The sequence below is a fragment of the Bacillus sp. L_1B0_5 genome (assembly GCF_000836715.1).
In the GTDB taxonomy this organism is placed as follows: Bacteria; Bacillota; Bacilli; order Bacillales; family Bacillaceae_G; genus Bacillus_A; species Bacillus_A thuringiensis_S.
In genome coordinates, this window is the sequence record NZ_JXIS01000015.1 from 1 (window position 1) to 48,258 (window position 48,258).

A 48,258-nucleotide genomic window follows, 5' to 3' on the forward strand; every position below is an offset into this window, starting at 1 on the left:
TGTTTCGTTCAGTTTTCAAAGAACTACGTTGTCGCTCATAAGCGACTTTATCAATATAACATTTTGTTATATTTTCGTCAACAACTTTTTTCAATAAGTTGTTTTTCGTTTGTTTTGCTTGTTACCTTTCGTGGCAACGGATATAAATATACCAGTTTAATTATTAAAATGCAATAGTTTTTCTAATAAAATTTTTAACTTAGTAAAAAAGTATAAAAACAGCACATTTCTTCTATATAAATATAATTTCTCGCACCATCAAGATCTATTATACCCACGCAACTCATACTCAAATAAAAAAAGCTTTGGAGAAATCTCCAAAGCTTAGTCTTGTTTATGGCGCATAGCAGGGAATAATAATACATCACGAATAGATGGTGCATTTGTTAATAACATAACTAGACGATCAATACCAATTCCTAACCCACCCGTAGGAGGCATACCGTACTCAAGAGCTTCAATATAATCGTCATCCATCATATGAGCTTCGTCATTACCTTGTTCGCGCTCTTTTAATTGCGCTTCAAAACGTTCTTTTTGATCGATTGGATCATTTAACTCAGTGAATGCATTTGCATGTTCACGTGCAACGATAAATAATTCGAAACGATCTGTGAATCGTGGATCTTCGTCATTCTTTTTCGCAAGTGGCGAAATTTCTACCGGATGACCGTAAATAAATGTTGGTTGGATTAATTTATCTTCTACTTTTTGTTCGAAGAATTCATTTATAATATGACCAACTTCCATTGTATCTTTAATTTCTACATTATGTTCTTTTGCAAGCTCACGCGCTTCTTCTACACTCATTGGATTCCAGAAATCCGCTCCAGAGTGTTGCTTAATCGCATCTACCATATGAAGACGTGTCCATTCTGGTTCTAGATTAATTTCATAATCACCATATTGGATTGTTGTTGTACCCAATACTTTTTTGGCAATATGAGCAACCATATTTTCTGTTAGTTTCATAATATCATTATAATCAGCGTACGCTTCATATAATTCAATCATCGTAAACTCAGGGTTATGACGAGTTGATACACCCTCATTACGGAATACACGGCCGATCTCATAAACTTTTTCTAATCCGCCCACAATAAGACGTTTTAAATGAAGTTCAATTGCGATACGCATATATAATTCCATATCTAACGCATTATGATGCGTAGTGAAAGGACGAGCAGACGCTCCACCTGCAATCGCGTGCATCATAGGCGTTTCTACTTCAAGATAACCGTTATCATCTAAATATCTTCTCATTTCACGAATGATTTTACTACGAGTAACAAATGTTTCACGACTTTCCATACTTGTAATTAAGTCTAAGTAACGTTGACGGTATCGTTGTTCAACATCTTTTAATCCATGATATTTATCCGGTAATGGACGAAGAGATTTCGTTAAAAGCGTAAATCCTGTTGCTTTTACTGAAAGTTCTCCAACGTTTGTTTTGAACACTTTACCTTCAATACCTACTAAGTCACCTAAATCTGCTGTCGTAAATAACTCGTACTCTTCATCTCCAACAGTATCTTTGCGAACGTAAATTTGAACTTGTCCATGTAAATCTTGAATGTGCGCGAATCCAGCTTTTCCTTTACCGCGTTTTGTCATAATACGACCAGCGATAGAAACAGTGATTCCTTTCTCTTCTAATTCTTCTTTAGAGAATTCTCCATATAGACTTACTAAGTCGGTTGTTGAATTTGTGCGTTCAAATCTTTTACCGAACGGATCGATTCCTTGCTCACGTAAATTATGTAGCTTTTCACGACGAACAAGCAATTGGTCGTTTAATTCTTCGTGGTTCATGTTATCCATGATATTGATATCACTCCAGCTCTATTAATTTTTACAATATATACAGTATAGCATTTTCTACTCAACTAGAAAAACTGCCAGCAACTAACTGGCAGTTCTTCTTTCTTTCACGTAATTATAGGAAGTGTGTAGAAGAATGTCAATCTTCTCCGTCCCCCTATTAACCAACGTAAATTGTTTGTTGTTTCGCCTCTACTTCTTCTACAAATGCACCTAATACATTCGCAAGGTCTTCACGTGTGTTGCAAGTATTGATGCCATTACGCACACTTGCATTACCACGAACACCTTTTAAATACCAAGCTGCATGCTTTCTCATCTCTCTTACAGCAACATTTTCGTTCTTTAAATCGATAAGGCGATCTAGATGTAACATACATACATCAATTTTCTCACGCACTGTTGGTTCCGGCATTAATTCACCTGTCTCTAAATACTTTACCGTTCGATAAATCATCCATGGATCCCCAAGAGCTGCACGGCCAATCATAACACCATCTACACCAATCTCATCAATCATACGCTTCGCATCTTGCGGTGTTTCGACATCACCATTTCCGATAACTGGGATATTTACAGCTTGCTTTACTTGTTTAATGATATCCCAATCCGCTTTTCCTTCATACATTTGCACTCGCGTACGTCCGTGAACCGCCACAGCTTGTCCACCAGCACGCTCAACAGCTCTAGCATTTTCTATTGCGAAAATATGTTCTTCATCCCAACCGATACGCATTTTAACCGTAACCGGCTTTTCAACAGCATCTACAACCGCAGCTACCATTTCATATATTTTATTTGGGTCTAAAAGCCACCTTGCCCCCGCATCACATTTAACAATTTTCGGTACTGGGCAACCCATATTAATATCAATAATGTCTGCTGTCGTATATTTATCTACGTATTTCGCAGCATCTACAAGAGTTTCTTTCTCTCCACCGAAAATTTGTAAACTTAATGGTTTTTCTCTCTCATCGATATATAACATATCTAATGTTCTTTTGTTATTAAGCAATATTGCCTTATCACTTACCATTTCAGCACAAACTAAACCTGCACCAAATTCTTTCACTGTTAAACGGAATGCAGAGTTACACACTCCCGCCATCGGTGCTAATACAACCGGATTTTTCATCTCAATATTTGCAATCTTTAACAATCAACCTACTCCTTCCTGCACAGTCACTTTGGCATTAATTCATCTATCGAAACATTTAATGCCTTAGCAACTTCTACTACAAAATCTTGAGAAGGCGATCGATTCCCTCTCTCAACTTCACCTAAAACAGATACAGATACCCCTAATTCTTTAGCAAAACCTTCTTGCGTGTAGCCTTTTAGCTTTCGAAAAGCACGAATGCGTCTTCCCCATTTTTCTGCTTCCATACCGTTACTCCCTCTCGCCTTTTCATTTCTTCTACTTGTGAACGTGAAATGTTTTGTTTTATATTTTGGTTAATCTCTAACAACGGAACGATAACAAAAGCTCTTTCAAACATCCGCGGATGCGGAACAATAAGATTCTCTGCTTCAATATTTTCTTGATTATAAAGTAAAATGTCAAGGTCGATAGTCCTTGGCCCCCACCTAATTTCCCTTTTTCTTCCTAGGTCATTTTCTACTTTTTGTGTTACTTTCAATAATTCTTGCGGTGATAAATTGGTAGAAATTTTTATAACTAAATTTAAAAAACAACTTTGGTCAGTATAGCCAACTGGATCAGTTTCATACACTGACGAAACATCATCAACTTGAATATACGGACTTTTATTTAAAAACTGAATCGCTTCAGTTAAATACGTATAACGCTTTCCAATATTTGACCCTAATGCAATGTACGCTATATTATTCATGGACGTTCTCTCGTAATTTCTACTGCTACAGCGCGATAATGGCCCGGTATCGGCGGATCCGGTTTAATTACCTTAATTGTACACCGTGAAATACTTCCATATTGCTTTAATATGTCTGAGGCAATATTTTCAGCGATACTCTCTACAAGCTTATACCTTCTATCCTCGACAACTATTCTACATAATTCAAAAAGCTCTCCATAATTGACCGAATGCTCTAAGTCATCACTTTCTCCCGCGCGTTTTAAATCTATTTCCACCGTTAAATCAACTTTAAATCTCTGCCCTAATTTATTTTCCTCTGGGAATACACCATGATAACCGTAAAACTCCATATCATGGATATAAATTTTATCCAATTACTTTACCCCCTTACCAATCATTGCATCCATCATCTTAGCCATACGCGCCATTTCTTTCACATCATGGACACGAACAAACTCACAGCCCTTTTCAATACCAAGACAAACAGTAGCTCCCGTTCCCTCAAGACGTTCCTCTACTGGCAAATCTAATACGTGCCCAATAAAGGACTTTCTCGAAGTACCTAAGAGAACCGGGTAACCTAGCACATTTAACTGTTCTAAATTACGCATCGCCTCTAAGTTTTGCTCCGGTGTTTTAGCAAAACCGATACCTGGATCTAAAATAATATTCTCATCTCGCACACCAGCATTTTTAGCAATTTTAACACTGTCATACAAATCAGCAATCATATCGGCCATTAAATTACGATAATTCATATTATCGCGGTTATGCATTAAAATGATAGGTACATCATAATGGGCTGCGACTTCAGCAATTTTCGGCTCCGCCTTCGCTCCCCAAATATCATTAATAATATGAGCACCAGCCTCAATTGCTTGCTTTGCAACTTCAGCTTTATATGTATCGATAGATATAGGCAATTTCACCTCTTTTGAAACTGCTTGAATCATCGGGACAACTCGCTTTATTTCTTCTTCTACTGATACTTTAGCAAAACCCGGGCGAGTAGATTCGCCACCAATATCAATAATATGAGCACCTTCACCTTGCATTTCTTTTGCGTGACGTACCGCAGCATCTACCTCGTTGTAACTCCCACCATCAGAAAACGAATCTGGTGTTACATTTAAAATCCCCATAATTAATGTCTTTTCATTTAAATTCAATGTATATTCGCCGCAGCGTAAATCATAATCCCACTTCAAACTACACATCTCCTCTTCGTAATTCATTTCTGCTCCACAATTTCTCTCTCTGCATTCCATAAAGATACATTAAACTTTTTGTAACCACTCCCACTTTCCCCGGGAAATCCTGCGCTTCTATACGATAAAGCGGAACAATTTCTTGAATTGAGTTTGTTACAAAGACTTCATCTGCTGAAAGTAATTCATCTTTTGTAAAGAAACCTTCATTTACTTCTATATTCAATTCTTCAGCACTTTTTATAATAAACGCACGAGTGATACCATTTAAAATTCCTGTTTCTAACGAAGGTGTATATAAAACATCACCTTTCACAAAAAAGAGATTCGAAACAATACCCTCTGCAACATAACCTGCTTCAGTAAGGAAAATACCTTCCCTGCTCACAACATTTCCAATTTCACGCTTCCCTAAAATATTATTTAAATAATGATGAGACTTCAGACGAAATGCTCCTTCTGGTGTATTTCGCACTTGTTTTAAAATAACCCCTTCTTTTTCTACTACATCTTCTGGAGCTGTTAAAGGTTTTATAAAAACAATAACCGAAGGCTCTTCATACATTTCCGTTTGCAATCCTATTTCATCTACACCCGCCGATACATTAAAACGTACATACGCATGTTCCAATTCATTCTTAGCGAGTAGATTCTTCAAAATAAGCATCACGTCATCTTTTGTCATTGTCCATTTAATTTGCAATGTATCTAGCGCACCTATTAAACGGTTATAATGATCATCTAACAAAAAAGGATGACCATTATAAATACGAAATGTCTCAAAAACCCCCAGCCCATATAAATAGCCATGGTCATAAGGAGAAATTCTCGCTTCACTTGCTTCTACATACTGGCCATTTACGTAAATTAACATAATGTCGCACTTGGACTGTATTTACGAATGAAATTCTGCAACAACTCTTTCCCATGAGAAGTCATAATAGATTCCGGATGGAATTGTACACCCTCTATCGGCAGTGTCTTATGACGAATCGCCATAATTTCCCCTTCCTCTGTCCAAGATGTTACCTCTAAACAATCTGGCAATGACTCTTTCTTAACAATCAGGGAATGATAACGCGTTGCAGTAAATGGATTAGGAACATCTAAGAAAATCGTTTTCCCATCATGATGCATAAGCGACGTTTTTCCATGCATTAATCGCTCTGCACGAACAACTTCTCCACCAAATACTTGCGCAATCGATTGATGCCCAAGACAAACTCCAAAAATCGGAATCTCCCCAGCAAAGTATTTAATAACTTCCATACTAATCCCCGCTTCATTAGGACTACATGGACCTGGCGAAATCATTAGAAAATCTGGTTTCATATTCTCAATATCTGCAATACTCACTTCATCATTACGCTTAACAACAAGCTCTTGTCCAAGTTCTCCAAGAAACTGCACTAAATTAAATGTAAAGGAATCATAATTATCAATCATTAATATCATTTCTCTCACCTAACCGTTTCTTCGCTACGTTCTTTTGCACGCCATAAAGCAATCGCCTTTTTTAACGACTCTTTATATTCATTTTCCGGATTTGAATCAATTACAATTCCCGCTCCCGCTTGTACATGAGCTTTTCCATCTTTAGCAAGAAGTGTTCTAATTACAATATTCAATTCTGTATCCCCAGAATAACCAATCCAACCGATTGAACCTGTATAAATCCCTCTACGGACAGGTTCTAATTCCTCAATTATTTCCATCGTACGGATTTTCGGGGCACCAGTAATTGTTCCACCAGGGAATACAGCTTTCACTAAATCGAAAGCATCCTTATCTTCTTCCACCTCACCACGCACATTGGAAACGATATGCATAACATGTGAATACTTTTCAATTACCATAAATTCATCGACTTCTACAGTGCCATATTTACAAACGCGCCCTAAATCATTTCGTTCTAAATCCACAAGCATTACATGCTCTGCTCTTTCTTTTTCGTTCTCAATTAATTCTCTTGCTAATTCTTCATCCTCTTGCTCATCCGCGCCTCTAGATCTTGTTCCAGCAATTGGTCTTGTACTTACTTCGGTTCCCTGTTTCTTAATTAACAACTCTGGCGATCCACTAACAATTTGAAAATCTCCAAGCTCCAAGTAACCCATATATGGCGATGGATTAATTTCACGAAGACTTGTATAAATTTCTAGTGGGTGTGTTTGTAACGTTCTTTCTTGTCTCGTCGACAAGTTTACTTGGAACACATCACCAGCACCAATATATTCTTGAATACATTCAACTGCCTTCATAAAGCTTGCTTCAGTAAAAGCAACTGCTTCACTTTTCTTTTCAGGACTTTCAAAAGGCACGGTCACTTCAGGCGCTTCTGTCGCCCAAAGACTCTTCCACTCATTTAACCGTTCTTTCGCCTCTTCATATTTATCTACATAATGCGTAATAATCCATAACACTTGTTCTTTTTGATCATAGACAAATACGTCGTCAAATAATAAAAAGAAGATGTCAGGTATATTAATATCATCTTCCGCAAGAGAAGGCAGCTTTTCAATATAACGGATACAGTCATAACTGAAATAGCCAATTGCACCACCTTGAAAAGGCGGATACTCTGGATTATAGTCTGTTTTCCATTGCTCCATATATTCTTGCATTAAATCTAATGGATTCCCTCGTTTTATTGTTTCCTTACCACTTTCACTTATATGTAACGTTTCATCCTTCCCTCGGATTACCGCTACCGGGTTCAGCCCTACAATGTTATAACGACCGCCACGGCCGCTTTCTAACAAAATATGTTGTGATTTACCCTGAGAAAGAAATTTATATTGCTTAAAGAAATCTAACTGATATGGAATAGAAAGCGCTAAAGATTTTCTTCGTTGCATATCAACACCCCGTCTTCTTTTATCCCACCCTCTTAGATGAACCAGCTCAAACTACATAAGTTATTTATATAGAGATTGATTATACTCGAAGGCTAGTGAAAATAAATTAATTATACTACCTCTTATTTTACATGAAGTTTTCTAGTCATTCACTCTTTTCCTATTTCCAATCCAAAAAGAAAAAGCATCCTTTTTCAAGGATGCTTTTTCAATCGCGTTTAATTATGATTCAAATTGATAAAGTGGTGTACTTAAATAACGTTCGCCGTTACTTGGGATAATAACAAGTACCTTTTTCCCCTTACCTAACTTTTTCGCAATTTCTGTTGCTGCATAAATAACTGCGCCTGAAGAGATACCAACTAAAATACCTTCCTCTTTAGCCACTCTTCTCGCATATTCAAATGCTTGCTCTGTTTTCACTTGAATAATTTCATCATATACTTCTACATCCAATGTCTCTGGAACAAATCCCGCCCCAATTCCTTGGATTTTATGCGGACCCGGTTTCCCACCAGATAATACTGGCGAATCTGCAGGTTCTACTGCATAAATTTTAATACCTTCATATGCTTCCTTCAGCACTTCACCAGCACCAGTAATCGTTCCACCTGTACCAATACCTGCAATAAACGCATCTAATTGATCACCCATTTGTTCAACAATTTCTGGACCTGTTGTTAAACGATGAATTTGTGGATTTGATTGATTTTGGAACTGTTGCGGTATAAAGTAACCATGCTCTTTTGCTAATTCAGTTGCTTTACGAATTGCTCCACCCATTCCTTCAGGACCTGGAGTCAATACTAATTCAGCACCGTAAGCACGCAATAAATTACGACGCTCAATACTCATTGTTTCTGGCATTACTAAAATTGCATTATATCCTTTAGCAGCCGCTACCATCGCTAAACCAATTCCTGTGTTACCACTTGTTGGCTCAATGATTGTATCGCCCTCTTTTAACAATCCCTTTTTTTCAGCATCTTCAATCATAGCTAGTGCAATACGATCTTTAACGCTGCTCCCCGGATTCATAAACTCTAGTTTTAAGTATATATCTGCGCTATCTGATTCTACGATGCGGTTCAACTTAACGATCGGCGTTTTCCCGATTAATTCTGAAACTGATTGTGCCACTCGCATTCCTGTCACTCCTAACACCGAGTATTTTTATTGGTTTTATCTATATTTAGATTTTGTCAGAAAATTCCCTGTTTGTCAATCTCTTTGGAGGGTTAATCCCCTTATTACAAATTCTCAATTAAATTTGTAATATCTTCTTTAGAGAACTTGTATCGTTCATTACAGAAATGACAATGAACTTCTGTCTCTTCTTCTTCTTCACGAATTTGCTCTAACTCTGTTTTACCTAAACTAATTAACACACTCTCGATACGTTCACGTGAGCAAGTACAATTAAATTGAACATCCATTGTTTCCAATACTTTTACTTTATCTTCTCCAAGGACTGCGTATAGTAGCTCTTCTGGAGAAAGACCTTGTTCGATCAATGTTGATACAGGCGGGATTTTTTGCAAACGATCTTCAATAAATGAAATTGTTTCTTCCTGTGCGCCCGGCATAATTTGAAGGATAAATCCACCCGCCGCTAATACGCTGTCATCTCCATTTACAAGGACACCCACACCAACAGAAGAAGGCGTCTGCTCAGAAACTGCGAAATAATACGTGAAATCTTCCCCTAGTTCTCCCGAAACGATTGGAGATTGACCGATAAACGGCTCACGCATACCAATATCTTTAATTACTGTTACAAACCCTTCTGTACCTACCGCTTGATATACACGTAATTTCCCTTGTTCCGTTCCTTCAAAATCAACATGTGGATTCGTTACATAGCCACGTACATCTCCATTTGCATGAGCATCCACTAAGATAGGGCCAATCGGTCCATTACCTTCTACCTTGATCGTTAACTTTTGATCACCTTTTAACATCGCACCCATCATTGTACCTGCAGTTAAAGAACGACCAAGTGCCGCCGAAGCTGTCCTCCATGTATCATGACGTCTTTGTGCCTCACTTACTGTATTTGTTGTACGTACACTATACGCACGTACTTCTCCATCAAACGCTAACGCTTTTACTAAATAATCTTTCATACGTATTTATTCACCTTTCTCATGCTGTAAATTTGCATTACGCTCATATAACATATATAAGCCTTTTAACGTTAAAAATGGATCTACAATATCAATTACATTCGATTCTTCTGAAATTAATTTCGCCAATCCACCTGTTGCAATAACTCTCGGTTCTTGTTTAGCTTCCTCTTTCATACGCTTAACAATACCTTCCACTTGTCCTACATAACCATAAAGAATACCTGATTGCATCGCACTTACTGTATTCTTCCCAACAACACTGCTCGGTTTTGTAATTTCAATACGAGGAAGTTTTGCCGCCCTACTATATAAAGCCTCTGCTGAAATCATAATTCCTGGCGTAATAACTCCACCCATATAATGCTTTTCTTCGTTAATATAACAATATGTAGTAGCCGTACCAAAATCAACAATAATAAGCGGACTTCCATACAAGTGGATTCCTGCTACTGCATTTACAATTCGGTCTGCGCCTACTTCACGCGGATTTTCATATTTAATATTTAGCCCCGTTTTTATTCCAGGCCCTACTACAAGCGGTTTAATTTTAAAATATTTTTCACACATACGTTCTAAAGCGAACATAATTGGTGGTACGACCGAAGACACAATAATACCTTTCACATCTTCAAACGAAAGACCCTCATGATCAAGTAACTGTTTTACAAGCATTCCATATTCATCTTCTGTCTTATGACGATCTGTTTCCATGCGCCAATGCTGACGAAGTTCCCCCTCTTCAAACACGCCTAGTACAGCATTTGTGTTCCCTACATCCAATACAAAAATCATATTCTCACCACTTATCTTATTTAATCTATATTTGTGTAGTATGTATAAAACTTATAAAAACATCATATCACACATACCTATATAATCAGCTTTCCTATCCTCATCATTTTACAAAAAGATTGCTCTCTATTTCAATTTTTAATACCAGTTTTACTTAAATTACTTTATCCACTAAACTCTCAATAATAATTAATAAAAATCTTAACAAACAAAAAAGGAGTGACAATAGTCACTCCTTCATTTCTTACTTATCTTCTTTATCTTCTTTATCTTCATCGTCTTTCTTCATATTGATGTTTACTTTCACATCATCTGAAGATGTTGGACGCTCAGGTAATCTGCCATAATCATATAAATGATTAATTTGCTCTGCATCTAATGTTTCTACTTCAAGTAACGTTTTCGCGATAATATCAAGCTTATCTCGTTTTTCAGTAAGAATTTGTTTTGCACGAGCATAACAGTCTTTAATAATTGTTTGCATTTCCACATCAATTTCATGTGCGATTGCATCACTGTAGTTTTGTTCTGAATGGAAGTCTCTTCCTAAGAATACTTGACCACCTTGTGAGCTACCAAATTGCATCGGTCCAAGCTTATCACTCATACCGAATTCCGTAACCATACGTCTTGCAATACCAGTCGCACGTTGGAAGTCGTTGTGAGCACCTGTACTTGCTTCACCAAATACAATTTCCTCAGCTACTCGACCACCAAGTAAACCAGTGATTTTATCAAGTAACTCTGGCTTTGTCATGAAGTAACGATCTTCCTTCGGAAGCATTACCGCATATCCACCAGCTTGACCACGAGGGACAATTGTTACTTTATGAACGACATCAGCTTCATCAAGAACAACACCAATTACAGTATGGCCCGCTTCATGGAAAGCAACGATATTACGTTCTTTTTCAGAGATAACACGACTTTTCTTAGCTGGACCTGCGATAACACGATCCGTTGCTTCATCGATATCACTCATATCAATTTTCTTCTTATCTCGACGTGCAGCTACTAAAGCAGCTTCGTTTAATAAGTTTTCAAGATCCGCACCAGAGAATCCTGGTGTACGAGTCGCAATTGCTCTTAAATTAATATGCTCATCAAGCGGTTTATTACGCGCATGTACTTTCAGTACAGCTTCACGACCATTTACATCTGGACGATCTACTGTAATTTGACGGTCAAAACGACCTGGACGTAATAACGCTGGGTCAAGAATGTCTGGACGGTTTGTCGCAGCAATGATAATAATACCTTCGTTTGCACCGAATCCATCCATTTCAACAAGTAACTGGTTCAATGTTTGCTCACGCTCATCATGACCACCACCAAGACCTGCGCCACGTTGACGACCTACTGCATCAATTTCATCAATGAAAATGATACAAGGAGCATTTTTCTTTGCATTTTCAAATAAATCACGTACACGTGATGCACCGACACCGACAAACATCTCTACAAAGTCAGAACCACTGATAGAGAAGAATGGAACGCCAGCCTCACCTGCAACAGCACGTGCTAATAAAGTTTTACCTGTACCTGGAGGTCCAACTAATAGGACACCCTTCGGAATACGGGCACCAACTTCAGAAAACTTACGAGGGTCTTTTAAGAATTCAACTACCTCAACAAGTTCTTGTTTCTCTTCATCCGCCCCAGCAACATCTCTGAAACGAACTTTTTTCTTTTCATCATTATATAACTTCGCCTTACTTTTCCCGAAGTTCATAACACGGCTACCGCCGCCTTGAGCTTGGTTTAATAAGAAGAAGAATAAAATGAAGATGATGACAAACGGAATGATTGAAGTAAAGAATGTTACCCAAGCACTTGTTTCTTCTGCTGGTTGATACTTAACTTCGGCACCTTTCGCTTTATCATTGATTTTCTTTTGTAATTCCTCAGTATTTGGTGCATAAGTAACAAATTGTTCTCCTTGGCTAGAGTTATTGAATTGTCCTTTTACCTCAAATACACCATTTTTCGGTTGAAGTTGCACATTACGCACTTCACCGCTTTCTAGTTTAGTAATGAATTTGTCGTAGCTAACTGATGTCGTTTTTTGTGTCGAACCATTAAAATAGCTCACGATTCCAATTACTACTAAGAATATCAGTAAATAAAAGATGGTATTACGGAAGATACGATTCATTCCTAACCTCCTCTCACGGCATAAACACTATAGTAAATCGTAACATAGAAAAACTTTCCTATACAATTGTAAAGCCTGTATTTAATTAATTTGAGTAAACGCTTGGTTTTAATACGCCTACATAAGGAAGATTACGGTACTGCTCTTTATAATCTAATCCATATCCTACTACAAATTCATGTGGAACAGTAAATCCAACATAATCCGCTTTCAGATCAACCTTACGGCCTGTTGGCTTATCTAATAATGTAACAATTTTTACAGACTTCGCTTTACGATATTTGAATAAGTCTACTAAGTAGCTTAGTGTAAGACCACTATCAATAATATCTTCGACGATTAAAATATCGCGACCTTCTACAGAAGTATCAAGATCTTTTAAAATTTTCACTTCGCCTGTTGAAACTGTAGAGTGACCATAACTAGATACAGCCATAAAATCCATTTCAAGATATGTATCTGTTCTCTTTAATAAATCTGCCATGAATGGCATTGCGCCTTTTAATACACCAATTGCAAGAGGTACTGTGTTTTTATAATCCTCTGCAATAACTGCACCTAGTTCGCGCACCTTTTCTTGTATTTGTTCTTCAGAAATTAATACTTTTTCGATATCTTGATTCATCATTTCATTATCCTCCCGGAAGACTCCTTGCTTTTGTAGTGAATAATCATATATTTATCCTTCTTTGCCATCTCTTTCGAAATTGCAAATGCAGATCGCTTCAACAAGGGTACCCAAATAATGGTCCCACTTGCGTCACAAACGACCGGCCATTCTTCCCTTTTTTCTTTCGGTACTTTCGCTTCGATAAAAATAGTTTTTATCTTTTTCGTGCCATCCATACCTTGTATTGACATGCGATCTCCATTTTCTCTAGAACGAATACGAAGTGGATATGATATATCATTATACTTAGCAACAAATACTGTTTCATTCATGTTACTTGGTATATCTTCGCTCACCTCTGTTACAAATTCATCCCCGTTCAATATTGTAATGGTCCCGGGTACTGATAAATCTTGTAAAAAAGGAGAGGCAATTTCTTGTTTAAATCTAAAGCTACACTCCTCGTATGTGCGAACAATTTTCAAATCACCTGGAAAATCAAGTGAACCTGAAGGTTGTGTCCGCTTAAAAAACTCAATCACCTTGTCAATATGTATAGAAGAAAGAGAAGATGGAATCTTATATTCATAAAGATAGTTTAATATTAGTTGAATCCCTCTTCTTTGTAAAGGCATAGACATGGATTCAAAGGCAGGAATTGATAAGCTAATTTGTTTATCACTTTTTTTTGTAATTACTTTATTCATTTTCTCAAAAGCTAATTCCTGCAAATAAGCCTCATCCTCTTGCATTTGCACGCTAAATTTTTGGAATTTCTCATGCATTTGTGGATTTTCTTCTTTTAAGTGAGGAAGGACATATTTACGTAATCGATTCCTTGTATATAATTCCTTTTTATTACTCGGATCTATACGCGGAATTAAATTTAGCTTATTACAGTAATCAACAATTTCTTCCTTCGTTACCCCAAGTAACGGCCTAATTAAATACCCATTATGAAAAGGACGCTTCACTGCAATTCCTGCATATCCTTTCGGAGTACTCCCTCTTACAAGACGCATTAAAATTGTCTCTACTTGATCATCTCCATGATGTCCAAGTGCAACATATCTTGCATCATATTTCTTCATTATTCTTTCCAAAAATGCATATCTGCATTCTCTAGCAGCAACCTGTGCATTCATCCCGTATTGCTGTTGATATTGTGATACATTAATCCTTATCGTTTCACAAATAATTCCTAGTTCTTCACAAAGGCCCTGCACAAACTGTAAATCCTCATGAGATTCCTCACCTCTAAACATATGATCCACATGAGCCACTACAATTTCCAACTGTTTTTCCGCTCTTTTTTCTAATAAATAATATAAAAGGGCTAACGAGTCAGGACCACCAGAAACTCCCACAACAATCGTTGAATCATTCTTTAATACATCATGCTGCTTTACAAAGTCATCTACTTTTTCAACAAATGTATCTTTCAACTTCGCAATCACCTTTCATTAAACAAGAACAGCAACGTTAGTCACCTTGTTTATAATGGTACAACTTTTACAAACATTGTGCAAAAAAAAGATATACAAAAATTACATTTTTATTTTACATCCTCCGTGTGTATTCACAAAATTAATAACATTACCTTTTCCCACAAAAAAACCTAGGTATTCACCTAGGTTTTTAAAATCAAATTATAGATAAACATTCCACTTACATTTTACTGCGCCTGCATTCCTACAATCGGAATCGTAGCCCACTTCGGCATATTTTTCTTCACTTTTGCCACTACAATAGTCATATCATCATTTATATAACCATCACAAGAGCGAATCACTTCTTCCATAATGATATCAGCAATTTCTTGCGGGTCTTCGGTTTGCAATTCTTTAATTTTCCGTTTCATCCACAATTCATGATTCTCTACATGCTGTGCTCCCTCAAAAATCCCATCACTCATCATAATAAGGATATCGCCCGTTTTTAATTGTTCACCCACCACATCAACTTCAACATCCTCGATGATTCCCATCGGCAAGTTACTTGCTTCAATTTTCAAAATATTATTCGCGCGTTTGACAAAACTCGGTGTTGATCCAATCTTTAAAAACCTTGCACTCGCATCTCGCAAATCTACCATAGCTAAATCTAATGTCGTAAACATCTCTTCCGTCGTTCTCAAAGAAAGAATTGAATTGATAGACTTAATTGCTATTTCTTCATCAATACCCGATTGGAGTATTTTTTGTAATAATTTCACCGTTTCCTTACTTTCCATATGAGCTCTTTGCCCATTTCCCATACCATCACTAATCGCAAGTGCATATTTACCAACACTTAAATCCATCATCGCATAAGAGTCACCCGAAACAAATCCACCACCTTTTGCAGCTGTAGCCAATCCTGTATCAAGAGAGTACGTCTTCGCCGAACCAAATGATATTAAACTGTGGCCATTTGGATAAGAAGACTTTTCTTCATGTTTAACGACAATATTTTCTTTAAGGATATCCGAAAGCATCGGTGCAACTAACTTTTCACATTCACCATGTTCATTAGATGCAACTGGAATCAACATTTCAATATCAATACTTCCTCTATCTAAACAATAAATATCAACATGCTCTACTTCGACACCAAAATCACGGAACGCTTGCATAATCTGCTCTTCCTGCACTTGATGATTTTCACGCTCTCGTTGTATCTCCTTAGCAAAATCCTCCATAACCTTTGATACACCTAATAGTTGCTCCGCAACTATTCTACGATTTTCCTTCATTTGTTTTCGTAATTTTTGTCCCTCATAGAAATGATCTAATTCACCCGCTACTAAATCTGTCACTTTTTTCCCTCTCACACAATGCTTGTCCCACTCACGAACTAATTTACGATTATGTTGCAGGGTTCCTTCTTCCGTTTCACTCATTATTTGTTTCATATAATCGTACGTTTTATCGAAATTCACTACCCAGCATTGATCCTTTTTAAAGCATGTTTGACATGTTTTCGCAGTAATTGTACTCAAAAACAAATCTGCTTCTGTCTCTTTATCTTCTTCCTCTACATACCCATATACAGAAAAGCTATTAGATAAAGCAGCAAATACATTTGCAAATTGATTGATTTTGTTTGCTGTAACATCACGCATCCTTCTTAAATATTGTTGTTGATCTTGCGAATGCTCTTGTGTACCTGGCATAAATTTAGCAATACGATCCAAAACAAGCTTTGGCGTTAATAAGAAGATCGCAATCGCTACACCTGACTCAATTAAAGTTGTTACAATATTCGTCTGCTTGTCTACATATAATGTAATTAAGCTTGTCCCTATTAATAACCCTAAACTAACACCTAAACGCTTCCCTTCTTTTAACAACCCACCAAGCAATCCAGAAAAAGCGAGAAGGCTAAGCTGAGACAAACTAGACACATTTGCTAAACTTAATATCAATCCTGTTACGACCCCCACTGTAGATCCTGTAGCAGCACCCGCAATAAATGCAAATACTAGTACTAAATACCTTGTAAAAATATGTTGAATAGAAGCATCATATACAAACCAATCTGTTGTACCCGTTAAAACAGATGCTAGTAATATAATCAAACAAACAATTTCTTCCGTCTCTAATGCCTGTTGTTTTCCTTTCCTTTCCACTAAAAGCGGGACACTTTGTAAAAATATCATAGTTAATACGAAACTAAGCCCAGCCTCAATGGTACTAACGAGTAAATCGTACATGGTGACAGTTTGTTGTGCAAAGTATACAACAACTAAGTGTGCGGTTAATGCGGAGATAAATACTTGAAATGGAACAAGTCCAACGGTTTTACGTGTAAATCTACTAAAGAAGATATTATAAATGAAGAAAGTAAAGATAGATGCAAAAGTAAAAAACAAATTATCTATCGAGACTGAAAGAGCTCCTCCCATTAGAGCTAAAAATGCTAACGGCATCTTATCCCGCTTCATAACATAAACAGCAGCAAAAAACGGAAGTGCAAAAGGTAAAATATTTGTTAATATATATGCTCGTCCCAAAAGAAAACCAATAACAACAATAATAAATCCCCATCTAAAGAAAACTTGCTCAAATTTCATTCGCAACTTACTCGTCCACTTTATTCCTCCAAGCTGACTCTCATTCATTGCCAATGCACTTGTATTCATAGTATTCCTTCCTGCTTTAGGCATATTTTTAACACCACCTGCATAGTTTAATTACTGTCATTATAAAAGATGATTGTTGGGATTTTTGTCAAAACAACAGTTTTCACTTTTATAATCGTTCGACTTTTTATTCGAAATAACTCTACAGATATACACAGTATGTAAGTTATTTCTGAATATTTAATTAAATATTCAGAAAATATAGGGTGATTTTGTAGAAGTGTTGTATATCTTAATTTATTCAACAAAAAAAGATCATGCAAATTTGCATGATCTTTTTAGATGACCCGTACGGGATTCGAACCCGTGTTACCGCCGTGAAAGGGCGGTGTCTTAACCACTTGACCAACGGGCCGTTAAATTAAATATAGCGGCGGAGGGGATCGAACCCCCGACCTCACGGGTATGAACCGTACGCTCTAGCCAGCTGAGCTACACCGCCATGTCGTCTTATTTAACGGACAATTAGTATCTTACATCAGATATTATTTAAAGTCAACACATCTCAAAAAAAAATTTAAAAATATATTTTAACATATAAAAAAGCACCCTGAGCCATCACTCTGGGTACCTCTCTATATGTTAAAAACTAAACGGCCTTATTATCCGCGACGCGCGCCACGGCCACCACGTTTAGACTCTGTGTTACGCTTTAAAGAAGTTAAGCGATCTTCGCTATCCTTTAAGAAGCGTGCCATCTTTTGCTCAAATGTTTCTTTTGGAGCTCGGTCGTTACCGCCACCGCGATTATCTCTGTTGAAAGAGCGATTATTACGTTGTGGACGTCCAGAACGTTGTTGATCACCACCGCGTTGGTATTCACCGCGTGGACGATCTCCTTCTGTTTTTTCACGTTCTTTCGCTTTTTTGATAGATAAACCAATCTTTCCATCTTTTTCAACATTAATAACTTTTACTTCTACTTGGTCGCCCACTTTTAAGTGATCGTTAATATCTTTTACATAGTTATCAGCAACTTCACTAATATGAACAAGACCAGTTAAGCCTTCTGGCAGCTCCACAAAAGCCCCAAAATTTGTAATACCTGTTACTTTACCCTGTAACTTGCTGCCTACCTCGATTGACATAAAAAAAATGCTCCTCCTTAGTGGTTAAAAAGTCAAATTTTACTTTATTATATATAATCCTAAAATATAGTGTCAATAAGACATACTCTACTTAGAAACAGGAAAAATTATCTCCCCTTTACCAGAGAAGAAATAATCCCTTCTAGCAATCTTTAATACATACTCTTCATCATTTAACTTTTGAACTTCGTCTTTTAGACTTTTTTCTTTATTCGTTAATGAATCCAGTTCTTTTTTCATGTCCTTAACTTTTGCTTCTTTTGCTTTAATGGAACTGTTTTGTTGATAAAACGTTACACTAATGCTCGCAATAATTGTAAAAGTAAAGACAAGAAAAACCGCTAAACGGCGATAAAGTCGCTTCCTGTTCTCATCCGTTTGTATTATATGCTCTTTAACAGGATTTGGACTCTGCTTTTCGATTGTTCTTTGTCTCAGTTCCCTCATTTCCGAGGTCCCCCTAACTTCTTTTTTATACGCTCCCATAGTTGGAAGATATGCCCCTTCAATTTTGCTATATATTGCAGGAACCCTATATGTTTCACTATAAAAAGTTTAACACGATTAGGGAGAAGTTTCCATATGAGCGAAGCAATAAATCGAACAGGCCAGAAAAAAACTTTCCATATGAAAAGTAATATCCAAATCACCATTTTCCATAACACATGTCCAATTGAAAGCAGTATACGAAATAAGAATAATATAAATGCAATAAATAGCTGCGCTATAATAATAACAGGTTTTATCATGAGTAGCTGTATAATTCGAACAAAAAAATATGTTGTTTGCATAAAAATATAGATGAGAAAATTTAACAGCTTCATGTATAGTGCTTTCAGTAAGCTTTGATATGCCGCAAAACCACATAATAATGCCAAAAACACATATATACGTAGTTCAGCTTCATTTACGAGAAGCAATACATAAAAGACGAATAATGCTTGGACAATCCAAAATAATATATCATGTATAAATACAAGCCAACGTTTACGCTCTTGACGCTTTAAAAAACGTTGATATGTATCTAAAGATGCTCCAATCCAAGCACCCATTCCAATCATTGAAAGCATTGTATACAACTGAATTGTTAAGCTCATTTAAACAACTTACTAAAGAAACCTTTAGTTTTTTCTCCTTGATTTTCATCAATATACAGCATCTCATGAACTTTCCCTTTAATCGACACAATGCCTTTTTCCACATCTAAATTTTTCATTTGTAAATTTTGACCACGAATCGTTAAAAAACCCATTACGGTTTCGAGTAAAAACTCCTCGCTATCAAAACTCTCTACTTGCTTCACACCAGTAATATCAATTACACGCCTGCCACGCATAATAATATCATGCTCTACAGAAACATTTTGTTGATTAGAAGACGTAGGTGAGTAACCATTATTCACGTAAATCCCCCCATAGGTTTTTACTAGCTAATAGTAATGTATGAGGGGATACACGATTTTAGAACAAGCCTTCTTCCGCTTTTACTTTTTCTTCGCGAACTAAGCTATACATATTTGCAGCATCTTCTTTTTTAGTTGTTTCTTTCAATTCATTTATTTTTACAGTCACTATTTTTTGACCAAAACGAATTGTTAATTCATCAGCTACTTTCACATCAGAACTCGCTTTTGCCACTTGACCATTAATAGATATTCTTCCTTGATCAGCTACTTCTTTCGCTAATGTTCTTCTTTTTATTAAGCGTGACACTTTTAAAAACTTATCTAGACGCATAGTAAATCCCCCTATTAACGCTCTGTTTGTTTCGCTTCTTCCCATAAAACATCTAACTGTTCTAATGATAAATCTTTCATCTCTTTATTCATTTCAGCTACTTTTGCCTCCATGTATAAAAAACGATTAGTAAATTTCTCATTAGTTGAACGTAATGCCTCTTCTGGATCTATTTTGTAATGACGGGCTATATTAACAAATGCAAATAGTAAATCACCAAATTCACCTAGCATCTTTTCCTCATCCATGTTTGTAACTTCTTGTTGGAATTCTTGCCATTCTTCCAAAGCTTTTTCTATCATCGGTTGCACATCAACCCAATCAAATCCAACCTTACCAGCTTTCTTCTGAATTTCATAGGCGCGTAGTAACTGCGGCAAACTTTTTGGAACGCCATTTAAAACAGATTCTTTCACAAATCCTTTTTCTTGTTTTTTAATTTCTTCCCAATTTGCGATCACTTCATCAGCATTGCTTACATCCGTATTTCCAAATACATGCGGATGGCGACGAACCATTTTCTCAGATAGAGTTCGAATGATATCATCTATAGAGAACCAACCTTCATCTTCTCCGATTTGAGCATGAAGCATAACTTGTAATAATATATCACCTAATTCTTCTACTAAGTGATCATCATCCTCTTCATCAATTGCTTCCAACACTTCATAAGCTTCCTCAATTAAATATTTCTTTAATGATTGATGTGTTTGCTTTTTATCCCACGGACAACCATTTGGACCACGAAGGTCTGCAATAATTTCTCTAAGGACATCAAACTGTTGATACAAGGACGCACGCTCCTGAACTGGCGGCACATACACACTCGTTAAATTATTCAATTCCGTTTCATGATCCAGCATGTACAACGGTACCTTCTTTACTTGTTCAAATGAAGTTCCTGCAGCTGTTACGATATACACTTCATAATCATCTGGCAACATCTCCATTAATGTTAATTTCACATCAGATGCAACGAATGCATCATATACTTGGCAAAAGATTAAATGTTGACGTAATTCTAATTGCCCTCTTTCAAATGATGTAGCGTCAAGTAATTGGAATCCTTCAATCGGATCAATTTTTAGGCTTGCAAACATAGGATCAAGGAAACTTTGCCCACCTTCAATTCGCACTTCAATATTTGAAACTTTACCTTTTTCCAACAGTAGCTGAACTGTTCTTTCTGCTACAAGTGGATGCCCCGGAACAGCATAGATAACGTCTGTATCCTCAGCTTGTTCTAGCAATTTATTCGCAATTGTTTCATATACAATTTCAAACGTATCATGTGCTTCATATACAGCATCAAAAGCCGTATATTGTACGCCTTCTTTCTCCAATTCTTCTATAACTGGATGTTCCTTCGTTCTAACAAACAGATGGTCTGCTTCTTTTATTTTTCGATATACACCCATCGTTAGCTGATCTAATTCACCAGCACCTAAACCTAAAATAGTAATGATTCCACTCACAACCTGTCACCTCTATCCACTCTTCTTCAATGAACCTTCTTTTTTCTCTTGTTTCATAACGGTTCCTAATTCTTTTTTTGTAAATACACGTAATTTTAAAATAAAAAACATATATGTCAATCCGCCGATGGCTACACCTAACAAAGATTCAATCGTCGCGCTCGCTCTATGTTCCGTATCAATTACTAATCCAGACATCTGCAACACACGCGTGAACATCATTAATACAAACCCCATACAGATACCACTAATTACTATCCCTAACATATTTCGCTTATTAATAAGTGACCCTGATACAGCTCTCATAAGCAACAAACTATTTAGTCCAGAAATTATAATTAACGCACATAAAGTCGCAAAAGCTGCCCCTTTCACACCAAAATAAGGCATGAATATATAGTTTAACGCTAACTTTAAGCAACCTCCAAATACAACAAATAATGCTGGCTTAAATGTTTGTCCCAGCCCTTGTAAAATAGAAGCCGTCGTAATTGACAATGAACTAAATAAAATAGATAAAGATAAAATAGATAAAACATCTGATCCATCACTATTTTCAAACAACATAATATTCGTAGGTTGAATAATACAAGTTAGCCCAATAGCTGCTGCAAATCCAATAACAAATGTTATTTTCATCGCTAACTTTACCTTTTCTTGAATAAAGGAAAGATCTCCTCTTTCCTTCGCCGCTGTAATAATTGGAATAAGTGATAACGAGAAAGAAGTCGTCACAACAGTACCTAATTGCATTAGCGGAATACTTCTATCATAAACACCCTTTAATACTTTTGCACTTTCAGCCTGTTCTCCCGCACCAATAAGTAAGGTGTACAAGGACATTGAATCAGCCATCTGTATAAAAATAAGCACTAAATTACTAACACAAATCGCTAATCCCTGCCAAAAAAGGATTTTAATTATCCTCCTTTTACCCTTAATTCTCGCTACACTTTTAAAAAATATGGAACGAAAATCTCGACGCATATACAACATAAGTACAATAATCCCAATAAGTCCACCCGCAATTGAGCCTAACATAGCCCCTGCACCAACTGTATATAAATCAAATCCGTGAGCAATTAGGAATAGCGATAAAAATACAATAATGGAAACCCGAATTGTTTGTTCTATTACTTGCGAAACAGCCGTTGGCATCATATTATTGAACCCTTGAAAATAACCTCTTGCTACAGACAAAAATGGCATCAATAAGAATGAAAATGAAATAACACGTAGTAACTTATCTAAATGCATATCACCCATAGCTATCGCAATTGTTTCGGCCCCAAAAAACAATGTAAAGAAGCCTATAAAACCAATTCCTAATAAAAACCAAAAAGATACACAAATAATTTCTTCTGCTTCTTTTTGTTTTCCCCGCTCTAGTCGTTCTGCAACCATTTTTGAAATGATAACAGGAAACCCATAAGTAGCTAAAATTAAACAAAATCCATAAAACGGGTAAATTTGTTGGTAAATATAAAAACCAATATCCCCCGCTATATTTTGATATGGAATACGGTAAAAGGCGCTTAATACCTTTGTAACAAAACTTGCAATCGTTAATATAATAGCCCCACGCCAAAAGGCTTGATACTTCTTCGCTTCCATACAAGAAAACTCCTTTTTCTATTCTCACCTCTCGTATTATATCATAAAGAAAAACACAAACTCCCTTACCACCACGGGTAATAATAGGTCCCTACGCGTTAAAAATATTCAACGAAAAAAGGTAGCAAAGTGCTACCTTCATTCAATATACATGTATCTCCAAATAATTGATTTCTCGAAAAGAAAGATCATAATTAGGAAAGATTACTACTTCTAAAATCTATATACCCTTACTGTTCCATTTGTTTCGCTAAGAAACTGGCAGCAGTATTAACCGCTTTATGCTCGATTTCGCTTATAATAGCTTCTTTTGAAAAAATAATGACGGCTCCAATTGGGTCTCCGTTTGCAACAATCGGTCCAACTGTATAAGAATGAACCTTTTCTGTTACACCATCGATAATAGAAATATCACTTTCGTCCGTCATAATAACAGACTTTCGTTCTTCCATCGTTTTTTCGATTAGATCGCCAACACTTTTATTTAAGTATTCTTTTTTCGATACGCCTGATACTGCGATGATAGAATCTCGATCACACACAAGCACATTATGTCCTAAGCTGTCATATAAAGCCTCAGCATATTCTTTTGCAAAATCACCTAGTTCACTAATTGGAGAATACTTCTTTAAAATTACTTCTCCATCGCGATCAACAAATATTTCTAGTGGGTCTCCTTCTCGAATACGTAAAGTTCTACGAATTTCCTTCGGGATTACTACCCTGCCTAAATCATCAATTCGACGTACGATTCCAGTTGCTTTCATTCTAATGCTGCCTCACTTTCTACTGATGATCAAAGTGGTGAATTTACCTGTTCATGTAAAAATCACCAACTGTTAGACATAGTATTTTACACATTAGTTCTTCTATGCACGCCGAATTGTATTTTTTTATCTTATTTTAGGCATTTATTACTTCTTTTTTCACATCTGGTAAGCCTTTTAATAAATTTTCAGCAATTGTTAACCACTTCGATGTCTCTAAGCCATTTGTTTTCATAACAATTTTCAATTGTGATCCTTCCATTCCTAGACCGATCATACGCCCAAAACTATTTCCGAGCATGAATAATTTTCCACCATCAATATTTTGGCTTGCTTGTTCCGAAAACAGGAATGTTACTTCAAATTTATTTTGCTTAATTAACTCAATTTGTTCTTTCATTGCCAACACTTTAATATTTGCAATTTGTAATAAATAACCAACTTCTTGTGGATAATCACCGAATCTATCGATCATTTCTTCCTGCAGTTCTTCAATATCCTCAATTGTAGAAACACCTCTAAATTGTTTATACATCATAATTTTTTGCTTACTATCTGAAATATAAGCGTCTGGTAAGTATGCATCTACCTCTAAGTCAATTTCAACATTAACTGTATTTTCAGCCCCATCTGTTCCTCTACGCTGTTCAATTGCATCTTTTAACATTTGAGAATATAGATCAAATCCGACAGAATCAATAAATCCATGCTGTTCTGCCCCTAACAAATTACCTGCTCCACGAATAGATAAATCTCTCATCGCAATTTTGAAACCAGATCCAAGTTCCGTGAACTCTTTAATTGCTTGCAGACGCTTCTCTGCAACCTCTGAGAGCACTTTGTCACGTTTATAAGCAAAGTATGCATACGCAACACGATTAGAACGTCCAACACGCCCACGAAGCTGATACAACTGTGATAATCCCATACGATCTGCATCGAATACAATTAACGTATTTACATTCGGAATATCTACACCCGTCTCAATAATTGTTGTACTTACAAGAACATCATGCTGCCCTTCTAAAAATGATAGCATAACAGACTCTAATTCACTTTCGTTCATTTTCCCATGTGCGTACGTTACGCGAGCATCTGGAACTAACATCGAAATTTCATCTGCTTTTCTTTCAATATCCTCTACACGGTTATATAGGAAGTAAATTTGACCGCCTCTTGCAAGCTCTCGCTCTATCGCCTCTCGCATTAATGCTGGATTATACTCTACTACATACGTTTGGACTGGGAAACGATTTTCTGGTGGTGTCTCAATAACAGATAAGTCGCGCACACCAAGCATAGACATATGAAGCGTCCGTGGAATCGGAGTTGCCGTTAATGTTAATACGTCAACATTCGCCTTCAATTGTTTAATTTTTTCTTTATGCGTCACGCCAAATCTTTGTTCTTCATCAATAATAAGAAGCCCTAAATCTTTATAAGTAACATCTTTAGATAAAATACGATGTGTTCCGATTACAATATCTATTGTGCCATCCTTTAAGCCCTTAATCGTTTCATTTTGTTGTTTTCTCGTACGGAATCTACTTAATAATCCTATATTGATTGGATAATCTTGAAAACGCTCTCGAATTGTTTCATAGTGTTGCTGCGCAAGAATCGTTGTCGGTACTAAAATTGCAACTTGTTTTTCATCCATAATTGCTTTAAATGCCGCACGAATAGCCACTTCAGTCTTTCCATACCCTACATCACCACAAAGGAGCCTATCCATCGGGCGTCCCCGTTCCATATCTTTTTTAATTTCGTCAATAGAACGTAACTGATCCTCTGTCTCTTGATATGGGAAAGATGATTCGAACTCTTGTTGTTCTGCCGTATCTGGCGTATATGCATAGCCTTTTGAAGCTTCGCGCTCAGCATATAGTTTAATTAGGTCATCCGCAATGTCTTGTACAGATTTTTCAACTTTCGTTTTAACCTTTTTCCAATCATTTCCGCCTAATTTATAAACTTTCGGATCCTTACCTTCAGACCCTACATATTTTTGGACTTGATCAATTTGTTCAATTGGAACGTATAGCTTATCATTACCTTGATATTTAATATTTAAATAATCTTTATGAACACCATTAATCTCTAATGTCTCAATACCTAAAAATTTACCTATACCATGATTTACGTGAACTACATAATCCCCAACTTTTAATTCCGAATAACTTTTAATACGTTCAGCATTCGATAACTTTTGTTTACGTTGTGATTTTTTAACTTTCTTATGGAAAAGTTCCTTTTCAGTAATGACAACAAACTTTTGCATCGGCATTTCAAACCCTGCATGTAAATCACCTACAGCAATTTGTAACCTTCCAGGTAATAAGATATCTGTGCCTTCTACAATATCTGCCTCAATATCATAATCACTTAAAATATGTTGTAATTTTTTCACACGTTCATCATCTGTTCCAAGTACAACAGTCGTAAAATGCCCTTCATTCCATCTATCAATTTCTGTTTTTAACAAATTCATCTGCCCATGGAAATCTTGCATTGTTTTACATGTTACATTCACAATATTTTGCGGATGTGTGTGTGTGATATGACGTAAGAATAACGTTAAATATACAAAACTTCTTTTTTTATGATGAAGAAATCCCTCGAATGCGTGAGAGAAAGATAAATCTTGAATAATCGTTCCTTCACCGAGAAGTGATATATACCATTCCGCCTCTTCTGTTTCAAGATGTGATGCTGTTTCTTGAATACGGGAAATCTCATCTAAAATTACAACACCGTCTTCTGGTAAATAATCTATCAGACTAGCAGGTTCTTTATAGAAAATAGATAAGTATTTAAACATCTGTTCTATACTTTGCCCGTTTTTCAACATCTCAATTTCATGACTTACCGTCTCAAGCACTGTAGTCTTTAATTTATCATCAGAAAGTTTTTGCATCGTCTTAGTCAGACCTTCTTCAAGATGCTGAATTCCTGATTTTAATTCTTCCTGTGAAAATAAAAATTCTGTTGCCGGACCAAACCTAACGCTTTCTTTTTTACCTTGAGAGCGCTGTTCATCGACATCAAATAATCGAATAGAATCGACTTCTGTATCGAAAAATTCAATACGAAATGGTAGTTCTTCAGTTAAAGGATAAATGTCTAATATTCCCCCGCGCAAACTGAACTCCCCTGGGGCTTCTACCATCGACTTACGCTCATAGCCAATATGATGTAAAGTGTACAAGAGCGCATCTAAATCAATCTCTTGCCCTAGATTGATTTCAATTTGCTTTTGCTTCCACAATTCCTTTATTGGTAAAAATCTACGCAATCCTGCCACTGGCGCTACAATGATTCCATTCTCTCCCGCAGCCAAGCGATTTAACACTTCTATACGTTGCGCCTTCAATTCCGGACTTGCAACCCCAATTTCCGATGCTATCAGTTCATTCACTGGATATAGCCACACATCTTTTTCACCAAGTAACGCCACTAAATCTTCATGTACTTTTTGTGCTTGGTATAAGTTATGTGTCACGATTAATTGTGATTTTTTTGTTTTTTTATATAAAGCCGCCATTAATAATGAACGAGAAGATGTTGCCATCCCTGATATAAGTTGTTCCTTTAACCCATCTTCTAATCCATTAATAACCGATTGTATCTCTTCATTTTTATAAAATTGCTCTAATAAACCTATCATTTTTAAAACTCCTCTCAACATAAAGAGCAAGTCATTCTATTTTATGCAAATATTTTGGAAAAGGAAAACAGAAAAATGCTTTGGACACGCCAAAGCGACAACATTTTATTGCAGAAATTTTTCATATTCATAATACTCAGGATAAGATGCGAGCGTTTCTTGACACGATTCACAAATCGTTTTTATATATATATTTCCATTTTCATGAAAATGAATCATCTCTACTACTTCTTGCTCTGTTAGTTGAAATAAAACGTCGCTATATACTTTTTCTGCGTTAATGGAGCCTACATTACCTCCGCAATGTCTGCAATAATAATACCCTTCCATACTAGCCTCCTAAAAATTCAATTACTACTAGTATGGGTAAAACAAAAGATAAATATTCCCAATCTCATTTTTAACTATTGAAAGTATTCATGATTTGGAGAAAAGGCTTATTTAGCCACTCTTCACATGCATCCGCTGCTTTTTCAATAGAATAGTTAACATCCGGAGTCTCTTCAGATGTAAAGCGTCCCAATACATAATCGACTACCTTCATTCCATTTTTGGGGCGATCAATTCCCATACGGATACGTTGAAATTCTTGTGTTCCTAGGTGCGAAATCGTTGACTTTACACCATTATGTCCACCAGCACTACCTTTCATGCGAAGACGTAATTTACCTACAGGAATATCTAAATCGTCGTACATAACAACGAAGTCCTCAACATCAATTTTATAATAATCCATGAGTGGACGAATACTTTCCCCAGATAAATTCATGTATGTTAGCGGCTTTAATAAGATTACCTTTTCTCCATTAACAAACCCTGCACCAAATACACCTTTAAATTTTTGTTCATTCAAAGAAATGTTCCAACGCTTCGCAAGTTCATCAATGGCCATAAATCCAATATTATGCCTTGTTAATTCATATTCTCTACCTGGGTTCCCAAGTCCTACTATCAATTTCATTCTTGTACCACTACTTTCTTTTTTCGATACGAAAAGACGTAACCAATTTTGGTTACGTCTCATTCTATCCAATTAATTGAATAATACACTCACAGATTCTTCTTCGTATACACGAATGATTGCTTCTCCGATTAATGGAGCAACTGAAAGTTCATGTACTTTGTCGATTTTCTTCTCTTCCGGTAATACGATAGAGTTCGTTACAACTAACTCTTTAATATTTGAATTTTGAATACGCTCAATTGCTGGGCCAGATAATACTGGGTGTGTACAGCAAGCATATACTTCAGAAGCGCCGTTCTCAACAAGAGCGTTTGCTGCTAATGTAATTGTACCAGCTGTATCAATGATGTCATCAATTAAAATTGCTGTTTTGCCTTCAATATTACCGATAATGTTCATTACCTCTGATACGTTCGGGCGAGGACGACGCTTATCAATAATAGCGATTGGCGCTTTTAGACGATCTGCCATTTTTCTTGCACGAGTTACACCACCATGATCAGGAGACACGATTACGATATCTTTAAGACCTTTTGTTTCAAAGTAATCAGACAGAATCGGTACACCCATTAAGTGGTCGATTGGGATATCAAAGAACCCTTGAATTTGTGGAGCATGTAAATCTAGAGTGATTACACGAGTTGCACCTGCTGTTTCAAGCAAGTTTGCTACAAGTTTCGATGTAATTGGTTCACGAGAACGCGCTTTACGGTCTTGACGCGCATAACCATAGTAAGGAATAACAATATTAATTGTTTTCGCAGATGCACGTTTTAATGCATCGATCATAATAAGTAATTCCATGATATGTTCGTTTACTGGGAAGCTTGTAGATTGAATAATGAATACATCGCAACCACGGATACTTTCTTCAATGTTAATTTGAACTTCTCCATCACTAAAACGATCAACAGAACATTTTCCTAGCCCTACTCCAATATGCTTTGCAATCTGCTCAGCAAGTTCCTTATTAGAGTTTAAAGAGAATACTTTCAAATTAGAATTTAGATATTGAGTCGACATCTAGATTAACCCTCCACATTATGATTTTTTCTTATTCAGCAATTGATCAACATAGTCTTCTTTGTTAACTTGACGTGCACGTGCTACCGATAATGCTTTTGATGGAACATTCTCTGTAATTGTAGAGCCTGCTGCCACATAAGCACCATCTTCAACTGTTACTGGAGCAACAAGGTTTGAATTACATCCAATAAATACCCCATTACCAATCACAGTTTTGAATTTATTCTTACCGTCATAGTTCACCGTAATTGAACCACAACCAAGATTCACGTCTTCTCCAACTTGTGCATCCCCGATATAACTCAAGTGTGAAGCTTTACTTCTATTACCAAAGACAGTCTTTTTGATTTCCACGAAGTTTCCAACGCGTACTTCATCTCCAATAACTGAATCTGGGCGAATATGTGCAAATGGACCAACCGATACTTCTGTACCAAGTTTACTATCATGTACAGTAGATTGACGAATTGTCGTACGATCTCCAATTTCACTATCACGAATTACTGTATGCGGTCCAATTTCACAATCAGAACCAATTACAGTGTTCCCCTCAATAATTGTTCCTGGATGAAGAACTGTATCACTACCGATAATTGCATCAGCAGAAATATAAGTGTTACTTGGATCAATAATTGTAACACCATTTACCATGTTCTTTCGGTTGATACGGTTTTTCATAATAATTTCCGCTTGCGATAGAGCGACTCTGTCGTTAACACCTAACGTTTCATCGAACTGCTCTGTTTGATAAGCTGATACGATATGACCTTCATTTTTTAAAATCTCAATAACATCTGGAAGGTAATATTCACCTTGCACGTTATCATTTGAAACTTTAGAAAGTGAAGCAAATAAAGCCTTATTATCAAAACAATACGTACCTGTATTGATTTCTTTAATAGCTAATTCTTTCTCATTTGCATCTTTATGCTCAACAATCTTTTCAACATGACCATTCTCATTACGAACAATACGGCCATATCCAGCAGGTTCTTCTATGTACGCTGTTAGCACCGTAGCCATTGCTCCTGCTTCTTTATGTTGCTGAAGTAATGCTTCCATCGTTTCAGCAGTTATTAGCGGCGTATCACCACAAATAACTAAAGTTGTTCCTTCTTCATTTGCAAGTACACTTGCAGCTTGATCTACAGCATGTGCTGTACCAAGTTGTTCTGCTTGTAATGCAAACTCACTTACGTTCCCTAGCTGTTCTTGTACCATTTCAGCACCATGTCCAACAACCGTTACAAGTTTCTGCAATCCTAATTGAGATACTTGATCGACTACGTGTTGTACCATAGGTTTTCCACATACAGGATGCAGCACTTTGTATAGCTTAGACTTCATACGTGTGCCTTTACCTGCAGCTAGAATCACTGCAAATCTGTTTGACATATAGACCCTCCATCGCAACCTATTTATCCATTAAAGATATTATCCTAAATCATCATATATTTCAAGAAACACATTTTAACTATTAAATTTTACCATAATTCTTATAAGATGTTTTACTCTTTAGTATCTTTTTTAAGAAATAAGCTATACTATTTAAAATGATTTTGAAAAAATTAGTAGTTTCTTCTTTTTATGTTAATGGATTATGAAATTTCCGAATATAAAGCAAAAAAAAAAAAAACAAACTCCTGTAAATGCTTACAGGAGTTTGCTACAAAATTATAAGACTTTTTATCAAAGCCCTTTTCATTCGAATTTTACGAAGCACCTGCTTCTTCAAACTCAACCTCTTCTAACTCGCCTAAACGATGATACTCTGTTAAAACCGCATCTTGAATTTTAGAGCGTGTACCAGAATTAATCGGATGTGCAATGTCACGGAACTCTCCATCTGGAGTACGTTTACTTGGCATTGCTACAAACAATCCATTATTACCATCAATTACACGAATATCATGAACAACAAATTCTTGGTCCAAAGTAATAGAGGCAATTGCTCTCATGCGGCCTTCTGTGTTTACGCGGCGTAATCTTACGTCAGTCACTTCCATCTTGTGTTCACCACCCTTTTCTAAATAAGCGATATATTTGTATAAATTCCACAAATTTTCTATTTTCCCTTTAATTTTTTTAAAATTTTTAAGATAAAAATTTTTAATGTAGTTGAATATAGAGATTAGTAGAGGTTATCGCTTACAAAAGGTTACTTAACTAGGGCGATTACTTCAATTTCAACGGAAACATCTTTCGGTAATTTTGCTACTTGTACACAAGATCGAGCTGGTTTATGAGTAGAGAAATAAGAGCTATATACTTCATTCACAGCACTAAAATCATCCATGTCCTTTAAAAATACTGTTGTTTTTACGACTGTATCAAATGAAGCACCTGCTTCCTCCAATACCGCTTGTAAATTTTGAAATACTTGTTCTGTTTGTACTGTTACATCTCCTGTTACAAGCTCCCCATTTGCCGTTAATGGAATTTGTCCTGAGCTATAGAACATATTATTTACAATAATCCCCTGCGAATAAGGTCCAATTGCTTGTGGTGCCTTGCTTGTTTGAACAACCTTCATACTTTTCACCCTTTTATTATTTATTTTACTCTTTAAAAATAGTGTACGAAAGGCAGTTTGTCCATCTATTTTATAATCTATAAATAAAATAAAAAAAGATAGAGCTATCTGCTCTATCCTTTATTCAGCCTCTACAAGCCCTTCATCAAATGGTGCAAGAGAATAATTCCCCTTTTCCACTTGAATCGTTTTTTCTTTCACATCAACTTCCGATAGACGAATTAATGATACAAAATTATTAATTAGTCGTTCTTCAATATCTGTGGATTCTACTAATACACCAATACCAACAACATTAGCCTTGAACTCTTCTAACATACTCATCATACCTTGAATCGTTCCGCCAGCTTTCATGAAGTCATCAATAATTAAAACATTCGATCCTTCTGGAAGGCTGCGTTTTGCTAATGTCATTGTTTGAATTCGTTTAGAGGAACCCGACACATAGTTAATACTAACAGTCGGACCTTCTGTTACCTTATTATCTTTCCTTGCAATTACAACTGGTACATCTAAGTAATTTGCCACTGCATAAGCAAGTGGAATCCCCTTCGTTGCCACAGTCATAACTGCATCAATTGGTTGTCTAGCAAAAACAGAAGCAAACAAACGACCCGCGCCATTAATATGGCGAGGATTACTCAATAAATCTGTCATGTATAAGTAACCGCCAGGCAAAATACGATCTGGGTTTTCAAATAAGCCACAAAGCTCATCAATAATTAGATCTGCCTCTTCTTCACTTATATACGGTATATATTTCACTCCTCCTGCTGCTCCTGGTATCGTTTGCAATGTGCCGACCCCTTGTTGTTCAAACGTTTGCTTAATAATAACTAAATCTTCACTAATGGAAGACTTAGCCGATTGATACCTTTCAGCAAAAAAAGTGAGAGATACTAGCCGACGAGGGTTTTGTAGCAAGTAATAAGTCATATCGACTAATCTTGTACTTCTTCTAATTTTCATACTCTCACCTCAAATCACGAATATTCTAAACAAATCATAACGTATTATACGTCTTTATTCAAGCGTTTCTCGCTCTCCTAATAAACGTACCGCATAGACTTGTTCACAAAATCCTTTTAATCCGTTATAAATGCGATGCATTCGCGAATCATGGTGTACAAGTCCAAATACAGTTGGACCACTTCCACTCATCAATACAGCATCCGCTCCGAATCGCTTCATCTGTGATTTAATACGGGCAACTTCAGGATGCATTCCAAATGTTACATCTTCTAAAACATTACCAACAGTATCACAAATCCCTTTATAATCCCCAGAATTTATGACATCAACCATTTTATCTACATTTGGATGTGTAACTCGATTTAACTTTAAATTTCCATACACATCAGCAGTAGATACACCTATATGTGGTTTCGCTAAAATAACCCAACAAGAAGGCGGAGTCTTTATATGCTCAATTTTCTCTCCTCTTCCAGTAGCAATTGCTGTGCCGCCGTATACACAGAACGACACATCTGATCCAATTTCTGCGCCAAGCTCTGCTAACTCATCAATTGTAAGCCCTAAATTCCATAATTTATTAAGACCACGTAATGTCGCTGCTGCATCACTACTTCCACCTGCTAATCCAGCTGCTACTGGAATCGTTTTTTCAATAGTAATAGATACACCTTTTTTTACATTAAACTTCTCTTTTAATAATCTCGCTGCCTGATAAGCTAAATTCCGTTGGTCGTCTGGGACATACCGATTATGGGATAAAATTTCAATACGGTCTTCTGCTAATTCCGTTAGTTCTAGACGATCTGCTAAATCAATGGTTGTCATAATCATTTTCACTTCATGATATCCGTCTTGTCTTTTTCCCAGTACATCTAACGACAGATTAATCTTTGCTGGTGCTTTCACTAGTAGCTTCAATCTATTCACCCACTCTATGTACTCAATCTTTTATCGTTTATTTTACCATAAATTTATAGTAAGACGATGACACTTCCCTAATTATAACGAAAAGCATTCAGAATGAAACTACTTATGTAAAATGATGGCACCTTTTAGAGTACAAAAAGCCGAGGAATGTCTCCTCGGCCACCGTAGCATAGAAAGTATCTTACAACTACTGGTTTCGTTTCATTAATTGCTGTTCTGCAATTTCTATAGCACGTTTCACCATGTTACCAGCATCTTTCGCACGAATTCCGCCCCATCCTTCTTTCTGAACAACATCATAAAAGCCAAGCTCTTTTGCTAGCTCTTCTTTAAATTGGTTTGACATGACACCTCTTCGTCTACTCAATGCAGAGTCCCTCCTTATTTTGCTACGGTATAGTTAGTATGCAAAATAATATAGCTTTTCATTTATGGGAATATATGTAATGATATGCGAATTATAAAATGACCTCACTATGAGGGTCTCCATAAAATGTTAACTCTACTGTCTCTGTTAAAACATCTGCGTAACTATAAGATACACGTTGCAACGCATCTTCTTGTTGATCCAATTGTACAACAAAAACAGAACGGTATGTTTCTGCTAGTACACCTGATTGCTCTACAGTTTTTCTTCTTCCACTATTTGCTTTTAACATAAGTCGCTGTCCAAGATGGTGATCTAATTCGCTTTTAATTTCATCTAAACGTTTTGACATATACTTCGCTACACCTCGCTGTAATTTAGATTGAACACTTAAAACACGATATATCTATCCTAATTATTAACCGCGATTCACAGCTAATATCATCCTGCGTTTGAATAGATAGAAGAAATACTATATTGTAAAAGTATCATTACGTAGTCTGTACGTTCTTGCCTCTTTTTATCCAAATTCATTTAAATCCTTCCATACAAAAAAGCAAGATACATATGTATCCTGCTTACTCTTCGTAATGTTGAAAAGGTAATCCCGTTCGTAAAATCCCTCTCGTTTCAATGCCGCCTAGTCCCTTTTCACCAGTAATTGTATTACGTACGACATCCCATACATTGACTCTCTCCATAAATGAAGTAAAACTAATTTTACCAACTACATATACAGGATCTAGTGCATGAATATTAATTCTAGATGGTGAACTAGCGAAATTGGCCCCTGCACGAATTAGTGCCTCAAAGTGAGATTGACATGCCCCAGCAAAAATAACAAGTTGATCCAATGATGGATATTTTTTTCGCACTTCTCGAACAGCCTGTACAAAATGCCTTGAATGCCTATATGCTGCTAAATCTCCCTTCACTCCTTTTGATTTTGTATATGCATCATGCCCTGTAATAACGAGAATGTCTGGGCGAAAGTGATCTATTAAATCTACTACTTTTTCATGCATCTCCGTTTCTTTACAATGAATACCTTGTACAGGAACGCCAATTTTATTATATAAGTCTAAACACTTGCGCAAATATAAAGGGTCTCCATCTATATGCAATACACGTCCCGGCATTTGAAAATAATTCACCTCACTTGTGTATCCACCAGTTGAAGTATGTTCATGCCTTTGTTTCATTAATACATAATCTTGTTGAAACAAACGATACGTGCGCTCCATTGTTTCTTTCTCACGCTTCACCCTTTTTTTATGTTCTCGTTGATCTATACTAATTAAATCTTCAAGTGGCGCATCCGCCACCAGTCTAATTTCCTCTCCAAACAATATAGCTATCTCGCCTTTTATTTCTATAATACGAAAAAGAATATCCCTCTTATGAGAATATCGTTCCACTAATTCTCCAACATGTAAAGCCATTCTCCTACCTCCAAACTCATTAGGCCATCTTACCTGTTTTTAAAATATGAATTTAGAGGGCGAAAGGTGACAAAAGGGACAGTTCAAGTTGAACTGTCCCTTGCATATTCTTATGATAATTTATGAATAACTAATGCATTACTTAATGTTGCAAACTCTTCAATAGATAGCGTTTCGCCTCTTCGCTTTGGATCAATTCCTACTTCTGTTAAAATTTGATCCAATAACTCCTTATCTTTCGGGAAACCATTTAAATTATTTGATAAATTATTCATTAAAGTTTTACGGCGCTGTGCGAAACTCGCTCGTACTACTTCAAAGAAGAACGTTTCATCCTTCACCTCTACAACCGGTTTAGGGCGCTTTAGAAGGCGAATAATTGCAGAATCAACATTTGGCTGTGGTACAAACACTGTACGCGGTACAGTCATAACTGTTTCAACTTCTGTATAATACTGAATGGCAATCGATAAAGAACCATACTCTTTCGTTCCAGGTTTAGCAGCTAAACGATCTCCAACTTCTTTTTGCATCATAACAACAAACCCACGAACTGGTAACTTTTCTTCAAGCAATTTAAATAAAATTGGCGTTGTTATATAGTATGGTAAGTTAGCTACTACCATTACATCTTGCCCTTCTTCAAATTGCTCATTAAATACTTCATGTACATCCGCTTTTAGTACGTCTTTATTAATAACTGTAACGTTACCATATGGCGCTAACGTCTCATCTAAAATTGGTAATAGTCTTTGATCAATCTCAAAAGCCACTACTTTTTTAGCACGCTTCGCTAATTGCTCTGTTAATGCACCAATACCTGGTCCAATTTCAATTGCACCACTTTCTGAATCAATTTCTGCATGATCGACAATACGATTTAATACATTTGTATCAATTAAAAAGTTTTGCCCTAAACTTTTTTTGAATGAAAATCCATACTTTTCAACGATGTCTTTAGTACGATTTGGCGTTGCGATATCCTTCATTTTTTTTCCTCCTGTATTACTTGCTTATAAGCTTCTCCAAATGATTCCTTTGAAACTTGAAACATCTGTAATCGTTTATGTAACTGTTTTGCATTTGTATAACCAATCTTTAATAGCTTACCCATTCTTTCTCTGCGGCTCTTTGCCATTTCTCCGCCCACTAAGCCTGCATCGACTAAATCACTCCAGCTAATTTCACTTGTGTAAGCTTCCATTTCTTCATGTATATTCTCTAGAGCACGGCGAATCGACTCATTAGAAGCATGTTCGATCCCAACACCCTTTTTCCTTTTAGCAAGCGCTTCTTCCTTCGGTAAAAAGGCATGCTTACAGCCGGGAACCTTGTCAGAAATAATTTTTCGAATACGCTCTCCAGGATAATCCGGATCTGTGAAAATAATAACGCCCCTTTTTTGCTGCGCTAATTTAACTTGCTCAATAACATGATCACCGATTGCTGAACCGTTCGTTTCAATTGTATCCGCATCAACAGCACGCTTAATCGCAACTGTATCATCTTTACCTTCTACAACGATAATCTCTTTTATTTTCATGCTTGCCTCCACACTCGTTTCGTCTCTACTTAGTAAAACAAAAAAATGACGACTTTTCCATTATTATTTTCCCCATTCTTATATTTTAAAAAATAGAATAGAAAAATCTTTGTTCTCTGTCCTTATTGTAACACTTCATCATTCACATTTATTTTCTTCATCACTTCTACTAGTGTTTTCTCAAAACAAAAAAGAACAGGTTTCCCCATTCTTTTTTATTCAATACCAAATAAAACTTTTGCATTTTTGGTTGTCACTTCTGCTACTTCCTCATAAGAAATTCCTTTTAAATTCGCAATTTCTTCTGCTACGAGTTTTACATAACTCGGTTCATTTCGTTTCCCTCGAAATGGATGCGGCGTTAAATACGGACAATCCGTCTCTATTAACAATTTCTCTAATGAAATCTCCGTAGCAACCTCTTTCGGCTTCTTAGCATTTTTAAATGTAACTGGTCCGCCTAATGAAATTAAAAAGTTCATATCAACACATCGCTCTGCTACTTCTACGCTGCCGCTAAAGCAATGCATAATGCCTCCTACTTCAGCTGCATTCTCTTCTTCTAGAATATCAACAATATCTTGAGTTGCATCGCGGTTATGTATAATAATCGGCAATTTCACTTTTTTAGCTAATGCAATTTGTTTACGAAATACTTCTTTCTGTATTTCTTTTGGAGACTTATCCCAGTGATAATCTAAGCCCATTTCTCCAAGTGCAACGACTTTAGGATGAGAAGCAAGTTCTTCTAACCAAGCTAAATGTTCTTCTGTCATGTCAATTGCATCAACTGGATGCCATCCAACCGCAGCGTAAATAAAATCATAGGATTCAGCTAATTCCATCGCCTTTTTTATCGTTACTTCATCAAAACCAACAACAACTGTATAAGTAACTCCCGCTTCTTTCATTCGGACAATAACTTCTTGCAAATCTTCTTCAAATTGCTCTGCATTCAAATGTGAATGTGTATCAAACAACATAATACATAACTCCTTTTATATTGAAATCAAGTCTATTCTACAAAAATAAGTTCTTTAATAACTTAACGATAACAATACTACAATCTTAATGCAAAAATAGAGAGTGTAAAAAGAAAAAAGACGCTTCACACATGTTACACGTGAAACATCTCTTTTCTTGTCTTAATTACTTGATTTTTGTACCATTTGGTAGATTTTGGTCAATTGATGCTAATGACAATACGCCATTCTCTTCACCCGCTAAAATCATGCCTTGCGATAATTCACCGCGTAATTTTACAGGTTTTAAGTTTGTTACACAAATAACCTTTTTACCTTTTAAGTCTTCCGGCGAATAGAATTTTGCAATTCCAGAAACAACTTGACGCTTTTCTGTGCCTAAGTCTAGTTGAATTTTTAACAACTTGTCTGCTTTTTTCACAGGTTCAGCAGATAGTACTTCAGCTACGCGTAATTCTACTTTAAAGAAATCATCAATTGTAATTTCTTCTGCCTTCGGTTCTTCTTCTTTTTTCTCTTCTACTTTAGGAGCAGAGCTTTTCATTTGTTCTTTAATGTACTCTACTTCCACTTCTATTTCTAAACGAGGGAAAATTGGGTTTCCTTTTTCTACTTTTGTTCCAGCTGGAATGCAGCCAATTGTAGATAGACTTTCCCAAGATTTATAAGCTTCTTCAGTAAGGCCAAGCTGAGCAAACATCTTGCTTGGTGCTACTGTTAAGAACGGCATAAGCATAATACCTGTTTGACGAAGTACTTCTGCTAAATGAGCCATTACAGAAGCTAACTTTTCACGATCATTCTCATCTTTCGCTAATACCCATGGTTGCGTTTCATCAATATATTTATTCGTACGACTAACCAATTGCCAAATAGATCCTAACGCTACAGAGAACTCCATATTCTCCATTGCTTCTTCTACTTTTTTCAAAGTATCTTGTGCAAACATTACTAACGTTTCATCAAATTCCGTTACATTTGCTTTAAATGCAGGGATTTCTCCGTTAAAGTACTTATCAATCATAGCTACTGTACGATTTAATAAATTACCTAAGTCATTTGCTAAGTCGAAATTAATACGCTCCACAAATCCTTCTGGTGTGAATACGCCATCAGATCCAAATGGAACTTCACGAAGTAAGTAATAACGTAATGCATCTAATCCGTAACGATCGATTAATGTAACTGGATCTACTACGTTTCCTTTTGACTTACTCATCTTTCCATCCTTCATTAAAATCCAGCCATGAGCAAAGACTTTCTTCGGAAGAGGTAAATCTAATGCCATTAAAATTATCGGCCAATAAATTGTATGGAAACGAACAATTTCTTTCCCGACTAAATGCACATCTGCAGGCCAGAATTTTTTATATTTCTCTTCATTTGCTGTACCATAACCTAATGCCGTAATATAGTTAGATAATGCGTCAACCCATACGTAAATAACGTGTTTTGGGTTACCAGGAACACGAACCCCCCAGTCAAATGAAGTACGAGAAACTGCTAAATCTTCTAATCCTGGTTTAATAAAATTATTAATCATTTCATTTTTACGAGACTCCGGCTGAATGAAATGTGGATTATCTTCATAGAACTTTAATAGTCTGTCGACATATTTACCCATTCTAAAGAAATAAGATTCTTCACGAACAAGTTCTACATCATGACCACTATCTGGGCTTTTTCCTCCAACTACTTTGTCGCCTTCCATAATTGGATCTACTAATTGGTGCTCTGTATAGAACGTCTCATCTTGTACAGAATACCAACCTTCATATTCATCAAGATAAATATCACCTTGATCTACTAATTGCTTAAAGATTTTTTCGACAACATCTTTATGACGATCTTCAGTTGTACGAATAAAATCATCATAAGAGATATCCATCTTCTCCCAAAGCTCTTTAATTCCTGCAACAATATTATCAACATATGCCTGTGGCGTAATATTTAACTCTTCTGCTTTCTTTTGGATCTTCTGTCCATGCTCATCAGTTCCTGTTAAATAATGCACATTATATCCTTGCATACGCTTATATCGTGCCATCGCATCTCCTGCTACTGTCGTATAAGCATGTCCAATGTGTAATTTTCCACTTGGATAATAAATTGGGGTAGTAATATAAAAGGACTTATTTTCCTCTGTCATTGTTTTGGACCTCCCGAATAACCTCATATGTATTTATAAACAGTATATCAAAAACTCATATATAAAGTGAAACTTTAATCAGTGGGGTTTTTCTTCATCCCCACTGATTATTAGCCCACATCAATCGGGCTTTTACGAGCAGCCCGAATCTAACTTATCTTCTTTACGCCAACCTAATTTTGAATTTTGGGTCTTAATGCTCGATATCTTTATCATCTATTGCTCATATTTCAAAAAATATACAATCTCCACTTAAATTTGTTAATTTTTCAGAAAAAAATGTAAATAATTGTGGAATTTCCTCTCAATCTATTATATATAAGAAATAAGAAATCTATAAATCTTTTTAAAAAATATAGAATTTAAGAATTGACGGAAATGTAAATGATTGGTATCATATGTCCATAGGGTATTTTGTCGAAAAATGACGAATCTAAAAATAGACTCGAAACTTATAAACTATTTATTTAGGAGGAAAAAAATTATGAAATCTACTGGTATTGTTCGTAAAGTTGATGAATTAGGTCGTGTAGTAATTCCAATCGAATTACGCCGTACTTTAGGTATTGCAGAAAAGGACGCTCTTGAAATCTATGTTGATGACGAAAAAATCATCTTAAAGAAATATAAACCAAACATGACTTGCCAAGTAACTGGTGAAGTATCTGACGGTAACCTTTCTTTAGCTGAAGGTAAAATCATCTTAAGCAAAGAAGGCGCTGAGCAAATCTTAAACGAACTTCAAGATTATATCGAAACAGCAAAATAAGCTTCTCAATTATGAGAAGCTTATTTTTTATCGACATGATAGATTTGATATACATCTCTTTTCGACAAATCTCGATCTTTAGCGACTGTTTTAATCGCTTCTTTTGAATTCATACCTTTTTCATTTATATAGTGTTCAATATGATCATATACTGAAAGAGATTCCCACCATTGTTCTTCTGGAGCAGGTTCTTCTGTTGAACCAGCTACTAAAATACAAAACTCACCACGTACTTCATTTTGCTTCGTCCACTCAATTGCTTCTTCGATTGTCCCTCGAATAAATTCCTCAAATTTTTTCGTTAACTCTCGACATAATACAATCTCTCTATTTCCCAACACTTCCTGCATCGAAATTAAAGTATCATCTAAACGATGAGGCGCTTCATAAAACATCATTGTAGTTTGTACATAACGAAGCTTTTCTAACTCCATCTTCCGTTCCTTTTTGTTTCTCTGCAAGAAACCATAGAAATAAAACTGCTTTGTTTCAAGACCGGATGCAATTAATGCTGTAAGGGCTGCATTTGCTCCAGGAAGCGGAATTACATGATATTGCTCAGCTACTGCCTCAACAACAATATCGTAACCTGGATCGGAAATACACGGCATACCAGCGTCACTAACAAGTGCTACATTCTTTCCATCCTCTAACTTCTCTAATATTCTCTTTCCACTTACTTCTTTATTATGCTCATGATAACTCGTGACAGGTGTTTCAATTTCAAAGTAATTACAAAGTTTTTTCGTTTGTCTCGTATCTTCAGCAGCAATTAAATCAACTTCTTTTAAAATTCGGATTGCACGAAATGTCATATCTTCTAAATTCCCAATAGGAGTTGGTACTAAATATAAAACTCCCTTTTCATTTTGTTGAAAGCTTTTTTGTTGCCACATAGCGTTCTCCTTTTTGCATATATGCCTCTTTTTGTTTTCTCGTTAATTGCTTAAAATAATACTCCGCTTGCATAGCTGTACGCTTATCTTCGTGAGTCTCTACATATTTTAAAACGACAGGAAGCCTCGCACGTGTATACCTAGCTCCTTTGCCGCTATTATGAGTCTGAATTCGTTTTTCGATATGGTTTGTATATCCAGCATAATAACTTCCATCAGAGCACTCTACTACATAAAAAAAATGCTTATTCTTCTCCATATAAAATTGAACGTATCTCCTTTGTATATTCGTTATTGTTCTCATATACAACGAGTGGTGGTAAAATTTTTAAATCTGCATTTCCATCCTTAATTCCTTCAATTAACAATGTATTTGCTTCTTTTCCAATCTTAGGATAAACAAATCGCACACGCTTTGGTTCAATTTTATATTTACGCATTAATGTGATAATGTCGAGTAATCGTCCTGGACGATGTACAAACGCTACTTTCCCGCCTTGTTTTACTAACTGACTACTTGCAGATACAACATCTTCTAATGTACACATAATTTCATGACGAGCTATTGCTAAATGTTCATTCATATTTTTCTCTGAAGTTTGAGGTGTTTGAAAATATGGCGGATTACATGTAACAACATCATATTGATGACGCCCGAGTTTCTCTGGCATATCTTTCAAGTCTCCATGTATGAGGTGAATTCTTTCTTCCAACCCATTGTATTGAACACTTCTTACTCCCATATCATATAAGCGTTCTTGAATTTCCACACCAGTAATCTTTCCTTTTGTTCTTGTACTTAATAGAAGGGGGACAACTGCGTTACCTGTACACAAATCAAGTAAATTCCCCTTTTGAATTGGTACCCATGCAAAATCTGCCAGTAAAACAGCATCTAAAGAAAAATTAAATACTGATGGGCTTTGTATAATCTTCATGTCTTGCGCTAATAAGTAATCTAAACGTTCATCTTCATATAAATTCATATACTGCTCCTTTTCTTACCCTTAACCTACCCTATTTCATGTATAAAAAATTACCTTTCCAATTATAATTGGAAAGGTAATTTCACTTTTTATTTAAGAATGACAGACAGAACAAACAATCTCCCTCTTTACGTACACTTCCATAATGTAGATTGCAAATATGAAAACCTTCTTGATACAGTCTCGCTAAATTGTCATAGCCTTCACCAATATCTGTTTTCGGCTTCACTTCTTTACGTTTTTGAGTTTTTTGTTTTTCTTTATTCTGCACTTCTTCAAAACGGTGTCGCAAATTGTTATTTTCCATTTTTATATGCTGGTTTTCTTCCAACAACTCTGCAAGATGCTGTTTTAACTCTCCCAACTGTTTGTATAAATGTCCAATTTGCTCTTCCATACTAGAAACCGATTCAAAAATATCTTTTTTCTCCACAAGCACCCACCTCATTAATCTGTGGTTTGACTCGAAACGACCCCTTTATTCACTAACTCATCTAACGTATATTCTACTATCCGTTCCTTGTCTACTAGTTCCACTTGAATTAATCTTTCTAAAATATTTAATCCGATAACACGGCCAGTACCATGCGGGGTTTGTATACGTTGATCTAAATCAGGAAGTTGTTCCTTTGCTGCCTCATATTCATCATTCTCATATTTTAAGCAACACATTAAGCGACCACATAAACCAGAGATTTTTGCAGGATTTAATGATAAATTTTGATCCTTTGCCATTTTAATGGATACAGGTTCAAAATCTCCTAAAAAAGTAGAACAACAAAGCATACGACCACATGGACCAATACCACCTAGCATCTTCGCTTCATCACGAACACCAATTTGTCTTAGTTCAATTCTTGTTCTAAAAATTGCCGCTAAGTCCTTCACTAGTTCGCGGAAATCGATCCGACCATCCGCAGTAAAATAGAAAATAATCTTATTACGATCGAATGTATACTCTACATCTACAAGTTTCATATCGAGATTATGCTCTACTACCTTTTGTTGACAGACTTGATATGCTTCTTTTGCAGCATGTTTGTTCTCTTCAACAATGGTACGATCATTTTCATTTGCAATACGAATAACCTTTTTTAGCGGTAATACAACGTCGTTTTCATCAACTTGCTTTTTGGTAATAACTACTTTTCCGTATTCAATACCTCTTACCGTTTCTACAATGACAAACTCATTTTCAGAGATATCGAACTGATTTGGATCAAAGTAATATACCTTTCCGGCCTTCTTAAAGCGAACACCTACTACATCATACAAAACGGTCATCCCTCCTGCAACCGCAACACTAACTGTTCGAACACAAGCTGCGCATTTACATTAGCGTTGATTCTATTTTTTGCCTCTAATATATTAAAGAGAGCTGATACAATGCGCTTCTGAGCATAGGAAAACGATTCAAACATCTCTTTCTGCTCATGAAAAACAAGACGATCTTCTTCTCCAAGTTGAACATATAATAAATCCTTATAAATAAGGAGTAACATATCTAACCCTTGCTGTAATTGTTCTTTCTCTCCAAAGTGTTTTCCCCATTTTTCTTGTACAAAAAAAATAGAGGTTTTATCTTTTTCGAGCGCTTCACATAATTTTATCACTAAAGCTCGTGCTTGTGCAAACCATTCATCACTACATAAAGCTAAAGCTTCATCAAAACTATTTGTGAGTTGGGCAGCAAGTGTCGATAAAGATGCTGTAATACCTTCATCCTGTAATCTTCTAATTAAAGATTCCGTAGGTAACGGTCTAAACGTAACAACTTGGCAGCGAGATAAAATCGTATTTAAAATTTGATGACTTTGTTCAGTAAGTAAAATAGCGGTTGTATCACTACTTGGTTCTTCTAAAAATTTCAAAAGTGTATTTGCCGCATTTGCTGTCATACGATCTGCGTGCTCAATAATATATAATTTTTTATTTGCCTCTAATCCTGTTTTTGAAAACTCTTCTTGTAAATCATGAATTTGCTGCTTCTTAATAGATAATCCGTCTGGTTTTACAATATGTAAGTTAGGGTGGTTACCTGAATCAATTCGCTTACAATTTGTGCATACATGACAGGGCTCTACTCCATTCCGCTGAGAACAGAGGAAACTCTTTGCCATTTGAATTGCTGTCGCAAACTTTCCCGTACCTTTCCCTCCCTCTAACAAGTAAGCGTGGGATATACGCTCTTTTGCAATGCTATTCATCAACATTTTTACACCGATGGGTTGTATAGCAGAAAGCTGCTCCCACGTCTTCGTCATAATGCATACCTCACTTATTTCATTCTTTCCTTCTATTATAACAATTTATCTTCTATAATCTGAACAACTTCTTCTATAAGTTTTTCCATCGGCTGATCAGCATTTACCAATACAATACGATCCGAGAAACGTTCTACAACTTTTAAATACCCTTCGCGCACACGTTTATGGAAAGAGATATCTTCCATATCTAATCGATTTACTTCGCGTCCTGCATCTTTTTCAATCCGAGCCAAACCAACCTCAGGCTCAATGTCTAGATAAATTGTTAAACTAGGCATACAGTCCTCTGTTGCGAAACGATTTATTTCAAATACCTTATCCATACCCAATCCTCTTGCATAGCCTTGATATGCTAAAGAACTATCTATAAAACGATCACATAACACGAGATAGTTCTCATTAAGTGCTGGCATAACTTTTTCTACTAAATGTTGTCTGCGCGCAGCAGCATAAAGAAGCGCTTCTGTACGTGCTTCCATCATCGTATATTCTTGTTTATGTAAAATCGTCCTAATGTCCTCAGAAATTGCAATACCACCTGGTTCCCTTGTCGCCATTACCTTTTGTGCTTTTTGTTCAAAATATGGCAATAAGCTTTTAATTAACGTTGTTTTACCTGAACCTTCTGGGCCCTCAATTGTTACAAATAATCCCTTCATCCTAAAACCTACTTTCTATATCATACACTTTCATATATTTCGTATTACCTTGAAAACGAGCTCCTGCTCTCTCTAAATACATAATTTGCTCTTTATGCTCTGAAGTAATTCTCTCTCCATATATAACCAATGGAATTCCAGGTGGATACGGAATTACCATTTCCGCCGCTATCATTCCAACAGCCTCTTCTATAGATACGATCTTTGTTCCATATCCTTCTAGTTGTTTATACGTATACGGCAAAGGAGAGAATTCATCTTTATAAGTATAACGAATAGATTCCCTCTTGTCTTTCACGTCATGATGTTGCAATGCTACTCGAATCATCTCTATAACCTTCATATACCCCTCATTTGCTTGCAGGGGTAAAATAAATAGAACATTGTACGGATCAGCCATCTCTGTATATATACCGACCTTTTCAAATACGGACTGTAATTCGTAGCCTGATAACTGACAACGAGTTTGCACGGTAACCTTTAACTCGTCTTGCAACGGATATTCTAAAATGGCGATTTGGGGAATAGAACGTAACCGTTCCTTAAATCTCCGTAAAAACTCAACAATTTCACCATGACCTTCTTCTTTTATACGTGCCATTGTAAAGCGTGCTATATCCAAGGAAGCCATAATTGGATACGATGGACTACTAGATTGTAGCATACTTAAATACGTAGTAACCTTCTCTTCGTCTACTAAGTGACTATTTATATGTAAATAGGAACCCATTGTCATTGCGGGTAATGTTTTATGTGCAGAATGAACTACAATATCTGCACCATATGTTAACGCTGATTTCGGGAATGGTTCTCCCAAACAAAGATGTGCCCCATGTGCCTCATCTACCAAAACAGGGATTTTATGTGCATGTGCAAAAGCGATGCTTCCCTCTAAATCCATCCCCATACCATAATAATTAGGATGCGTTAAAATGAGTGCTTTCGCATTTGGATATTTTCCAATTGCTTTCTTAATAATTTCATTACGAACTCCCACTGGTACGCTATAAGTTTCATCAATCCATGGATCTAAAAAAATGGGATTTGCTCCCGCTAGCTTTAAACCATTAATAATTGATTTATGACAATTTCTTTGTACAAGAACAATATCATGTTCCCCGCAACAAGACAAAATCATTGCTAAGTTCCCAACTGTTGAACCATTAATTAAAAAATAACTTCTCTTTGTATCATACACTTCAGCCAATAATTGTTGTGCCTGATCTATACATTCAAACGGACTATGCAAATCATCTAGTCCTGCTAACTCAGTTACATCAATAGATAGAATATCTTTAAACTCTCTTATTGCCTCCTGAGGGAAGTTTAAACCATTCTTATGACCTGGAACATGAAAGGATAACGGCCCTCTTTCTTTAAACTCTATTAACGCCTCATATAAAGGCATATGATTTTGATTCATCTACATCTCTTCCTTATTATTCATTCTCTATCTATTATACAGAACAAAAAAAATAATAGGCATATGCCTATTTAAAAATATGATACTTCTAATTTTCGAAGTTGCTTTAAATAATGTATATATTTCGGATCATCTGTCTCTGTATTCACCATATCCTTTTCACATTCATAACATATTAAATTATTATAAACATATATGCCTTCTTTTCTTTTTGTCTCACAAACAATACAAACTTCACTTTGTAATTTCATAACCTTCCCTCCCTATTTAAGTGAACTTATTTTATACTTCTAATCCTTAACAATTCACAGAAAAATATACACCCATCTCTTATATAATATGATTAACTCTTGGGCAACGTGTTTGTATTACCATTACTTCTTTTCCATTCTTTTTAACAATACAAAAAAACACGAGTCAAATGACTCGTGTTTTCGCTTGCTTGGCGACGTCCTACTCTCACAG

General features: G+C 36.1%; 50 protein-coding genes and 2 tRNA genes. 1 reads left to right on the plus strand and 51 read right to left on the minus strand.

What is annotated here, in order from left to right:
* Positions 1–324 precede the first annotated feature (324 nt).
* The 42 genes from lysS to metG form a co-directional block, all read right to left on the minus strand.
* Entirely contained in the window at positions 325–1,824 is a 1,500-nt protein-coding gene (gene lysS, locus RT27_RS04880) for a lysine--tRNA ligase (protein WP_016079499.1), read from the minus strand.
* Positions 1,825–1,984: 160 nt separating this feature from the next.
* On the minus strand, positions 1,985–2,983 hold the full coding sequence (gene dusB, locus RT27_RS04885; RefSeq protein ID WP_016079500.1) for a tRNA dihydrouridine synthase DusB: 999 nt from the start codon (positions 2,981–2,983) through the stop codon (positions 1,985–1,987).
* A gap of 23 nt (positions 2,984–3,006) precedes the next feature.
* On the minus strand, positions 3,007–3,210 hold the full coding sequence (locus RT27_RS04890; protein WP_000387030.1) for a helix-turn-helix transcriptional regulator: 204 nt from the start codon (positions 3,208–3,210) through the stop codon (positions 3,007–3,009).
* Entirely contained in the window at positions 3,162–3,677 is a 516-nt protein-coding gene (gene folK / locus RT27_RS04895; RefSeq protein ID WP_043935430.1) for a 2-amino-4-hydroxy-6-hydroxymethyldihydropteridine diphosphokinase, read from the minus strand. Before folK ends, RT27_RS04890 begins: the two co-directional genes overlap by 49 nt.
* Entirely contained in the window at positions 3,674–4,036 is a 363-nt protein-coding gene (gene folB / locus RT27_RS04900; protein WP_016079502.1) for a dihydroneopterin aldolase, read from the minus strand. Before folB ends, folK begins: the two co-directional genes overlap by 4 nt.
* Positions 4,037–4,897, minus strand: coding sequence for a dihydropteroate synthase (folP, locus tag RT27_RS04905; RefSeq protein WP_016079503.1), 861 nt, complete (start codon positions 4,895–4,897; stop codon positions 4,037–4,039).
* Complete coding sequence (gene pabC, locus RT27_RS04910) at positions 4,872–5,744, minus strand: aminodeoxychorismate lyase (RefSeq protein ID WP_043935433.1); 873 nt, start codon at positions 5,742–5,744, stop codon at positions 4,872–4,874. The genes folP and pabC overlap by 26 nt, the downstream gene beginning before the upstream one ends.
* Positions 5,738–6,325, minus strand: coding sequence for an aminodeoxychorismate/anthranilate synthase component II (gene pabA, locus RT27_RS04915; RefSeq protein ID WP_016079505.1), 588 nt, complete (start codon positions 6,323–6,325; stop codon positions 5,738–5,740). Before pabA ends, pabC begins: the two co-directional genes overlap by 7 nt.
* Positions 6,326–6,330: 5 nt before the next feature.
* Positions 6,331–7,728 carry an aminodeoxychorismate synthase component I gene (gene pabB, locus RT27_RS04920; protein ID WP_016079506.1) on the minus strand — a complete coding sequence of 466 codons (1,398 nt, stop codon included), beginning with the start codon at positions 7,726–7,728 and terminating at the stop codon, positions 6,331–6,333.
* 222 nt (positions 7,729–7,950) lie between these two features.
* Positions 7,951–8,874 carry a cysteine synthase A gene (gene cysK, locus RT27_RS04925; protein ID WP_016079507.1) on the minus strand — a complete coding sequence of 308 codons (924 nt, stop codon included), beginning with the start codon at positions 8,872–8,874 and terminating at the stop codon, positions 7,951–7,953.
* 104 nt (positions 8,875–8,978) lie between these two features.
* Positions 8,979–9,854, minus strand: coding sequence for a redox-regulated molecular chaperone HslO (gene hslO, locus RT27_RS04930; RefSeq protein WP_000656367.1), 876 nt, complete (start codon positions 9,852–9,854; stop codon positions 8,979–8,981).
* Positions 9,855–9,860: 6 nt separating this feature from the next.
* Complete coding sequence (locus RT27_RS04935) at positions 9,861–10,649, minus strand: type III pantothenate kinase (protein WP_016079509.1); 789 nt, start codon at positions 10,647–10,649, stop codon at positions 9,861–9,863.
* Between the two features lie 244 nt (positions 10,650–10,893).
* Positions 10,894–12,804 carry an ATP-dependent zinc metalloprotease FtsH gene (gene ftsH / locus RT27_RS04940; protein ID WP_016079510.1) on the minus strand — a complete coding sequence of 637 codons (1,911 nt, stop codon included), beginning with the start codon at positions 12,802–12,804 and terminating at the stop codon, positions 10,894–10,896.
* Positions 12,805–12,889: 85 nt separating this feature from the next.
* A complete protein-coding gene (gene hpt / locus RT27_RS04945) occupies positions 12,890–13,432 on the minus strand; it encodes a hypoxanthine phosphoribosyltransferase (RefSeq protein WP_000981846.1) in 543 nt (180 codons plus the stop codon).
* Entirely contained in the window at positions 13,429–14,859 is a 1,431-nt protein-coding gene (tilS, locus tag RT27_RS04950) for a tRNA lysidine(34) synthetase TilS (protein WP_043935434.1), read from the minus strand. Before tilS ends, hpt begins: the two co-directional genes overlap by 4 nt.
* A gap of 230 nt (positions 14,860–15,089) precedes the next feature.
* Complete coding sequence (spoIIE, locus tag RT27_RS04955; RefSeq protein WP_001123551.1) at positions 15,090–17,561, minus strand: stage II sporulation protein E; 2,472 nt, start codon at positions 17,559–17,561, stop codon at positions 15,090–15,092.
* A 259-nt stretch (positions 17,562–17,820) separates the two neighbouring features.
* Positions 17,821–17,892: transfer RNA gene (locus RT27_RS04960), tRNA-Glu, on the minus strand.
* A 13-nt stretch (positions 17,893–17,905) separates the two neighbouring features.
* A tRNA-Met gene (locus RT27_RS04965) sits at positions 17,906–17,979 on the minus strand.
* A 160-nt stretch (positions 17,980–18,139) separates the two neighbouring features.
* Complete coding sequence (locus tag RT27_RS04970) at positions 18,140–18,625, minus strand: S1 domain-containing RNA-binding protein (RefSeq protein WP_000021451.1); 486 nt, start codon at positions 18,623–18,625, stop codon at positions 18,140–18,142.
* Between the two features lie 87 nt (positions 18,626–18,712).
* Positions 18,713–19,072: a cell division protein DivIC gene (gene divIC / locus RT27_RS04975; RefSeq protein WP_001208739.1), complete on the minus strand. Its 360-nt coding sequence runs from the start codon at positions 19,070–19,072 to the stop codon at positions 18,713–18,715.
* Positions 19,069–19,722 carry a spore cortex biosynthesis protein YabQ gene (yabQ, locus tag RT27_RS04980; RefSeq protein WP_000059773.1) on the minus strand — a complete coding sequence of 218 codons (654 nt, stop codon included), beginning with the start codon at positions 19,720–19,722 and terminating at the stop codon, positions 19,069–19,071. The genes divIC and yabQ overlap by 4 nt, the downstream gene beginning before the upstream one ends.
* A complete protein-coding gene (gene yabP / locus RT27_RS04985) occupies positions 19,719–20,027 on the minus strand; it encodes a sporulation protein YabP (RefSeq protein ID WP_001059105.1) in 309 nt (102 codons plus the stop codon). Before yabP ends, yabQ begins: the two co-directional genes overlap by 4 nt.
* Before the next feature lie 58 nt (positions 20,028–20,085).
* Positions 20,086–20,361, minus strand: a complete 276-nt coding sequence (locus RT27_RS04990; protein ID WP_001234876.1) for an RNA-binding S4 domain-containing protein — start codon at positions 20,359–20,361, stop codon at positions 20,086–20,088.
* 14 nt (positions 20,362–20,375) lie between these two features.
* Positions 20,376–21,836: a nucleoside triphosphate pyrophosphohydrolase gene (gene mazG, locus RT27_RS04995; protein ID WP_016079513.1), complete on the minus strand. Its 1,461-nt coding sequence runs from the start codon at positions 21,834–21,836 to the stop codon at positions 20,376–20,378.
* A 12-nt stretch (positions 21,837–21,848) separates the two neighbouring features.
* Positions 21,849–23,450 (minus strand): oligosaccharide flippase family protein, encoded by a 1,602-nt coding sequence (locus RT27_RS05000; protein ID WP_016079514.1) that lies wholly within the window; start codon positions 23,448–23,450, stop codon positions 21,849–21,851.
* Positions 23,451–23,680: 230 nt separating this feature from the next.
* Positions 23,681–24,217, minus strand: a complete 537-nt coding sequence (gene spoVT / locus RT27_RS05005; protein ID WP_000648306.1) for a stage V sporulation protein T — start codon at positions 24,215–24,217, stop codon at positions 23,681–23,683.
* A 136-nt stretch (positions 24,218–24,353) separates the two neighbouring features.
* A complete protein-coding gene (gene mfd / locus RT27_RS05010) occupies positions 24,354–27,884 on the minus strand; it encodes a transcription-repair coupling factor (protein WP_043935435.1) in 3,531 nt (1,176 codons plus the stop codon).
* Between the two features lie 105 nt (positions 27,885–27,989).
* On the minus strand, positions 27,990–28,214 hold the full coding sequence (locus tag RT27_RS05015; protein ID WP_000399438.1) for an anti-sigma-F factor Fin family protein: 225 nt from the start codon (positions 28,212–28,214) through the stop codon (positions 27,990–27,992).
* A gap of 70 nt (positions 28,215–28,284) precedes the next feature.
* Entirely contained in the window at positions 28,285–28,845 is a 561-nt protein-coding gene (pth, locus tag RT27_RS05020) for an aminoacyl-tRNA hydrolase (protein WP_080117268.1), read from the minus strand.
* Positions 28,846–28,917: 72 nt separating this feature from the next.
* Entirely contained in the window at positions 28,918–29,871 is a 954-nt protein-coding gene (locus RT27_RS05025; RefSeq protein WP_000107420.1) for a ribose-phosphate diphosphokinase, read from the minus strand.
* A gap of 18 nt (positions 29,872–29,889) precedes the next feature.
* A complete protein-coding gene (glmU, locus tag RT27_RS05030) occupies positions 29,890–31,269 on the minus strand; it encodes a bifunctional UDP-N-acetylglucosamine diphosphorylase/glucosamine-1-phosphate N-acetyltransferase GlmU (RefSeq protein WP_000071039.1) in 1,380 nt (459 codons plus the stop codon).
* A 317-nt stretch (positions 31,270–31,586) separates the two neighbouring features.
* Positions 31,587–31,880: a septation regulator SpoVG gene (gene spoVG, locus RT27_RS05035; protein ID WP_043935436.1), complete on the minus strand. Its 294-nt coding sequence runs from the start codon at positions 31,878–31,880 to the stop codon at positions 31,587–31,589.
* Between the two features lie 152 nt (positions 31,881–32,032).
* Positions 32,033–32,407 carry a RidA family protein gene (locus tag RT27_RS05040; protein WP_016079518.1) on the minus strand — a complete coding sequence of 125 codons (375 nt, stop codon included), beginning with the start codon at positions 32,405–32,407 and terminating at the stop codon, positions 32,033–32,035.
* A gap of 120 nt (positions 32,408–32,527) precedes the next feature.
* Positions 32,528–33,376 (minus strand): pur operon repressor, encoded by an 849-nt coding sequence (gene purR, locus RT27_RS05045; RefSeq protein WP_016079519.1) that lies wholly within the window; start codon positions 33,374–33,376, stop codon positions 32,528–32,530.
* Positions 33,377–33,430: 54 nt separating this feature from the next.
* Positions 33,431–34,300, minus strand: coding sequence for a 4-(cytidine 5'-diphospho)-2-C-methyl-D-erythritol kinase (gene ispE, locus RT27_RS05050; protein WP_140163885.1), 870 nt, complete (start codon positions 34,298–34,300; stop codon positions 33,431–33,433).
* A 196-nt stretch (positions 34,301–34,496) separates the two neighbouring features.
* Complete coding sequence (locus RT27_RS05055) at positions 34,497–34,655, minus strand: small, acid-soluble spore protein, alpha/beta type (protein WP_000070633.1); 159 nt, start codon at positions 34,653–34,655, stop codon at positions 34,497–34,499.
* A gap of 112 nt (positions 34,656–34,767) precedes the next feature.
* Complete coding sequence (locus RT27_RS05060; protein WP_016079521.1) at positions 34,768–35,028, minus strand: Veg family protein; 261 nt, start codon at positions 35,026–35,028, stop codon at positions 34,768–34,770.
* Positions 35,029–35,254: 226 nt separating this feature from the next.
* Positions 35,255–36,118, minus strand: a complete 864-nt coding sequence (yabG, locus tag RT27_RS05065; RefSeq protein ID WP_001173734.1) for a sporulation peptidase YabG — start codon at positions 36,116–36,118, stop codon at positions 35,255–35,257.
* A gap of 110 nt (positions 36,119–36,228) precedes the next feature.
* Complete coding sequence (gene rsmA / locus RT27_RS05070) at positions 36,229–37,107, minus strand: 16S rRNA (adenine(1518)-N(6)/adenine(1519)-N(6))-dimethyltransferase RsmA (protein WP_016079522.1); 879 nt, start codon at positions 37,105–37,107, stop codon at positions 36,229–36,231.
* Positions 37,104–37,661, minus strand: coding sequence for a ribonuclease M5 (gene rnmV / locus RT27_RS05075; protein WP_000692837.1), 558 nt, complete (start codon positions 37,659–37,661; stop codon positions 37,104–37,106). Before rnmV ends, rsmA begins: the two co-directional genes overlap by 4 nt.
* Positions 37,662–37,876: 215 nt before the next feature.
* Positions 37,877–38,644: a TatD family hydrolase gene (locus tag RT27_RS05080; RefSeq protein WP_043935438.1), complete on the minus strand. Its 768-nt coding sequence runs from the start codon at positions 38,642–38,644 to the stop codon at positions 37,877–37,879.
* Between the two features lie 166 nt (positions 38,645–38,810).
* Entirely contained in the window at positions 38,811–40,820 is a 2,010-nt protein-coding gene (gene metG / locus RT27_RS05085) for a methionine--tRNA ligase (protein WP_080117056.1), read from the minus strand.
* A gap of 457 nt (positions 40,821–41,277) precedes the next feature.
* Between metG and RT27_RS05090 the strand changes: the two genes are divergently transcribed.
* A complete protein-coding gene (locus RT27_RS05090) occupies positions 41,278–41,562 on the plus strand; it encodes an AbrB/MazE/SpoVT family DNA-binding domain-containing protein (protein WP_000843036.1) in 285 nt (94 codons plus the stop codon).
* A gap of 20 nt (positions 41,563–41,582) precedes the next feature.
* On the opposite strand, the gene rsmI is transcribed toward RT27_RS05090, so the two are convergent.
* From rsmI to RT27_RS05135, 9 genes are all read right to left on the minus strand, one after another.
* Positions 41,583–42,458 carry a 16S rRNA (cytidine(1402)-2'-O)-methyltransferase gene (gene rsmI, locus RT27_RS05095; protein ID WP_043935439.1) on the minus strand — a complete coding sequence of 292 codons (876 nt, stop codon included), beginning with the start codon at positions 42,456–42,458 and terminating at the stop codon, positions 41,583–41,585.
* A complete protein-coding gene (locus tag RT27_RS05100) occupies positions 42,427–42,717 on the minus strand; it encodes a GIY-YIG nuclease family protein (protein ID WP_043935440.1) in 291 nt (96 codons plus the stop codon). Before RT27_RS05100 ends, rsmI begins: the two co-directional genes overlap by 32 nt.
* Positions 42,704–43,444 carry a tRNA1(Val) (adenine(37)-N6)-methyltransferase gene (locus RT27_RS05105; RefSeq protein ID WP_043935441.1) on the minus strand — a complete coding sequence of 247 codons (741 nt, stop codon included), beginning with the start codon at positions 43,442–43,444 and terminating at the stop codon, positions 42,704–42,706. Before RT27_RS05105 ends, RT27_RS05100 begins: the two co-directional genes overlap by 14 nt.
* An 82-nt stretch (positions 43,445–43,526) precedes the next feature.
* A complete protein-coding gene (yabA, locus tag RT27_RS05110) occupies positions 43,527–43,877 on the minus strand; it encodes a DNA replication initiation control protein YabA (RefSeq protein ID WP_000412063.1) in 351 nt (116 codons plus the stop codon).
* Between the two features lie 14 nt (positions 43,878–43,891).
* On the minus strand, positions 43,892–44,719 hold the full coding sequence (locus tag RT27_RS05115) for a stage 0 sporulation family protein (RefSeq protein WP_000272429.1): 828 nt from the start codon (positions 44,717–44,719) through the stop codon (positions 43,892–43,894).
* 5 nt (positions 44,720–44,724) lie between these two features.
* Positions 44,725–45,708, minus strand: a complete 984-nt coding sequence (gene holB, locus RT27_RS05120; RefSeq protein ID WP_016079526.1) for a DNA polymerase III subunit delta' — start codon at positions 45,706–45,708, stop codon at positions 44,725–44,727.
* 35 nt (positions 45,709–45,743) lie between these two features.
* A complete protein-coding gene (tmk, locus tag RT27_RS05125; RefSeq protein WP_016079527.1) occupies positions 45,744–46,370 on the minus strand; it encodes a dTMP kinase in 627 nt (208 codons plus the stop codon).
* A gap of 1 nt (position 46,371) precedes the next feature.
* Entirely contained in the window at positions 46,372–47,793 is a 1,422-nt protein-coding gene (locus RT27_RS05130; RefSeq protein ID WP_043935442.1) for an aminotransferase class I/II-fold pyridoxal phosphate-dependent enzyme, read from the minus strand.
* Between the two features lie 71 nt (positions 47,794–47,864).
* The gene (locus RT27_RS05135) at positions 47,865–48,044 is read right to left on the minus strand and encodes a sigma factor G inhibitor Gin (RefSeq protein ID WP_000776279.1); all 180 of its coding nucleotides are present in this window, start codon (positions 48,042–48,044) and stop codon (positions 47,865–47,867) included.
* Positions 48,045–48,258 lie beyond the last annotated feature (214 nt).

Excerpts from the sequence above, each read along its gene's own strand:
- holB (WP_016079526.1), bottom strand. The coding sequence starts at position 45,708 with ATGACGAAGACGTGGGAGCAGCTTTCTGCTATACAACCCATCGGTGTA.
- spoVT (WP_000648306.1), bottom strand. The coding sequence starts at position 24,217 with ATGAAAGCAACTGGAATCGTACGTCGAATTGATGATTTAGGCAGGGTA.
- RT27_RS05060 (WP_016079521.1), bottom strand. The coding sequence starts at position 35,028 with ATGTCAAAACGTTTAGATGAAATTAAAAGCGAATTAGATCACCATCTT.
- cysK (WP_016079507.1), bottom strand. The coding sequence starts at position 8,874 with ATGCGAGTGGCACAATCAGTTTCAGAATTAATCGGGAAAACGCCGATC.
- RT27_RS05080 (WP_043935438.1), bottom strand. The coding sequence starts at position 38,644 with ATGTTGTTTGATACACATTCACATTTGAATGCAGAGCAATTTGAAGAA.
- RT27_RS05055 (WP_000070633.1), bottom strand. The coding sequence starts at position 34,655 with ATGTCAAACCAATTTAAAGAAGAGCTAGCAAAAGAGCTTGGCTTTTAT.
- spoVG (WP_043935436.1), bottom strand. The coding sequence starts at position 31,880 with ATGGAAGTGACTGACGTAAGATTACGCCGCGTAAACACAGAAGGCCGC.
- divIC (WP_001208739.1), bottom strand. The coding sequence starts at position 19,072 with ATGAGGGAACTGAGACAAAGAACAATCGAAAAGCAGAGTCCAAATCCT.
- RT27_RS05100 (WP_043935440.1), bottom strand. The coding sequence starts at position 42,717 with ATGGAGAAGAATAAGCATTTTTTTTATGTAGTAGAGTGCTCTGATGGA.
- RT27_RS05090 (WP_000843036.1), top strand. The coding sequence starts at position 41,278 with ATGAAATCTACTGGTATTGTTCGTAAAGTTGATGAATTAGGTCGTGTA.
- yabQ (WP_000059773.1), bottom strand. The coding sequence starts at position 19,722 with ATGAGCTTAACAATTCAGTTGTATACAATGCTTTCAATGATTGGAATG.
- lysS (WP_016079499.1), bottom strand. The coding sequence starts at position 1,824 with ATGGATAACATGAACCACGAAGAATTAAACGACCAATTGCTTGTTCGT.
- RT27_RS04890 (WP_000387030.1), bottom strand. The coding sequence starts at position 3,210 with ATGGAAGCAGAAAAATGGGGAAGACGCATTCGTGCTTTTCGAAAGCTA.
- folK (WP_043935430.1), bottom strand. The coding sequence starts at position 3,677 with ATGAATAATATAGCGTACATTGCATTAGGGTCAAATATTGGAAAGCGT.
- RT27_RS04970 (WP_000021451.1), bottom strand. The coding sequence starts at position 18,625 with ATGTCAATCGAGGTAGGCAGCAAGTTACAGGGTAAAGTAACAGGTATT.
- RT27_RS05025 (WP_000107420.1), bottom strand. The coding sequence starts at position 29,871 with ATGTCGACTCAATATCTAAATTCTAATTTGAAAGTATTCTCTTTAAAC.
- yabG (WP_001173734.1), bottom strand. The coding sequence starts at position 36,118 with ATGGCTTTACATGTTGGAGAATTAGTGGAACGATATTCTCATAAGAGG.
- rsmA (WP_016079522.1), bottom strand. The coding sequence starts at position 37,107 with ATGAAGGATATCGCAACGCCAAATCGTACTAAAGACATCGTTGAAAAG.
- RT27_RS05000 (WP_016079514.1), bottom strand. The coding sequence starts at position 23,450 with ATGGAAGCGAAGAAGTATCAAGCCTTTTGGCGTGGGGCTATTATATTA.
- mfd (WP_043935435.1), bottom strand. The coding sequence starts at position 27,884 with ATGATAGGTTTATTAGAGCAATTTTATAAAAATGAAGAGATACAATCG.
- spoIIE (WP_001123551.1), bottom strand. The coding sequence starts at position 17,561 with ATGCCTAAAGCAGGAAGGAATACTATGAATACAAGTGCATTGGCAATG.
- purR (WP_016079519.1), bottom strand. The coding sequence starts at position 33,376 with ATGAAAATTAGAAGAAGTACAAGATTAGTCGATATGACTTATTACTTG.
- RT27_RS04935 (WP_016079509.1), bottom strand. The coding sequence starts at position 10,649 with ATGATTTTTGTATTGGATGTAGGGAACACAAATGCTGTACTAGGCGTG.
- hpt (WP_000981846.1), bottom strand. The coding sequence starts at position 13,432 with ATGATGAATCAAGATATCGAAAAAGTATTAATTTCTGAAGAACAAATA.
- pabB (WP_016079506.1), bottom strand. The coding sequence starts at position 7,728 with ATGCAACGAAGAAAATCTTTAGCGCTTTCTATTCCATATCAGTTAGAT.
- pabC (WP_043935433.1), bottom strand. The coding sequence starts at position 5,744 with ATGTTAATTTACGTAAATGGCCAGTATGTAGAAGCAAGTGAAGCGAGA.
- RT27_RS05130 (WP_043935442.1), bottom strand. The coding sequence starts at position 47,793 with ATGAATCAAAATCATATGCCTTTATATGAGGCGTTAATAGAGTTTAAA.
- glmU (WP_000071039.1), bottom strand. The coding sequence starts at position 31,269 with ATGTCAAACAGATTTGCAGTGATTCTAGCTGCAGGTAAAGGCACACGT.
- RT27_RS04990 (WP_001234876.1), bottom strand. The coding sequence starts at position 20,361 with ATGCGTCTAGATAAGTTTTTAAAAGTGTCACGCTTAATAAAAAGAAGA.
- rsmI (WP_043935439.1), bottom strand. The coding sequence starts at position 42,458 with ATGTGGCAACAAAAAAGCTTTCAACAAAATGAAAAGGGAGTTTTATAT.
- pabA (WP_016079505.1), bottom strand. The coding sequence starts at position 6,325 with ATGATATTAATGATTGATAATTATGATTCCTTTACATTTAATTTAGTG.
- ftsH (WP_016079510.1), bottom strand. The coding sequence starts at position 12,804 with ATGAATCGTATCTTCCGTAATACCATCTTTTATTTACTGATATTCTTA.
- RT27_RS05135 (WP_000776279.1), bottom strand. The coding sequence starts at position 48,044 with ATGAAATTACAAAGTGAAGTTTGTATTGTTTGTGAGACAAAAAGAAAA.
- RT27_RS05105 (WP_043935441.1), bottom strand. The coding sequence starts at position 43,444 with ATGAATTTATATGAAGATGAACGTTTAGATTACTTATTAGCGCAAGAC.
- hslO (WP_000656367.1), bottom strand. The coding sequence starts at position 9,854 with ATGAAAGATTATTTAGTAAAAGCGTTAGCGTTTGATGGAGAAGTACGT.
- RT27_RS05015 (WP_000399438.1), bottom strand. The coding sequence starts at position 28,214 with ATGGAAGGGTATTATTATTGCAGACATTGCGGAGGTAATGTAGGCTCC.
- rnmV (WP_000692837.1), bottom strand. The coding sequence starts at position 37,661 with ATGAAAATAAAAGAGATTATCGTTGTAGAAGGTAAAGATGATACAGTT.
- folP (WP_016079503.1), bottom strand. The coding sequence starts at position 4,897 with ATGAATTACGAAGAGGAGATGTGTAGTTTGAAGTGGGATTATGATTTA.
- tmk (WP_016079527.1), bottom strand. The coding sequence starts at position 46,370 with ATGAAGGGATTATTTGTAACAATTGAGGGCCCAGAAGGTTCAGGTAAA.
- pth (WP_080117268.1), bottom strand. The coding sequence starts at position 28,845 with ATGAAATTGATAGTAGGACTTGGGAACCCAGGTAGAGAATATGAATTA.
- metG (WP_080117056.1), bottom strand. The coding sequence starts at position 40,820 with ATGAGGTTATTCGGGAGGTCCAAAACAATGACAGAGGAAAATAAGTCC.
- RT27_RS05040 (WP_016079518.1), bottom strand. The coding sequence starts at position 32,407 with ATGAAGGTTGTTCAAACAAGCAAGGCACCACAAGCAATTGGACCTTAT.